Consider the following 54,042-nt stretch of genomic DNA (forward strand, 5'->3'; position numbering starts at 1 on the left):
CGGGCGCGGGCGTGTCCGACTTCCCCGGTGCCGAGAAGTGCAACTTCGGCCAGGAGGTCTCCTTCAGCCACGACGGCCGGGACTTCCTGGAGTACACCTCGCACTCCTGGGTGCTCGACGCCGAGGGGAACAAGGTCCGGCCGCTCGAGTCCGAGTCCGGCTACTGGCGGATCGACAAGGACCGCAAGGTCGAGGTCGTCATGGTCCGCGACCAGGGCGTCATCGAGATCTGGTACGGCGAGCTGGGCCACCAGAAGCCGCAGATCGACCTGGTCACCGACGCGGTGGCGCGGACCGCGGCCTCAGGCCCGTACAACGGTGGCAAGCGGCTCTACGGCTATGTGAAGAGCGACCTCATGTGGGTGGGCGAGAAGTCCACGCCCGAGGTCGAGCTGCGGCCGTACATGTCGGCGCACCTGAAGAAGGTCGTCACCCCGGAAGAGGTCGCGGCGATGGCGAAGAGCCTCGGTGACCTCCCGGACGACGGAATCGCCTTCTTCAAGTAGCCACGGGTTCGTTCCGGCGTTCAGCCGTGGCCATGCCTTCACCCGGACCTACACTGGAGCCTGTGGTGAGCACCGACTGGAAGACCGATCTTCGGCAGCGTGGGTACCGGCTGACGCCGCAGCGGCAGCTTGTCCTGGAAGCCGTCGACACGTTGGAACACGCGACGCCCGACGACATCCTGTCCGAGGTGCGCCGCACCGCGTCCGGCGTGAACATCTCCACCGTGTACCGGACCCTGGAGCTCCTGGAGGAGCTGGATCTGGTCAGCCACGCCCATCTGGGCCACGGCGCCCCGACGTATCACCTGGCGGACCGCCACCACCACATCCATCTGGTCTGCCGGGACTGCACGAACGTCATCGAGGCCGATGTCGACGTCGTCGCCGAGTTCACCGAGAAGCTGCGCGGCACGTTCGGTTTCGAGACGGACATGAAGCACTTCGCGATCTTCGGCCGCTGCAAGGACTGCGCGGCGAAGGCGGCCGGGGCGGCTCCGGAGCCGGCGCCCGGTCCGTAGCGCCGGACCGGGTCGTACGCTGGTCGCATGAAGAGCCCCCTGCTGTCCCTGCCCGGCGCCGTCCCCGCCGAGGGCCGCGACGAAGGCGTCGCCGCGCACTACGGCGACCTGTTCCGCGAGCAGCGCGCCCTCGCCGACGGCTCCGGTCTCGTCGACCTCTCGCACCGCGGGGTCGTGACCGTCACCGGGAGCGACCGACTGGCGTGGCTGCACCTCCTGCTCACCCAGCACGTCAGCGAACTCGTCCCGGGCCAGGCCACCGAGGCCCTGGTCCTCACGGCGAACGGGCACATCGAGCACGCCCTGTATCTCGTCGATGACGGCGAGACCGTGTGGATGCACGTCGAGCCGGGCACCCAGGGCGAACTGATCGCCTATCTGGAGTCGATGAAGTTCTTCTACCGGGTCGAGGTCGCCGACCGCACCGAGGACTTCGCGGTCGTGTACCTGCCGGCCGGCTCCATCGCCGAGGTCCCGGAGGGCGCCGCCGTACGGGAGACGCCGTACGGCCGCGATCTGTTCCTGCCCCGCGACGGCCTGGAGGCGTTCGCGGCGGCGCACGGCCCGGTCGCCGGGGTGCTGGCCCACGAGGCGCTGCGCGTCGAGGGCCACCGTCCGCGGCTCGGGTTCGAGACCGACCACCGCACCATCCCGCACGAGCTGGGCTGGATCGGCACCGCCGTCCACCTCCAGAAGGGCTGCTACCGGGGCCAGGAGACCGTGGCCCGGGTGCAGAACCTCGGCAAGCCGCCGCGGCGGCTGGTCTTCCTGCACCTGGACGGCAGCGAGGTGCTCCTGCCCGGTCACGGCACGCCGGTGCGGCTCGCCGCGGACGGGGCCGAGGGCCGTCAGCTGGGCTTCATCACCAGCTCCGCCCGCCACCACGAGCTGGGGCCGATCGCCCTGGCCCTGGTGAAGCGGAACGTGGCGGTGGACGCGGAGCTGCTGGCGGGGGACACGGCGGCGGCCCAGGAGACGGTCGTCGAGCCGTAGGGCCCCGGGTCCGCCCCGCCGCCCGCCGGCTCAGACCTCGACGATGACGGTGAACGGGCCGTGGTTCGTGAGCGAGACCCGCATGTCCGCCCCGAACCGGCCCGTCTCCACCTGCGCACCCAGTGCCCGCAACTGCGCCACGACCTCGTCGACCAGCGGCTCGGCGATCTCGCCGGGTGCCGCGGCGTTCCACGTGGGCCGGCGGCCCTTCCGGGCGTCCCCGTAGAGAGTGAACTGCGAAATCACCAGAAGCGGTGCATTCACATCGGAGCAGGACTTCTCGCCCTCCAGGATGCGGACCGACCAGAGCTTGCGGGCGAGCTGGGCCGCCTTCTCCGCGGTGTCGCCGTGGGTGACTCCCACCAGCACACACAGCCCCTCGCCCACGATCTCGCCGACGACCGCCGAACCGCCGCCGTCGCCCCCGGCGTCGGCCACCGTGACGCTCGCACCGTCCACCCTCTGTATCACTGCACGCATACAGACCAACCTATCTTGGGCTGAACGGGTACAGAGCAACTCCACAGACCCCCTCGGAGTGGCACCATGCACGGAGGCGGTGTGCCGACGCACCGGTCGAGGGGATGGACACAAGCATGAGCACGCATGGAACCGGGCAGTCCCCGGGCGCAGTGCCGGTCGCGAGCCCCGGCGTCAACAGCAAGGCCGGTACGAGTACGAGCACCATGCGCCCACCCGTGCAGCGGACCGGACACGGCTCCGAGGACGGGACCGCGGGATCGGCCCCGCCCGATCTGGGCGCTCTGCGACTGCCCGAGCTGCGCGGGCTGCGGCGGGACTCGCAGCGTGACGAGGCCGATCTCAGCTATGTGCGGCGGCTCGTCCAGGGGCGGATCGACATCCTGCGGGCCGAGCTGGCGCGGCGGCGGGACCCCGAGTCCCCCGTGGTGGACCGCCTCTCGGAGATCCTCACGGACACCCCGTCGCTGCACCGCTCCTCCGCACGGCACGTCACGCTGAGCACGCCGCGCACCGACGAGTACCGGCAGCTGGCGGCGGAGACGCTCGCCGAGGTCGAACTCTCCGACCTCGACGCCCGGACGGACGAAGAGCTGCACACCGCCATGGGACGCCTGGTCCGCTACGAACAGCAGGTTTCCCGGCGCCGGTACCGGCTCCAGCGCACCGCGGACGATTGCAGTGCGGAGATCGCCCGCAGGTACCGTGACGGGGAAGCACAAGTAGACGACCTGCTCGCCTGAAGCGATCCTTCCGGGAGCGGGTCCCGCCCGTCCCCGGAAGGCCACCATGACCTCCAGCGCAGTCCCGTCCGCCATATCCGACCCGGTTCCCGGCCTTCCCGTGCTGGCCGAGGTCGTCCGGTCCGGTTTCGTCGAGGGGCACCACCGGGGCTCCCTGGTCGTCCTGGCCGCGGACGGCAGCGTGGAGCTCTCCCTGGGTGATCCGACGGCGCCGGTCTTCCCGCGCTCCTCCAACAAGCCGATGCAGGCCGCGGCGGTGCTGCGGGCCGGTCTGGAGCTTTCCGGAGAGCGGCTGGCGCTGGCCGCAGCAAGCCATTCGGGCGAGGGCTTCCACCTCGATCTCGTACGCAAGATGCTCACCGAGCACGGGCTGTCGCCCGACGATCTGCAGACCCCGCCCGATCTGCCGCTGGATCCGGCGGAGGCGGAGACGTATCTCGCCGCCGGTCATGTCCGGGAGCGGATCACGATGAACTGCTCGGGCAAGCACGCGGCGATGCTCGCGGTGTGTGTGCAGAACGGCTGGGACACGGCCACGTACCTCGACCCGGCGCACCCGCTCCAGCAGCTGGTCCACCGGGTCGTCGAGGAGGCGGCGGGCGAGCCGGTCGCCGCGGTCGGCACGGACGGCTGCGGGGCGCCGCTGATGGCGATCACGCTGGTGGGCCTCGCGCGGGCGTTCCGTACGTTCGTCACGGCGGAGCAGGGCACGGCCGAGCGCCGGGTGGCGGACGCGATGCGCGCCCATCCCGAGTACGTGGCAGGCACCCGGCGGCCCGACACCTGGCTGATGCGGGAGGTGCCGGGCACGCTGTCCAAGATGGGCGCGGAGGCGGTCCAGGCGGTGGCGCTGGCGGACGGCCGGGCCCTGGCCTTCAAGATCGACGACGGTTCGACCAGGGCACTCGGCCCGGTGCTGGCCCGCGCGCTGGGTCTGCTCGGCGTCGACGCCCCGGTGGTGTCGCGGATCGGCCGGGCGCCGCTGCTGGGCGGCAGCGCGGAGGTCGGGGAGATCCGGGCGGCGTTCTGACGGGGCGGGCCGCCCGAAAAGCCGGTGACATCTGGGGTCCCCCCACTTAGCGTGAGGCGGATGAGCACCCTCGACGCCCGCCCCATCACCGAATCCGAGCTCCATGACTGGCTGCGCGCTCTCAACACCGGCTTCCTGCGCGCGCCGACACCGTCGGACGAGGAGGTGGCGGGGCGGTTGCCGTACCTGGACCTGGCGCGCACGCAGGGGGTGTTCGACGAGGGGCGGTGCGTGGCGACGTTCCGGTCGTTCGCGCAGGAGCTGACGGTCGTCGGTGGCGCCACGGTGCCGACGGACGCGGTCACCAACGTCACGGTTTCGCCCACCCACCGGCGCCGCGGGCTGCTCTCGCGGATGATGGCCACGGACCTGGCGGCGGCGAAGGAGCGCGGCGACGTGGCCGCCACGCTGATCGCCGCGGAGTACCCGATCTACGGGCGGTACGGATTCGGCCCCGCGACCTGGACCACGGAGTGGGAGGTCGACGTCCCCCGGACGGGCCTCGACCCGCACCGTCGGGTCCCGTCGGCCGAGGACGGCGGCCGGATCGACCTGGTGGACGGCGCGGACGCACGCAAGCTGGGCCCGGCCCTCCACGACCGGCTGAGGGCGAGTCAACACGGAGTGGTGAGCCGCGGCGAACGCTGGTGGGACCTCGCCACCGGTGAGGTGATCTTCCCCAACAACCCCTGGACCGAGCCGTTCTACGCCGTCTACCGCGGGCCCGACGGCACCGTCGACGGGCTGCTGGTCTACCGCGCCGACGACCACTGGGGCGACGCCAAGCAGCCGCTGAACCGGGCGACGGTGCGCAGCCTGATCGCGGCGACCCCGGCGGCGGAGCGGGCGCTGTGGCACTTCCTCTGCTCGGTCGACTGGATCGCCACGATCCGCACCGGCCACCGCGCCCCCGACGACCTGCTCCCGCTCCACCTCCCGGACCCGCGCGCGGCCCGTGTGGTGACGCACGCGGACTTCATGTGGGTCCGCGTCCTCGACGTCGTACGCGCACTGGAGGCCCGCACCTACGCGGTCCCCGGCTCCCTCGTCCTGGACATCCACGACACGACGGGCCTCACCGCCGGCCGCTTCCACCTGGAGGCCTCGCCGGACGGCGCCACGTGCACCCCGACGACGCGGTCGGCCGATCTGGCCATGGACGTACGGGAGTTGGGCACGCTGTACCTCGGCGACGAGTCGCCCCTGCGGCTGGCGGCGCTGGGCCGCGTCGAGGAACTGACCCCGGGCGCGGCGGCCCGCGCGGACGGGGTGCTGCGGGCGGGGCGGCGGGCTTGGTGCCCGGACGTGTTCTAGGGCCTGTCCGATGGGCCGGGTGACCCGTCCACCCGAGCGAGGGCCTGGGACCACGTGGTCCCAGGCCCTCGCTCTTCGCGGACTGCCGAGTTCACTGACCGGATGTGACGTCCCATTCCGTGGCGTGGCTGTAGGCGCCCTTCTTGCGTGCGGGAATGTCAGACGTTCTTCGGCTCGACGTGGAACTACCTGGCCACGAGGGTGGATCCCTGAGCGGCTGACTGCGTCGCCGCACAGGAGTCACTGCCCGTCGGGCAGGGGGCAGAGGAGCAGCGCGAGGGTCACGCTCCCCACGGTCAGGCACTTGTCGTTACCGAACTTGATCCCGACTGCCGTGAGAGTGAAGCCCAAGCTTCCCAGGACTCCGAGCTTCCACTGCAGGAATTGTTCCAGGGCAAGGGTGATCCAGGGCATGGCGGTCCCTCCTCAGGAGGTGGGGAGCGGAGAGGCTCGGGGAATCTGCCGATGCGCGAGCAACACCCGTACGACGGTGGACGGGCGAGCGGAAGGTGCTGGGTTCTCAGGTGGCGGGCCGTAGGTGTCGCAACGTTGCGGCCAACTAGCTAAGTTGTTCCCAGTTGGCGCCAACTCATAAACAACTCTCCAACAACTCCCGCTTGATGGTGGGAAGTTGTAGCGTTCTGTTGTGACTCCTGAGCGCACAGCGATGAACGGCAGCCGTAAGCCCTCGCCCGATGACGTAGCGAAGGCGCTACGGGCGCGTATGCACACCGGGGATCTGAAGCCGGGCGACTCCCTGCCCACACAGGCTGTGCTGGCCGGCGAGTTCGGTGTCGACCGAGGTGTCGTCCGGCTGGCGCTGCAGCGCCTTCAGGGGGACGGGTGGCTGACCGATGTCACCCGGGGGGCTCCACCGAAGGTGGCGAACCGGCCCGGCATCCGAGTGCCGCAGCAGACGGCGGCGGTGCTCGGGCCCAGGGTGCTGAGTGCCTTCGAGCACGACGAAGTGCGCATCGACGCGCTCTGTCTGACGGCGGAGTCGCTCGTCCTGGCGATGGCCGAGTCGCTGACGCGGATCAGGACGGGGAACCTCACTCCGAGCTCGGTGAAGCTGCGGGTGCTGTTCCCCGCTCGCGACATCGCCCTGGCCTTTCCACGTCGTGCCGAGCCCGTGGAGGGCGACGAGGCGGTGCATGAGCGCTGGCTGCGGAATCGCAACCTCCAGGGACGGGCGCTGAGGCAGAACCTCGAATCGCTGCGTAGTACCAGCGAACTGGGCATCGACGTGGCCATGCGGGCGCTGCCGTTCACGCCGCCGGTGAAGCTGTATGTGCTGAACGGGGCGGAGGCGTTGTTCGCGTACTACACGGTGGAGGAGCGCGAGGAAATGATCGAGGGCACTCCCACCCGGATCTTCGACACTCTGGGGACTCTCTCGACGCTCTTTCCTTTCGAAAGTTCTGCCGGGGTGCGGGATCAGCAGTTCGTGGCCCAGTCCGCGGCATGGTTCGAGAGCCTGTGGTCCACCATCGCGACCCCGGTGGTCCTGGATGCCTGACACGGAGTGCCCTGAATTGTCTTGGTGACCCAGGTGATTGGCGGGGCGGAGCCCGCTGTAGTGACCGGCGTCCGAGGGCAGTATGGAAGGTGGAAGCCTCCGGCGACCTTCTGCCTCCCGACGGACGGAGCGATGTGACCGACCCCCAGCCGAGGGAGTTGCAGGCTCTCTTCGCCTCCGCCAAGTGCGTGTACTTCGACTTCGACGGACCGGTGTGCAATCTCTTTTCCGGTCATACATCCACCCGGATAGCGGCCCTGCTGGCCGGTGAACTGGTGGCGGCCGGGAGCGATCCGGGCCTGGCGGGCGGACCCGCCTGTGAGAGTGACCCGCTGGCCATCCTGAAGGCCGTGGCCGACGCGGGCCCGAACCGGGAGCTGGTGGCCCGGCTGGAGAGTCGCCTCACCCAGGAGGAGGTCACGGCCGCCGGGAGCGCCGACCCCACCGAGGACGCGGACCGTCTGATCAGAACCCTGCACCGGCTGGGATACGGGCTGGCGGTGACGACCAACAACTCCCCGGAGGCGGTGGCGCGCTATCTCGGTCGTCGGGGCACGGCCCATTTGTTCGGCGGCCGTGTGCACGGCAGGGTGCCCGGCAACCCCTGGCTGCTGAAGCCGCATCCGGACTGTCTCGTCCGGGCGCTGGAGTCGACCGGGACGGCCGCGGCTGACGCGCTGATGATCGGGGACTCCCGGGCGGACCTCCTGGCCGCCGACGCGCTCGGGATGCCCTTCATCGGATACGCGCGGAACGACGACAAACGGCGGGCACTGGGTGCCGGTCCGGGGGTCGTCGTGCGGCAGCTGACGACGCTGGCGCACGCGCTTGATGTGGCCTCCGCCGAGCAGGGCTGAGCGGCTCCGGGGGCGGTGTCGCGCCATGGTTCTTTAAATCCGGGTGACTTCGCCGTGACACGGCCCGTATCGGGCGGCGGCGCCAGTAGTCTCCCCGCAGGACTCCGTACCACCGAAGGCATCGATACATGGAAGCCGGGCTGTCCGCCGCCGATCAGTCGATCGAGGGCCCGCTCAAGGGTCACCACCACGAGACCTATGTGATCTCGCTGCCCGGACGCGCCGGACGCTACAAACTCCGCGAGCCCCGCAGGGGCCTGCTCTGGTTCGACCGGCGGTGTTTCGCCTCGGAGGAGGAACTGCTGCGGACGCTGGCCGGGCGGGTGTCGCGCATTCCCGAGATCGTCGAGGTCGAGCGCGGGATTCTGCTCCAGGGCTTCATCGAGGGCCGCACGCTGGGGCAGGGCGTGCTGCCGAGCAAGGCTCTGTCCGAGCGGCATCGCCGGCAGCTCGGTGGCCTTTTCGGAGAGTTGGTCTCGTTCGACGTGCGCGACGTCGCGGCGCAACGGGTGTGCGACGGTGCCGATCTGCCGCTGAACGGGGACTCCTGCGGATTCCTCAAACGGCTGCTCCGCTTCACCGAACACCGGGTGTACCGGGAGCACGGTGCCCCGTACCGCGCCCTGTTCGAGGACCTCGGGGTGCGGGACGGGGCGCTGGGCGGGCTGGCGCGGCAGGCCGAATCCCTGACGGAACGTGCCTTCGCGCTCGTCCACGGAGATCTGCACCGCCGCAACTTCATCGTCGACGCCACGGGCGACCTGTGGACCATCGACTGGGAACTCGCCATGATCGGCGATCCTCTCTACGACCTTGCCACGCACCTTCACCTGATGCGTTACTCCGAGAAAGAGGCCGAAAGGGTCGGCAGGGACTGGCGGCGGACGGTCGAGGAGCGGCGTCCCGAGTGCGTCAAGGGCTGGGACACGGATCTTGCGGTGCTGCTGGCATACAAACGGGCGCAATCGGTGTACACGGACGTGATCCGGGCCGCGCTGGCGCTGCGCGGGTCCGACGGCCGGCCGGACTGGCAGCGGTTGCCCCGGCTAGCCTGGCGGATCAAGGGAGCGCTCGGGGCCGCACGCGAGCCCCTGGGGTTGACGGCCGAGCCCGGCGTTCGCGAGGTGATCGCGGCGTATGTGCGGTGGTTCCGAGACCATCCGCCCACCGGCACCGTGCCCGCCCCCTGAACAGCACCCCGAGAGCCCGATCGCGGGCGCTCCATGCCGTCACCTGCCCTGATCGAGGAAGTTGTTACTGCGTGTAGAGCACGCATAACTAGGATGGCCGCCAAGGGAAGGCGGGTTCAGGTGACGCTGCAAGGGAACGGTTCGCCGGGCGGTACGGGCCTGCCGGCCAGCATCGAGGCGGCCTGGGGGCTGCGGGCGCGGCCGGTGAAGGGGCCCAAGCCCGGGCTGAGTCTGGAGCGCATCGTGGGTGCCGCGGTGGCGGTGGCGGCGTCCGAGGGGCTCGGCGGGGTGTCCATGGGGCGGGTCGCCAAGGATCTCGGGGTCTCCACGATGTCGCTCTACCGGTACGTGGCCGCCAAGGACGAGCTCTACGTGCTCATGCAGGAGGCGGCCCTGGGCCCGCCGCCCCCGCTGCCCGCCCTGGAGGAGAAGGCCGGCTGGCGGGAGGCATTGTCGCAGTGGGCCCGGGCGCAGCGCCGGGTCTTCCACGCCAACCTGTGGATGCTGCGCATCCCCGTCGCGGGACCGCCCTCGAGCCCGAACTCGGTCGCCTGGTGGGAGCAGGGCCTTCAGGCGCTCGCAGGCGCCGGTCTTGACGCGGGTGAGGAGATGTCCGTCATCCTTCTGGTCAGTGGTTTCGTGCGGAACGAGGCGCTGCTGATGGGCGATCTCCGCGCCGTGGTCGAGTCCCGCGGCGCGTCGGTGGAGGAGGTCGTGGAGGGGTACGCCCGTACGGTGAACCGGCTGGTGGACCCCGTGCGTCATCCCGCGCTCTCCCGGTTGATGGCGGCCCAGGGGATGCGGGTGCCGGACAGGCCCGACCATGAGTTCACGTTCGGTCTCGAACGGGTGCTGGATGGGGTCGGCGTACTGATCGGGTCCCGCGCGTAGAGGGCGGAGCAGAGCATTCCGGTACGGGTGCGTGCGGCGTCGGGCGTCCAGTTCGGCCGAGCCTCTGGGCGTACGCTTCATGGTCATGAGCGGAGAGAAGCCCGGCCCCCGTACGGCAGCCGATGCGACGGACGCGGCGACGGGCGGGGACGCGGCCGCGCCGGCCTCACCCCGTACGTCCATGAGTCTGCGGGAGCGGAAGAAGCAGCTGACGTATCAGGCGGTCTCCGACGCCGCGATCTCGTTGTTCCTGGAGCGCGGCTTCGACAAGGTCTCGGTGGCGGAGATCGCGGCCGCCGCGGACATCTCCAAGCCGACGCTGTTCCGCTACTTCCCCGCCAAGGAGGACCTGGCCCTCCACCGGTTCGCCGATCACGAGGACGAGTCCGCACGGGTGGTCGCCGGCCGCGCGGAGGGGGAGTCCCCGTTGGACGCGCTGAGGCGTCACTTCCTGGACGGGCTGGAGGCGCGCGACCCGGTCACGGGGCTGTGCGACGTGCCGCAGGTGCTGGCGTTCCACCGGCTGTTGTACGGGACGCCGTCCCTGGTGGCCCGGCTCTACGCGTACCAGGGCCGCTCCGAGGCCGCTCTCGCCCGCGCCCTGGGCGAGAGGGTGACGGACCGGCTGGCCGCGGGTCAGATCATCGCGGTCCTGCGCATCCTGGCCATGGAGAACTGGCAGCGGATCAGCGAGGGCCGGAGCGCGGACCAGGTCTACGGGGACGCGGTCGAGGCCGCCGAGCAGGGCTTCGTACAACTGCGGTCGGGGCTGGAGGGCTGATTCCCGCGCCCTATCGGCTGTCCTCGGCGTGCTGCACCGCCTCGGCTATCTCCCGGACCCGGTCGAGTGTGATGCCGGTGCGCTGCTCCACGGCCAGCGGGTGATCGGTGGGCTCCAGCTCGATGAGCGGGCGGCGGCCGATCGGGCGGGTGTGCGCGTTGGTCTTGAGGTTGGTCGTACGGGGGGAGTAGAGCCCCAACTCGGTGGTGAGCCAGCCGAAGTACGGCTTCTCGGACTCCCGGCCCGGGGTCTCCCACACATCGAGGGCGCGGGCGAAGTTCTCCCGGCTCAAGGACACCCAGACACCCCACGAGAACGGCTCCCGGCTGCCGATCACGGGTATCTCGATCAGGCCCTTGATGAAGTAGTGCTCGTGTCTGACGATGCACTGGTCCGTCGAGAGCATGCTGTCGGGGTCGCTCTCCAGGCTCGCGTCCCAGACGTCGGGTGCCATGGTCGAGTACCCCATGGGGAGTTCCGTGTGGTGTTCGCCGCAGCGGGAGCAGGTGTAGCCGGGGTCGGTAGCCATGGGCCGGATCCTAGAGCCTCCGCTTGTCGCGCACATGGCCCCGGTGGGGCCCCGCCGCCCGGGATCAGTCCGCGGCGGGGATGTCCAGCGCCGTTCCGTACAGCCGGGAGACCCGGATCCGGATCACCACGCGCCGGTCCGCGACCACCTGTGCCAGGAAGGCCGCCTCCTCGGCCGGGTCCTCGAAACCTGGTGTCAGGGACAGGAGTTCACGGCTGACCGCGTCACCGGGCACGGCAGCCGGAGGGGACACCTCCGCCTCGCCCTCGGCGACCGCGAACGAGAACACGTCGGGGCCGTTGACGTGCAGCGCGGCGTGCGGATCGGTGCGCAGCTGACGCGGCTTGAGGCGGTCGGCGGTGCTGGACACGCGCACCACGCGCTCCTTCGCGTCCCAGGAGTAGAGCACTGTCGTCAGGTGGGGGTGCCCGGTGCTCCGCACGCTTGCGAGGACTCCGAACTGCTGCTCGCCGAGCAGCCGGGACAGTTCCGCTTCGGTGAGCACGCGCGGGGCGGGGCCGGCGCCGGGGCCGGTGTCGCTGTCGGGGGCGGATTCCGGCTGCTGTTCGCTCTCGGCGGGGGTGGCGGGGGCGGCGGGGTGCGGCGTGGTGGTCATGGGATCTGTCCTTCGGCTGGTGAGGGAGGGGCGGAGCGGGTGATGGGCCGGGGCGCCGGTCAGGCGGAGTGCGCGACGGCGGCCGCGCGGTCCGGCCGCCTGAGCACCGCGAGTGCGACGAGGAAGGCGGTGGCGAGCAGTCCGGAACCGACGGCGAAGGCCAGGTGGTAGCCGCCGGTCAGCGCCTCGGCCCGGCTGCTGCCGTCGGCGAGCAGGGTGTCCGTACGGGAGGCCGCCAGCGTGGACAGGACGGCGACACCGATGGCCATGCCGATCTGCTGGGTGGTGTTGAACAGCCCGGAGGCGAGCCCGGCGTCCTCCTCGCCCGCCCCCGACATGCCGAGCGTGGTCAACGCCGGGAGGGCGAGGCCGAATCCGGCGGCGAGGAACATCACCGGGAGCAGATCGGTGGCGTAGTGCGCGTGGACGGGGAGCCGGGTGAGAAGGCCGAGCACCCCGATCAGCAGGACCAGGCCCAGGAGCAGGACGTTGCGGTCGCCGAACCGTGAGCTCAGCCGGGCTGAGACCCCGAGCGACACCGCGCCGATGACCGCGGCCGCGGGCAGCATGGCGAGCCCGGTAGAGGTGGCGCCGTAACCGAGGACCCGCTGCAGATACAGCGCGACCAGGATCTGGAACGAGAACAGCGCGGCCACCATGAGGATCTGGACCAGGTTGGCGCCCGCGACGCTGCGCGACCGGAGGATCCGCAGCGGCAGGAGCGGGGTGGCGGCCGTGGCCTGGCGGACGACGAACGCGGCGAGCAGGACCAGGGCGAGGGCGCCCAGGCCGATCGTGTGCGCCGACAGCCATCCGTACGACTCGACCTCCACGACGGAGTAGATGCCCAGCATCACGCCCCCGGTGACCAGGAATGCGCCGACGGCGTCCGCCCCGGCCGCCATGCCGGGTCCGCGGTCGGCGGGCAGCACGCGCACCGCGACGAGGAGCACCGCGAGGCCGATCGGCAGGTTGATGAAGAAGATCCAGTGCCAGCCGAGGGCGTCGGTGAGGACCCCGCCGAGTACCTGGCCGATCGAGGCCCCTGCCGCGCCGGTGAAGCTGAACACGGCGATGGCCCGGGCCCGTTCGCGGCTCTCGGTGAAGAGGGTGACGAGGATGCCCAGGCCGACCGCGGAGGCCATGGCACTGCCGGCGCCCTGGAGGAAGCGGGCGGTGATGAGGAGGGCGGGTGAGCCGGCCGCCCCCGCCAGTACGGAGGCGGCGGTGAAGACCGCGGTGCCGGCCAGGAACATCCGTTTGCGTCCGAGGAGGTCACCGAGCCGTCCGCAGAGCAGCAGCAGGCCGCCGAAGGCGATCAGGTAGGCGTTGACCACCCAGCTGAGGCCGGCGGGTGTGAACCCGAGGTCGTTCTGGATGGTGGGCATCGCCACCGTCACGATCGAGCCGTCGAGCACGGTCATCAGCAGGCCGGTGGCGATCACGCCGAGGGCGAGACGGCGCGAGCGGGTGGCGGGGGGTGCGGGGGTGGGTGCGGTGGGTGCGGTGGCAGACATCGGGCTCTCCTGTCGGTGGGTTCGACAAGAGAGAACGTAGCAGATGGTTTTGTTGCAGACTATTTCTTTCGGTTCTATTTTTCGGGGATCTCGCGGCCGGGTGGTGGGGTGTTGTGGCCCGGTGGTGGCTGCTGTGGCGTCTACTTCTGGCTCTGGCGCGCCCGGCGCACCGGGCGCGGGTTCTCGGCCGGGGTGGCCAGGTGCTCGCCGGCCAGCTGGTTCAGGGCGCGCAGGAGGGTCTCCCGGTCGGTCCGGGGCAGGCTGCTCAGCGCCGACTCGTGCACCCGGTCGACGATCTCCTGGCTCTGGGTGGCGAGCGCGGCGCCCTTCTCGGTGACGGCGATGATCCGGGCCCGCCGGTCCCGGCTGGACGGCCGGCGCTCGGCGAGGCCCGCGCTCTCCAGGGCGTCCACCGTCACCACCATCGTGGTCTTGTCCATGTCGCCGATCTCGGCGAGCTGGATCTGGGTGCGCTCCTCCTCCAGGGCGTGGACCAGCACGCAGTGCATGCGTGCGGTGAGCCCGATCTCGGCGAGTGCTGCCGACATCTGGGTCCGCAGGACGTGACTGGTGTGGTCCAGGAGGTACGAGAGGTCCGGTGCGGTGCGAGTGGGCGCCATGGCGGTCATGTCCACGAGCGTAACAATTCGATCTGTGGCGGATCGTCCGCAAGGAGACTGCTTTCTCTGCTCCTGCAGGCTCCGGCGCGGGTTCAGCGCCCGCGCCCCCACCACCGGCGCAGGCCGTGCAGCGGGCGCCGGGGTCCGCGCGTCCTCGTCCGCACACTCCCCGTCCCCGGCCGGCCGGCAGCCCGATCGCGCTCCGGCCGCCACGGATCGTCGGGGGAGGTCATCGGCACCTGCCGTTCCACCTGCGCCTGGATCTCGTAGTACGAGTCATGGGCCGTCACCCGGAACGCCTCGTCGTACGAAGCCATCGCGGCACGCATCGCGGAACCGGCGACGCCGCGCCTGCGGACCCGCGCGGCCAGCCAGGCGAAGGAGCCCATGACCGCTGCGAGGGCGCCGGCGAACACCAGGAACGGCAACAGCTCATCCATGCAGCCGAGGGTACGGCCGACAGCTTCGGGGCGGCGCGAAATCCAGTGGCGGGCCGTTGTGCGGCCCGCCTAGTTTGGACGCCCGTGACCCATGATCCGAAAGCGCTCGTCCACGGGTATGCCCATGCCGTCCGCGGCATCGCTGATACCCCATCTGCCCTCTGCGGCAACGCAGATGACGAGGCAGCGCCGGGTGGGCGGCGATGACCGGCCAGGCGCCGGCGCGGCCGGCGGCCGCCGAGGAGCGACTGTTCTCGCGGAAGTACGCCGCCGCCACGATCAGCTTCGCCGCGGTGATGTTCCTGACCGGGTTCGCCGCGCTCGCCGTCGTCCCCATGCTGCCGGTGGCCGCCCGCGACCTGGACGGGGTGCCGCTCTACCCGCTCGTGGCGGGCTGCTTCGTCGCCGCCAGTCTGTTCGGCGGGGTGCTGGGCGGTGACTGGGCGGACCGTGCCGGGGCGGGCCGCCCGCTGGCGGCGGGTGTGGTGCTGGCGGTGGTCACCCTGGTGGTGTCGGCCACCAGCACCTCCATCTGGCAGCTGGCGGTCGGGCGCTTCCTGGACGGGGTGGCGGCCGGGATGATCGCGGTGGCCATCAACACCGCCATCGCCCATGCCTACCCGGACCGACTGCGGGCGAAGGCCCTGGCGTTGATGAGCACCTGCTGGATCATCCCGTCACTGACCGGACCGCCGCTGGCGGGCCTCGTGGCCGACTGGTGGTCCTGGCGCGTCGTGTTCTACGGCCTGGCCGCCCTGACCGTGATCCCGTCGCTGGTCGTGGTCGTCATGCTGCGCAGCCCCTCCTGGCGGGCGCCCTCGAAGCCGGAGTCCGATGCGGTGGAGGACCGGACACCGCGGCCCACGCTGCTGGTCGCGGCGGCCGTGAGCGTGGGTGCGGCGCTGGGGCAGTACGCCGTCTCGGGCTGGGACGTACGCCATCTGCTGTGCGGTGCGGCGGGGCTCGCCCTGCTGGTGGTGTTCGTGCCGAGGCTGCTGCCGCCGGGCACCTGGCGGGCCGCGCGCGGACTGCCCGCCGCCGTGCTGCTGCGCGGTCTGACGTCGGGGGCGTACTTCACCCTGGAGGCCTTCGTGCCCCTGCTGCTGACCACCGCCCGGCGGGTGCCGCCCGTACAGACCGGACTGGCCTTCACCGGGGCCGCCATCGCCTGGGCGGGTTCCTCCTGGCTGCAGGGCCGTCTCCAGGGGCGCGTCTCCCGCCACGGGCTGGTCACCGCCGGTGCCCTGGTGATGGGGGCGGCGGTGGCGGTCGCCGCGGTGGGGACGTTGCCCGCGCTGCCCGCCCTGACCGCCGCCGGGGCCATGGTCCTCGCAGCCGTCGGCATGGGCATGGTCGCCCCTTCGCTCACCCTGCTCTCGCTCACGCACAGCCCGCAGGGCCGGCAGGGGTACGCCAGCAGTGCGATGCAGACCAGTCAGAACCTGGGCCAGATGGCGGTGATGGGCGTGGCCTCCGCCGTGTTCAACCTCTTCCTGGGCTTCGGCTCCGCCGACCTTCCGGGGTACGCCGCCGCCTTCGGCCTGCTCCTCGTGCCCAGCGTCCTGGCGGCGAGCCTCGCCGTCCGCGCCCGCAGCGCCTGAGCCTCAGGCGGTCCCACCCTTCAGCCGGTCGCGCTGGATCCGGTGGGCCAGGGCGCGGCGCACGGAGGCCGTCCCGGTCGGCGAGGCATCCGGCCGGGACGGCACGTCGAGGCCGCGGCTGACCTCGTCGTACGCCCTCCGGTGGCCGTCGGGCAGTTCTGCGGCATGCAGCCGCAGGTCCTCCTCGACGAGCCGGCGCAGTTCGTCGACGTTCTCGGGAGTGAAGCGCTTCTTACCCCGGGCGAGCGCGCCGACGCAGCGGGTGCAGCGGGCGGTTTCGGCGTACGTCTCGGAGAGGTCCTCGGCGAGGCCCCACAGACGCCCTTCGAGCCACGGCGCGTCGTGCTGGCCGAGGGAGAGGTCCATCGGGGGTGCGGGATCGGCGTCCCGGTACTTCGTCACCTGCTTGGACACGGCCGGCTGACTCATCTCGGTGAGCCGGGCGATGCGGTCCTGGGTCCAGCCGAAGCCGATGAACACCTTGACCATCTCGGCACGGAGCCGGCGCATCTCCTCGCCGGCCCGGATGACGTCGTTCATCCCGGCGAGCATCCGCTCGGCCTGCTCCTCGGGTCGACGACGCGGACCGGTTCGCGGAGGCCGTGGCGGCGTTCCTGGTGTGAGCGCCGGGCTGGGGCGCCCCCGGGGCGGGAGGTTCTGACCGTCAGCCCTTCGGTGGCTGATCCGTCGACTGTTCCGCCGCGAGGCCGGCCACCATGCGGGCGAAGGCCCGGGACGCACGCTCGTCGAGCTCCTCCAGCGGGATCCCGGTGTCGCGGGCGTACGTCTCGCGGAAGATGACGTACCCCATCTGTGCGGCGGCCGTCATCACATGGGCGGCCACCGCGTCCGCGTCCGCGGGAAGCGCCCCCCGCTCCTGGTCCCGTTCCAGGCTCTGCCGGGTCTGTGTGAACCTCGGCAGCGGGCTGAAGCCGACGTCGCCGTCCAGCGCCAACAGCGCCTCCAGTTTCACGAGTTCGGGTTCCTCCAGCCGATGGCGGAACATCGCCTGCCGCCGTTCGGCGAAGGGTAGTTCCCAGTGGTCGTCCCGGTCGGCGGTCTGGCGCTCCACGAGGTCGGCGACGGAGGCGCGGAGCAGGGCCTGGCGGGTGCCGAAGTACTGGTAGATCTGCCCGTGGTTGACCCCCGCCTCCGTGGCGATCTCCCGCAGATTGACTCCGGCGAGCACCCCGTCCCGCTGCATCAGCCGACGGGCGGCGGCCAGCAGGTCCGCCTCGGTCTCCTCGCGGGTGCGCCTGCGGCGTCGTGGTCTGCCCGCACCTGTGCCCGCCACGCCGCTGTCCCCGTCCGTCACGCTGCCGTCCCCGTCTGTCATGCCGTGTTCCCGCCCGTCCCGCACTTCGTCTTCTTTTGCGTCGCATCCCTTGCCGCGCTCGAGTGGCCAGCTTATGGTCCCACTAACAACGCTTCGTTAATAACGGAACGTGAATTAGATGTGCCGGTGCATCAATACGCCGGTGCGTCGGCGCATCAGTGGATCATTGCGAAGGGGTACCCATGGCCACACTCCCTCTGGCGGGCATACGCGTCCTCGACCTCTCCACGGTTCTCGCCGCGCCGGTCACGGCCACTTTCCTCGGCGACTTCGGTGCGGAGGTGGTCAAGATCGAGGAACCGGCCCGCGGCGACTTCACCCGCGGTACGGCCACCGGCGGCCGCTCTCCGTACTGGGCCCAGGAGGCTCGGAACAAGAAGTCCGTGACGCTGGACCTGCGCACGGAGCGCGGCCGGAACCTGGTGCGGGACCTCATCCCGCACTTCGACGTCGTGATCACCAACTTCCGCCCGCCCACCCTGCGCGCCTGGGGCCTGGACCCCGACACCCTGAGCGCGCTCGCCCCGGACGCGGTGCTCGTGTACGTGACGGGGTATGGGCTGACCGGCCCCTACAGTGACCGCGGTTCCTTCGACCGGATCGCGAGCGCCTTCGCCGGCCTGACCCATGTCACCGGGGACCCGGACCGGCCGCCCGTGCGCAGCGGCTACTCCACGATCGACTACATGGCCGCCTACCTCGGCGCCTTCTCCGTCGTCACCGCGCTCTACCACCGCGATACCCGGGGCGGCGGCGGCCAGGTCATCGACCTCGCGCTGTACGAGGCCGGTTTCCGCTCCTCGGAGGACGCGCTGACCTCGTACGCGACCACGGGCCGGATCCGCGAGCGGCTGGGCAACCGCAACCCGCAGATCGTTCCGGCCAGTGACTTCACCACCTCCGACGGGCGCCGGGTCTCGCTCCACGCCGGAACCGACCCGCTCTTCCGGCGGCTCGCGGCGCTCATGGGCACCCCGGAGCTGGCGGAGGAGCTCCGATACGCCACCCGGGCGGCCCGTGCCGAGCATGCCGAAGGCTTGTACGCGGCGATCGCCGACTGGGTCGCCACGCACACCGCGGACGACGTCACGAAGCTGCTCAGCGACGCCGACATCCCCGCCTCCCCGCTGATGAGCATCGCGGACATCGCCGTCGATCCGCACTACCGCGAGCGGGGCACGCTCGTCACCGTCGACGACCCGGAATTCGGCGAACTGCCCATGGTGGCACCGCTTCCCCGGATGTCGCGGACCCCAGGATCGATCCGCACGACGGGCCCGGCGCTCGGCGCGCACAACGCCGAGATCTACCAGGGGCTCCTCGGGCTCGACGCCGAGGACTACGCGGCGCTCGACGCCGACGGCGTGATCTGAACCCGGTCCCGCTGCACAGGAGCCCGTAGCCGTACCCGAAGTCGCAGCCGGCCCGGTCTGCACCCGTCTTTCACCCCGTACCCGTCCCCCCTGCCCGGGAGGTCACGCACCTCATGTCAGCCACCGCCGAAGCCGCAGCGTTCGGGAACCGGCTCGACCGGCTCCCGCTCAGTTCGTTCCATCGCAGACTCGTCCTCGCCCTGGCCGGGATGATCCTCTTCGAATGGGTGGAGACGTACGCCTTCGCTTTCGTTGCCCCCGCCCTGCGCGAGCAGTGGGACCTGTCGCTGTCGGCCCTCGCCGTCGTGGCGGGCGTCGGCCAGCTCGGCGCCTTCGCCGGAGGAATCCTCGGCGGCTACTTCGCCGACCGCATCGGCCGCCGCCGCACCATGCTCGTCTGCGTCAGCGTCTACTGCGTGGCCACCGCGTTCTGCATCGTCGTGCAGACGCCGGGCCAGCTGGCCGTGGCCCGTACCGTCGCGTACTTCGGGTCGCAGGGGATGGCGGTCGTCGCCATCGTCTCCCTCACCGAATTCGTCCCGGCCGCCGCCCGGGGCCGCCTCCAGACCTACAAGGTCGCGGTGGGCTCCCTCGGCATCCCGATCGCCGCGTGGGCGGGCTACTTCCTCGTACCCCAATGGACGTGGGGCTGGCGGCTCGTCCTCGGTCTCGGCCTGGTCGGTGTCGTCTTCGCCTGGATGATCCGCCGCTGGGTCCCCGAAAGCCCCCGCTGGCTCGCTTCGCGCGGCGAACTGGCCCGGGCCGAGGAGGTCGTACGGGAGATCGAGCGGCAGTGCGGGGTCCAGCCGCCCGCGGCGGCGGTACGCCCCGTGCCGGCCGCCCCTGCTGCTGTGCCGGACCGTCCCGGACTGTCCGACCTGATGAAGGGCGCGAACCGGCGCCGGTTCCTTGTCGTGTCGACGATGTGGGTGACGGGGCTGCTCGCGTACTCCGCCTACAACACGTGGACGCCCACGCTCCTTTCGGAGAACGGGCTCGATCTCTCGGACACCCTGCTGCTCTCCGCCGTACTCGCCACGGCCGCACCCGTGGGCGCACTCGTCGCCGTGCCGGTCATCGACCGGTGGGACCGGCGCCGGACACAGCTCGTCCTCGGCGCTCTGTCTGCCGTCACACTGCTCCTCTTCGGCCTGGTCCGGGACCCGGCCGCCGTGCTGGTACTGGGCTGCCTGGTCAGCCTGCTCTTCCAGATGGCCGTGCCGTTCCTCCAGGTGTACTCGGCCGAGATCTTCCCCACCCGCATCCGCGCTCTCGGCTCCGGTACCGCCAACGCCCTGTCCCGGATCTTCAACTTCGCCGCCCCGATGCTCGTCGCCGCGATCTACGGCGGGCTGGGGTACACCGCAGTCTTCGTCTTCCTCGCAGTCCTGAGCATCGCCGGAGGCTGCGTCGCCGTCCTCTTCGGCCCGCGTACCACCGGCGTGAGCCTGGATGCCGCCGAACACCCCGACCATCCCGACCGATTCCGTACCGCAGAGGAGCCCGCGCTCTCATGACCGATCTTTCCTTCGCCTCCGCGACCGAACTGACCGCGCTCGTACGACGCCGCGCACTGTCACCCGAAGAGCTCATGCGCCACACGCTCGACCGGATCGAGACGGCTGACCGCACTCTCAACTCCGTCGTGGCGCTCGACCCCGAGCGGGCGCTCGCCGAGGCCGCCGCCGTCACCGCGCGGATCGCCCGGGGCGAGGACCCCGGCCCGCTTGCTGGACTCCCGGTCCTCGTCAAGGACAACGAGGACGTCACTGGCTTCCGCACGACCCACGGCAGCAGCGCCTACCGCGACAAGCCGCCGGCCACCTCCGACGGCATCCACGTCGCCCGGCTGCGCGCCGCCGGTGCCCTGGTGATCGGGAAGACCAATCTGCCGCCGCTCGGCGCTGCCGTGCACACCGCGAACGACGTCTTCGGCATCACGCGCAACCCGTGGAACCCGGAGCGGACCCCGGGTGGCTCCAGCGGCGGTGCGGCTGCCGCCGTGGCCGCCGGACTGGTCGCGCTCGGCACCGGGGGAGACGGCGGCGGCTCCACCCGCATCCCCGCCGCACTCTGCGGGATCGTCGGCCTCAAGCCGAGCCGGGGCCGTATACCGCAGGACAAGCGGTGCTGGACGCAGCACGGGTGCCTCAGCGGCATGGCCAGGACCGTCCGGGACACCGCACTCCACCTCGACGTCGCCGCGGGCCATCACCCCGCCGACCCCGACGCGCTGTCGGCACCGGTTATCTCGTACGTGGAGAGCCTCGGCCGGCCGCTGTCCCCGCTGCGCATCGGGGTGCTGCGCACGCTCGGCGTGGCCGCACCCCGGCCCGAGATGCTGAGCGCCGTCGAGCGGACGGCGGAGCTGCTTCGGGCACAGGGCCACGACGTACGCGACGAGGAGGCCGTGCTGCCCGGGGCTGCGGACTTCCCGGCGCCGTTCCTGCTGCGCCAGAAGATCCTCGCGTACCGCCGGCTGATCTCCGTCCTGGACGACTTCACCGCCCGGCCAGGCGATTTCGAGCCGTGGTTCGCCGGCCTCCTGGACGATGCCGGCACCGTCACCCCGGCCGACATGGCCGCCTACTGGAGGCACCGTTCACGACTCGACCACTGGACGGCCGAACTCTTCGGCCGGTACGACCTGTTGCTCCTGCCGACCGTGCCGACGACGGCCTGGCCGGCAACGGGGCCGGACATCGAGACGATGGCACGTGAGCGCACTGTCCCGATCTCGTACACCTCGGTCTTCAACGACACCGGCCACCCGGCCGTCACCGTCCCGGCAGGCCTGGCCCTGGACGGGCTCCCGTGTGCGGTCCAGCTTGTCGCTCCACCCCGCCGCGACGAACTCGCCCTGACCGCAGCCCTGTTCGTGGAAAGCGCCTACGGGCCGCTGCACCCGCCGGAGTTCACCGCGGCGTCGGCGCGCTCCTCTGGGGCAGGTGCGGCCTGACCCCGGCCGCCTGGTCTCACAGAAGCAGCCGGCCCACCTCGGGACCGACCCGGGGACGGGCCGGCGGCGCCCAGGCCCGGATCCGGCCGGTCAGGTACTGCCGGTGCCCCGGTCGGACGGGCACCTCGTCCAGTACGTGGGCGGGCACCGCCCCGTACACCTCGCTCACCGCCGACGCCAGGGCGTCGAGCTGCCGGTCATCGAGCCGCTGCCCCCGGAGCGGCCCGCCCGGCAGCCGCGACATCACCACGGTCGACTCGTCGGCCGCGAGATCCGCGTGCCGGGGCGTGGGGGCGAGTCCGGGCGCATGGACATCGAGGAGCGTGAGCGCCCGCCATTCGCGCTCGCTCTGCTCGCGGAAGCCGGTACGGAACCTCTTGGTCACCGTGTCGGGTCCGAGGTCGAGGCCGTGCGTGCTCCAGGAATCGGCAGTCATGGGAGGCGATCCTGCCAGGCGGCAACGTGGGGCGAGGTCAGGCCGGAAGCTCGACCGTCACGTACGGGGCCAGCGAGCGGAGGAAGTCCGCCGCGTCGAACATCGCCCCGGCCGAGGCCACGCCCGTGGTCCGCGTGCGGCCGGTCAGGATGCGCTCGACGGCCTCCACCGCCAGGGGGGCGGTGACCGCGTAGATGTCCTGGCCGCGCGCCGTGGCGCGGCGCTCGACGCCGTCCGCTCGGACCAGGACGTCGACGACGAACGTCTGGTCCGAGCGCCCCAGCGCGTCGACCGCCTCAGGTGCCGGAGTGTCCTGCCCGGCCAGGTCGCCCGCCGCCTCGACGGACATGTGGGTGCGGACCTCGGGAACCTTCACGTGGCTGGGGACGGTGACGACATCGGCCATGGTGAACTCCGCGATCACCGCGCGCCGCCCCAGCGGTTCGGGGAAGAGCCACTCCTCCTGCGACACCTCGTCGTCGTGGTAGCGCAGCGCGCCGTCCGCGAACCGCACCCGGCGGCCCCCGCGGCGGTCGTGGGACACCTGCCCCGCCTCCCGGGTGCCCGCCGTCGGACGCCAACTGCTCAGTCCGTACGCCACGTCCACCGAGTCCGCGGCCGTCCACTCGCCCATCGCCGCGGTGACCAGCAGGTCGCCGAGACCGCCGTAGAAGGCCATCGCCGGCACCACCGGGGTGCCCGACCTCAGGGCCGCCTCCGTGTGGTCGGCGAACATCGCGACGTTCGCCTCGATCTCCGCCGCGACGTCGACGTACCCGATCCCCGCCCGCAGGGCCGCCTCGACGACCGGGCCGCCGGTCACCGCGAAGGGGCCGGCGCAGTTGATGACGGCCGCCGCACCGGCGAGTGCCCGGTCCAGCGCGCCCGCGTCGTCCACGCCGGCCGGCCGCACCTCCACATCGCCCCACTCGGCCGCCAGCGCCTCCAGGCGGGCCGCGTTCCGGCCGGAGACGACCGGGGTGAAGCCGCGCCGCCGCAGCTCGGCGACGATGAATCGACCGGTGTGCCCGGTGGCCCCGTAGACCACTACCGCAGCCGCTGTACTCATGGTTCCCCGCTCTCGACCTGGTGATTCGCTGTGTTCTCGGTGTCTTGAGGTGTCCAGTCTCGTTGCGTGCGGTACGCGATCGTGAGGGTCCGGACCGACAGCATGCGTACACTTTCGGACATGCCAACTGTCGCTCTGCTGGCCGCCGGTGACCTGCTGCACTTCGAACTGGCGGTGGCGTACGAGATCTTCGGCAACCCGCCGCGCGAGGCGACGGAGGGCTGGTACGACGTACTGCTCTGCGGGCCGGGTCCGGTGCAGGTCGGCCCGTTCAAGGTCGAGCCGGATCAGGGGCTGGACAGGGTGGCGGCCGCCGACACCGTGATCGTGCCGGCGTGCGTCGACGTCGACGTACCACCGCCGGCGGAGCTGGTCGATGCGGTGCGTGCGGCGCACGAGGCGGGTGCGCGGGTCGCCTCGCTGTGCACCGGGGCGTTCGTGCTCGGTGCCGCGGGCCTGCTGGACGGCCGGCGGGCCACCACCCACTGGGCCCACGCCGCCGAGCTGAGCGCCCGCCATCCGCTGGCCGAGGTCGACCCGGACGTCCTGTACACCGACAACGGCAGCGTGCTCACGTCCGCGGGCAAGGCCGCCGCCGTGGACCTCTGCCTGCACCTGATCCACCTCGACCACGGTGCGGCCGTCGCCAACTCGGTGGCCCGCCGCCTCGTCATGCAGCCCCACCGGCCGGGCGGCCAGGCGCAGTTCGTGTCCACGCCGGTGCAGGCCTCGGGCGACCACGCGCTCGCCCAGCTGCTCGCCTGGGTCCAGCAGCGACTGGACCAGCCGCTGTCCGTGACCGACATGGCGCGGAAGGCGAACACGAGCCCGCGTCACCTCGGACGGCAGTTCCGGTCGGTGATCGGGCAGACGCCGATCCAGTGGCTCCTGATCCAGCGCGTACGCCGCGCCCAGGAGCTGCTGGAGGCCACGGACGAGAGCATCGAGGCGGTCGCCCGGGCCACCGGCATGGGGACCGCCACGACGTTGCGGCGCCAGTTCAAGAAGATCGTCGGCGTCCCGCCCGACAGCTACCGGCGCGCGTTCCGCGGCGCGCGGCCCGCCTGACCGGTCCGGGCTCCGGTCAAGCCGACGACGCTGTCCGGCCCGAGCGGATCACGCTCTCGATCTGGCCGAGTTGGGCGCCGAGGAGCTCCTCGAAGGCGGCGCGGCGGTCCGCCCCGAGGGGGCGCACGTCGCGGGCGAAGTGGGCCAGTGCCGGGAAGCGTTCGGGATCGGCGCCCAGGACGGCCACGCGGAACAGTTCCATGCCCTGTTCATGCTCTTCCGGGCCGACCGTGCTGCCCCCGGCCTCGGAAGCGATCAGTGCCGCGATGAGGACCGCGATCCGGTGGTAGCGCACGGGGATCTCCTCGTCGGGCAGCCCCGACGCGCGGAGCGCCTGCAGCACCTCCTCCATGACCATGCGGGAACCGGTGCCGCTCGACGCGTAACGCCCCCAGACCGCAGCGAGTTGCGGCTGGCGGCCGAAGGCCTCCCGCAGGCGCAGGGCCAGGGCCGTGATGCGCTGCTTCCAGTCGCCCTCGGCGCGGTAGCCGTCCATCGCGGCCAGGAGGATCCGGTCGGCGACCGCGCGCAGCAGTTCGGTCTTGCTGCGGAAGTGCCGGTAGAGGCTGGAGGAATCGGTCCCGAGGGCCGCGGCCAGCTTGCGCACGCTGAACGAATCCGCGTCGCTCGTGCGCAGCAGCTCCGCCGCCGCGTCCAGGATCTCGTCGGTCGACCAACGCCTTCGGCCTGCCATTTCGCTCCTCTCGTCCCTCTTCCCGGATCTCAGCCTAACGCATGCACTTGGTGTTGCACGCACCGCGTGCATAATGAGGACATGGGTGTGCCGGACGGCCTCGGAGAGGCGGACCGGCATGCCGCTCGTGCCCTGTTGTCCCGGGTCGGCGTCCGATGTGGAGCTCACCCCGGGGAATACGGAAGGACGCATGACGTGAAGAACCCACTGGATTCCGCCGCGCTGAACGCGGCCATCGAGCACGTCCATCGCGCCGGGATGCCTGGCCTGTTCGCCGAGGTGCGCGACGGCGACCAGGTCTGGCGCGGCGCCGCCGGGGTCGCCGATGTCTCCACCGGCCGTCCCGTCACCGCCGACATGCGGCACCGCGTCGGCAGCATCACCAAGACCTTCACCGCCGCCGCGGTCCTGCAGCAGGTCGAGAGCGGCCGGATCGGTCTCGACACACCGGTCGGCCGGTACCTCCCGGAGCTGGTTCCCGGGGAGCGCGGTGACGCGATCACGGTCCGGATGCTGCTCAACCACACCAGCGGACTCGCCGAGTACCTCCCCTACGCCTACCCGTCCCTCAAGGCGTTTCCCGTCCTTGCGGAAACCAGTCCCCAGAGCCTGGACGACCACCGGTTCACGCGGTTCGACCCCGTCGACCTGATCGGGATGGGGGTCAGCGCGCCCCCCGTCGGCACCCCGGGCGGCGCGCCTGGGGTCTACTCCAACACCAACTACCTGCTCCTCGTCCAACTCCTGGAGCAGGCGACCGGCACCACGGCCGAGCGTTGCATCACCCGCAATGTCATCGAGCGCGCCGGGCTCCGGGACACCGGACTCCCCACCGGAACGCACATCGACGGACCGCACTCGCAGCTCTACGAGTCGTGGTTCGGCATGATCGACCCGCCGCGCGACTACAGCGTCTACGACATGTCATGGGTGGGCCCGTCGGCCTCGCTGACATCGACCGTGGCGGACCTCAACCGGTTCTACGCCGCGCTGCTTGCAGGGAAGATCGTCCGCCCGTCGTCTCTGGAGGAGATGCGGCGCACCGTCCCGGTCGTCTCCCAGGAGGGAAGGGTGATCGAGTACGGCCTGGGCCTGCACCCGATGGAAGGCCCCGGTCAGGGCACCTTCTGGGGGCACGGCGGCACGGTCTGGGGCGGCGGCGCGCTGGCGATGACCCGTGCCGACGGCCGGCGGCAGATGGCGGTCGCGGTGAACATGCAGAGGTGGAACGGGCTCGACTCCGCAGGCCGGCCGCAGCCGCACCCCATCGACGGTGCGCTTGCGGCCTTCTACCAGGTGGCGATGTACGGCTGACCCGTCATTTCGCAGCCGGGGTGACCGTGTCGTCGGCCTTGATGTCGAAGTTGATCTGCTTGTCGACGACGGAGGTGACGGTCACCGACACACCCAGGGTGCTGCCGTCACCTGCCGTGAGCGTGCAACGGGTGGTGGTGCCGACCTTCCCGACGAGGTCCTCGGGGCACGTGACGTCCGGCGTCGGCTGGCCGGTCGTGGCGGCGAGCTTCTTGGCGACGGTGGCGCCCAGCTTGTCCTTGGACAGCTTCGGCTCCGAGTTACCGACGCTGACGGAGCCCGAGCAGCCGGTGAGCAGTACGCCCGCTGCGACGGCCGAGAGGCTCCAGATCGCTGCGGACGCGCGGGTTATGACCATGGTGTGCTCCATTGCGGATGGGCGATACGGGAGGTGGCCGGAAGCCTACTGCCCGTGCGTCAGGCACATGCGCACAGCCGGGTACGGGGCAGCGGGCATCCAGCTGATGGGGAGGCAATGGTGCTGGGACGTGTCGAGGGCTGAGGCCATCCTGCGAATGGGGGCCCGGACCACCTCGTCGCCGCGCAGAGCTCAGGCGGTCTGCGGCGGTTCCCAGACCGAACAGTCGTGGGCGAAGAGCACGCGTCGTGGGTCGAAGTCGGCGAGTCGGTCCAGCCAGCGCTGATAGGGAGGAAGCGGCTGCTGCACGCCATGGAGAGCCGCGTGGCGGGCCAGTTGTTCGGACGCGAACTGGGAAGCGAAGTCGTGCGCCTGGCCGGCGAGGACCACTGTGCCGTCGCCCTGTCGGAGGACCAGTGACTGATGTCCTTCGGTGTGCCCAGGCGTCGGAATGATCCAGATTCCCGGCCGGACCTCGGTTTCGCCGGCTACTTCCTCGTAGATGGCGCCGGGGAAGTCGATCAGTTCGGCGAAGGTGTGGTTGCCCCGGCGAGCGGTGGCCAGTTCGACGTCCTGAACCAGGATGGGCTTGCCCCTCAGGAGGGGGTTCCCGCCGCAGTGGTCGAAGTGCAGGTGACAGTTCACGACCATGGAGATGTCGTCAAGGACGACTCCGGACGCTGCCAGGGCGTCCTGCAACGCTCGCCGGCGGGGGCGGTAGTGCGCTTCGGTTTCCGGGTCCGCGTTGCCGATGCCGGTATCGAAGAGGATCAACCCCTTGTCGTGCTGCACCAGGTAGGCAAGGACAGGTTCGACCCGTGGCTGTGGGCCGCCCGTCTCCGATGCAGGCCGGATGAAGTACCCCAGGTCGAGTCGGCGCACCGGAATGTTGTTCCCCATGCGGCCATCCTGGCGGAGAAGGTTCCGGCATTGAGAGGCTTCGGCCAGAGCTGTTCCCTCAGGCATGGTGCTGCGACGTGGAAAGCCCCGAACCCGCCCTCGCCGCCTCGGATCTGCACGTGGTGATGTGCTGTGCGATGTGCACCTTTACCTGTACGCGGTGCTGAGCTGCACTGTTGATGGGGAGTCGAACCCCCGCGTTGCTCTTCACGCGCCAGGAGTCACGACGGCTGTGACATTGGAGAGACGTGGGGCCTGGGTGCATGTTGTTGGAGTACACCCGACTTGCCTGCAGAGCTCCAGGACTGCCTGGACATTGCGACGACGGCACGCCGACCGCTCCGTCGTAACCGTCCGGTGCCGGGGTGCCGGTGCCGGACGGCGGTCAGGCCTGCGGTTGGACCGTCTTCAGCATCTGCAGGGCGACACGGATCTCTTCGACCGCACTGGCGCGGTCGTCATCCATCTCGTGGAAGTGCATCGTCTTGTTGCGGATCGTCCTGACTCGGTCCAAGCGCTCGGTGAAGCGCGTCTGGGGGAACTGCCAACCCGTTGCCTCCCACACATCGGAACGGTTCAACAGCTGCACGTAGTCACTGAAGTTCATGCCCTTGTCGCCGAGTTTCACGATCCTGGCCGGGTCGCCCGGCAGGCCGTACTCGCCGGTCGTCTCCTTGATCCGGCGCAGGGCGTGTCCGAGGGCGCGGCGCAGTCGGCGCTCCAGTTCCTCCAGGAGTGCATAAGGCCGTAGTTCCTGTTCGAACCGGTGGGCCAGATCATGGCCCGTCACGATGCCCGACAGGGTTCCGTCCGGGTTGACGACGAACACGCAGCCGTGGTCCGCAACGTTGACCAGGCAGTCCACCAGAGGGTCGTCTGTGCGCACCGACCGGACCTTCAGAACGGCGGCGTCCTTGACGAGCGCGTTCGCGGGGCGGTTCGTCGCGCCGATTTCTCGCCAGGTGACGGCGCCGAGCAGATGGCCGTCATCGTTGAGGACAGGCAGCTGATCGAAGGAGTGCTCGGACATGAGCTCTATGGCGAGGTTCAGCGGGTCGGACAGGCGGACCGACTTCAGTTGCCTGCGGGCCGAGGGCAGCCGACCCACCGTCACCACCACCGGCACTGCTCGCGGAGCCTGCTGTTCGTCCCCGTCCCCTTCCCCCTCGGTGCCGGTCGCCGTCTCGGCGTCGGCTGCTGTGTCTTCGTCAGGGATGTCGAGGAGTTCAGGTCCGGGATCGTCGGGTTCCACGGTTTCCAGTTCAAGGGCACCCGTCTCTTGCCCCAGGAGCTGTCGCTCGGCTTCGGGGGCCTGCCCGATGGGGATGACACGGATGGTGTGGTCGATCGGCACCTCGGTGAACGGCGGGACGGTCGAGAGACCGAACTCAGCCAGGTCACGCCGGATGGTGGAGATCGCCTTGGACGAGCGGCTCACGACATCCCAGATGCTCAGGAAGTCGCGTACAGCAAGTTCGACGGGCCGGCCCTTGGCTGCTTCAGCTACTTTCTCGGCCAGGGCGGCCGGGCCTTCCAGGAGCCTCAGGTGCTTGGGAGCGTCGGGGTTTCCCGGGTCAGGGTTGCCGTTGGCAAGGGCAGCGAGCCGGGAGGCGGCATCGAGACGGCGTAGTTCGCTCACGGTGAGGAGCGAGCCGAGTGTGGCACGCAGGTCCGCGCGAAAATCGGAGCGTGGTACGTCGGTACGGCTCCAGTAGACGCCGCGGACGTGGCGCAGCCCTGGCGGCGAGTCCACCCGGTACTGGTAGTCACCGGTGAGGTATCCGATCGCGACGCTGCCGGCCTTCAGCGGAAGCACGATGATGTCGCCAGGGGTGAGAACGGTTCGAAACCGCCACAACTGGCCTTGCCAGTTGCTCAGGACCCGCGGGTTCTCGCGCGGGTAGGCCTTGTCGATCTCTGTGCGGAGGTCGTCCCAGGACGAGCAGTGGGTGAGATCGCCGACCTCGGGCCAGCCGGCGATGGTCAGACGTTCACTGAGTGATGCCTCCTCACGCTCGCCGTCAGCCCCGGCCCGGATCATCCATGCCTTCACCACGCGGTCCCCCTCGGACAGGTCACTGGCACACGTACTCGTCGAAGCAGCGCGAGCCTGGTCAGGGGGAGGCTACTCGGGGTGCGGATGCAGCCTGCGCGCCGGTTGCATGGGGCGCTTGAGCGGTGGGCGAGCGGGGTCGACAACGTCCTCCGTACCGCACGCCAGGAGAAAGGCGCGTTCCAGCGCATGGGGCACCGGATCGAAGACCAGGGGCTCAGCCGCATCAGCTCTGAGCTGATCGAAAACCTCCCCCCTCGTCACGTACCGACTCGTCAGAAGCCGAAGGAGTTGTGCGGCTCGGGGTCGGTCCGGAACAACCGGGTCAACTGCCCGATCGCGCCGTCGGTGTGCGGGGTGATGCGGCCCGCATACGCCAGCTCGTGTGCCGACATGCCACCGAGGTAGAGGGAACTGAGCGCCGGGACCGTGATGGTCATGTCGGCCACCTGGGTGGTGGGAACGCACGTCACCGAGGCGCCGTCTGCTCGGAGATGCCATGTCCGGTTGTTCGCTGGGCACATCCGGTCGCCGTCGATGGTGAACTTCAGCTCGCCAGGTGCGTCGTACGAGCGCTGGGTCAGGGCGAGAGGTACGTCGAGAAGGCGCGCCCACAGGTTGTCCGACTGGCGGGTAATGCGCATCGCGCGTGGGTTCGTGAGCATCCACCGCAGGGGTTCGTCGCGCGGACGGCCCGGCGCAACGACGGTCTTGGTGAGATCGAAGTCGAGCAGCACACTCCACAAGGCGCGGTAGGCCATCGGATTCGTCGCCTCAAGGGCCTCTACGACGAGTGTTCCCGCTTTGTCCGCCGTCGAGGACCATGGCAGCCGAAAGTTGGCGACGCCGTCCACATTGCCGAGCTGGTCACGGTGGACGAGATACCGCAGCGGTCCGTTCGTGCCGTCTGCTCCGTCGGACAGCCTGTCCCAGTGTCCGGCGAGGGGGGTGAGCTCACCGACGCGGTATGCCCGTACGCCCGCATGCACCACGGGCCAGGCCTGCTTCGCCTGCGTGGCGCCGACCAGCTCCAGCGACCCGGGATCAGTCTCCGTCGGAAGGAAGGTGGCTTCGTGACGGGCCAGCTCCCACCGGACGCGGTAGGTCGTCGGCGAGAATCCGTACCGCCCGTAGATGCTGCCTTCGCTCGCGCTGAGCATCGCCAGCGGCTCGCCTCGGTCCAAGGCTGACTCGAACATGGCCTGCATCATCTGCCGCAGGTAACCGCGTCGGCGGTGGGTCGCGATCACCCCGGTGGCAGTGACGCCGGCCATTCTGACCGTACCCCCGCCGGGGACCGTCACCCCGAAGGAGATCGTGGCCGATCCGCCGACGCACGTGCCGTCGACGAACGTCGCGATCGGGTGGAAGGACTCGTCCCTGACGTCGGCCTCTGCCCACTCATCGAGTTGCTCCTGGGTCGCGGGGGTGTGCTGCGGGGGCCACGGCTCGGAACCACCGTGCCACGCAGCGTCCGCCGGCTCCCAGCTCGGCAGCCCGTTCGCGAACGGCAACGCCCGGTAGTACGCAGCCATTTCATCCGGTCTCGGCGGGCGGACCTCAGTCACCATGCCGGACATTGCATCCGCCACCCCCGCCGGCCGGCAACCGAGTATCGGCCCATGACCAACGAGAACTCACCGGTGGATCCGGCCATGGGCGCCGGCACCAGGTACTGAGACTCGCGCCTTGCCGTCCACAGTCGACATCCTCACCCGGGTCGAAGCCGCTCAGGTCAGGATCGGCTGCATCTTCTCGCCGGACCGGACGTGGGCCTTCATGCTCTGCTTTGCCGAGGCTCCGGCGCAGTCCTCGCCTGCACGGGAGTCCGCCAAGCCGAGCGGTGACAGTTGTCCTGTTCAAGTGACAACTCCTCGCTCAGTCACGGGCTGAGCCCCGGCACGACAGTTGTCGTTGACCTCCCACTCCGACCTGGCCTTTCTTGAAGCACTGAGCACGATATCTGTCGCCGAATTCGCATCGCTGTTGACGTGTTCCGTGCTGTTCTGCAGGCAAGTTGGCCCCAAGCAGGCACCCCAGCCCGAGCGGCGGGAAAGGTCAGGACCGCGCGGTCCGGAACGCGAGATACCGGCTGAAGGCTTCGTGGCTGTCGGGGGTGAAGCGCCACTCCAGCAGTGCCGACCGCAGCTCCGGCTCGGTCAGCCAGCCATGCCAGGCGACCTCATCAGGATCGGCGGCCACGGCGTCCGGCACCACGGCTTCGTGCACGCCGAGCCAGTGAGGGCTCAAACCGCTGCGGTTGAGGAACGTGAACAGCAGGCGCGGCAGCACACGAATGCCCAGCTCTTCGGCCAACTCCCGCGCGGCGGCCTGTTCATAGGACTCACCGACATCCACGGCGCCACCGACCACGACCTCGTAGAGCCCGGGGAAGCGCGACAGCTGCTCCGACCGCCGGTGAACGAGGATCCGCCCAAGCTCATCACGACACACCGTCACGGCGACCCGGTGCAGCCAACCCTCCCGGATGGCCTGCCGGCGGCTGACCACCACCCCCAGTACACGATCTTGATCGTCGACACGCTCCACCAGTTCGTCCACGACGCACACCCTGGCAGCGCCCACTGACAACGCCGACCGCCGTGCACATCACCAGGGCACTACGCCGGCGTCTTCGAAGAACTTGCCGGTCGGGCCGTCGTCCGGCAGGGTCGCGAGTTCGATGGCGATCGCCGCGCCCTGTTCGGGGGTGCGCACGCCGCGGAAGCCGTTGAGGTCGGTCGCGACATAGCCGGGGCAGCCGGCGTTGATCAGGATGTTCGTGCCGCTCAGCTCCCGGGCGTACTGGAGGGTGACGGCGTTCAGGAACGTCTTCGACGGCGCGTACGCCACGGCCACCGGACCCGTCTTCTGCTCGGCAGCGGTTCCTGACTGCCGGGTGAGGGAGCCGACACTGCTGGACATGTTCACGATCCGTGGTGAGGCGGAGCGGCGCAGCAGCGGCATCATCGCGTTGGTGACGCGGATGACGCCGATCACGTTGGTCTCCACAACCGTACGGATGGTGGCGGGATCGATCTGGGTGGGATCCTGCGGCATGCCGCCGGCGATTCCGGCGTTGTTGACGAGCACGTCGAGGCGCCCGGCCCGTGCCTCGATCAGCCGCGCGGCCTCGGTCACGCTCGCCTCGTCGGTCACGTCCAGTGGTACGCCGAACGCGTCGGCGCCGGCCGCGCGCAGTCTCTCCACCGCTGCCTCACGGCGCCGGTCGTCCCGGGCGCCGACGCCGACGCTCCAGCCGAGGGCTCCCAGGCCCGCGGCGATCTCGTAGCCGATTCCCTTGTTCGCGCCGGTGACCAGCGCAGTTGTTCGTTCGCTCATGGGGACCATGCTGCTCTTGGACCCCGGCCGGGGTCCAAGACCGATCGGGTAGGCAGCGATACCGTCAGGGTATTGATCCGGAGTACCGTGGCGGCATGGAGACCCGGGAACTGCGATATTTCGTCGCTGTCGCCGAGGAGTTGCACTTCGGGCGGGCCGCGCAGCGGCTCGGGATCGCGCAGCCGCCTCTGTCGCGGGCGATCCAGCAGCTCGAACGCCGGCTCGGGGCAGCACTGCTGGATCGGACCAGCCGCGCCGTCACGCTGACCGCGGCCGGCTCGGTGCTGTTGGCCGAGGGCCGGGCGGCCCTCGACGCGGTCGACGCCGCCGAGCGCCGGACCCGCCGCGCCGTCCTTTCCGGGGCCGGCGGCCCCGGCCTGACCCTGGTCACGAAAGCCAGCGCGTCCAGAGAACTGCTGGCCAAACTGCTCGACGCGTACGCCGCCGAACCCGGCGCGGTCCCCGTCGACGTCATCTTGTGCGGCCCTGGCGAGCAGCAACGACTCCTGCGCGAGGGCCGGGCCGACGTGGCGCTGCTGCATCGGCCGTTCGACTCGACAGCCGGGTTCGACACCGAAGAACTCAGTACGGAGGGCCAGGTCGTGGTCCTGCCGGCCGGGCACCCGCTCACCGTCCGCGCCCACGTGCACATGGGTGACATCGCCGCCCTGCCTGGCCTGCCCCTGCCAAGCTGGCCCGACTCCGACGGCACCTACCCGCCCGGCCCTGGCCCGCAAGTCCGCGACCAAGCACAGCTGCTGCAGCTCGTCGCGCTCGGCCGCGCGTGCGCGGTCGCACCGGAGTCGTGCCGAGCCCAGCTGCCCGATGACCTCGCCACCGTGCCCGTGCTGGACGCGCCGGCAGTTACCACCGTCATTGCCTGGCCCCCGCACAGCCGGTCCAGAGCAGTCGCCGACCTCGTCCGGACTGCGACACGTCTCTGAGGGCTGTCCCGTAGTCAGTAGTTCCCGTATGCCTGCCAGCGGAACAAGGGGTCGTTGCGGAACGCGTGGCGTGCGTCGGGCATCTCGCGGAGCGTGTGGATGGAGAGCCGCCGTTCGGTTTCGGTGTAGATCGCGTCAATGGTCTCTTGGTGTCTCTCGAAGGCGATGCCGGACTTGCGATGGATGCGGAGGGCACGCCATTTGGGGTCGGCGACGATCCCGAGGATGCTGACGAACTCGGTGTAGGTCACGATGCTTTCCCGCTCGTCGTAGCGGTAGCGCAGCACGCTGCTGTAACGGGCCGCTTCGTGAGGAAGGGCCTCCAGCCGTCTGCGCCAGTGACGCTTGAGTCCTGGCTGGTATCCCGCCACCAGCCAGGAGCGGGTGAGTTTCGCCGCTTCCTTGGTGGCCGCGCCGATGGTGTCGGGGAACCGGCGAGCCAGTCTGACGTGCTGTCGTTGAGCCTTGATGAGCCCGGCGAGATGGCCAACCGAGTAGTGACACACGCCGTCGAGCCAGATGGCGTGCTTGAGGCAGAGGCGGGCGCTCGGGTCACGGTGGGGCAGCACGGGTTCGGTGATTCCTCGTCCCTTCATGCAGTGCCGGCAGGCGACATGGAGGTCGTAATGAGCGTGGCCGGTAGGGCCCGTGCCGTTCGCCCGTGCCACGAGGCGGGCGAAGGCGGGCAAGGACCGATCCAGGGCCTCGACCGGGACGCCGGTCATGGCCGCGAGTCGGGGCAGCGCGGTGGGTGTCCAATGCCGTAGGGGGTCGGTGCGGCGGGTGAAGTAGATGCGGGAGTGGGGACTGAGGCATTGTCCGAGCAGGGGCGGAGTGGTGTGGTTCGCTTCGGCAAGACGGTGCAGATAGCAGCCCAGGACCTCGCCGTGGACGGGCGGGAGCGGGACGGGTAGGAGCCGGACGGGTTCTTCCCAGGGCCTCACGGGCTTCAGGCCGCCTTCGTTCTGCGTGTCCGTTTCTTGGGGGTCTTCTTGGTCCTGGCCTGCTCGACGGTGTGGTCGAGCTCGACCGAGTCGAGGAGGCGCTTGGTGATTCTCTCGGCGCCGCTGTCGATCGCTTCGATGGCCGCTTCCCGGACGAGCTGGGAGAGGCTGCCGATCAGGCCGCTGGTGCGTTCGTGCAGGTAGGCGTCGAGAGAGCGCGCGAGCGGGTGACGGCAGGAGCAGGGGCAGGAGCTGCGGGAGCGGTGGCAGACATCGGGCTCTCCTGTCGGTGGGTTCGACAAGAGAGAACGTAGCAGATGGTTTTGTTGCGGACTATTTCTTTCGGCTCTATTTTCTGCGGATGGCGCTGCCTCTTCTGCGGATGGCTCTGCCTCCGGTGGCCGGGGCCTCGTGGTCTGCCGTGGAGTCCGCGGCGCCTACTTCTGGCTCTGGCGCGCCCGGCGGACCGCCCGGGTTCCCGGCCGGGGTGGCCAGGTGCTCGCCGGCCAGCTGGTTCAGGGTGCGCAGGAGGGTCTCCCGGTCGGTCCGGGGCAGGCTGCTCAGCGCGCCCTTGTGCACCCGGTCGACGATCTGCTGGCTCTTCGCGGCGAGTGCGGCGCCCTTCTCGGTGACGGCGATGATCCGCGCTCGCCGGTCCCGGGTGGAGGGCCGGCGCTCGGCGAGGCCCGCGCTCTCCAGGGCGTCCACCGTCACGACCATCGTGGTCTTGTCCATGTCGCCGATCTCGGCGAGCTGGATCTGGGTGCGCTCCTCCTCCAGGGCGTGGACCAGCACGCAGTGCATGCGTGCGGTGAGCCCGATCTCGGCGAGTGCTGCCGACATCTGGGTCCGCAGGACGTGACTGGTGTGGTCCAGGAGGTACGAGAGGTCCGGTGCGGTGCGAGTGGGCGCCATGGCGGTCATGTCCACCAGTGTCCCAATTCGGTCTGTGGTAGATCGTCCGCAAACGGACTTGTCTGCCCTCGGGGCCCCGCCCGGGCCCGGATAAATCGCTGGCCTACGGGGCCCGGCGCCCACACAGTGGCCGTATGCCCCCTGCCGAACCCGCGTTCCTGCCCGGTCTGGAGCTCTCCCGGATTCTGTACGAGGAAGCGGTGCGGCCCGTCCTCGACGACGTCTTTCCCGGCCTGCCGTACGCCGCCGCGCGGATCGGCCCGGGTTCGGAGGTGCTCGGTTTCGACACCGCACGGTCGGCCGACCACGACTGGGGACCGCGCCTGGACCTCTTCCTCGCCCCGGACGACGCGGCGGCGCACGGCGAGGCGATCCGGCGGCTGCTGGCGGACCGGCTGCCGAAGGAGATCCGCGGCTGGTCCACCCACTTCCGCCCGGCGGGCGATCCCCTCGACCAGGTCGGGCACATGGCGGCGACCGACGGGCCTGTCGATCACCGCGTGTTCACGCACGACACCGGCGTCTGGCTGACCCGGGAGGTGGGCCTCGACGCCACCACCGCCGAACCGGACGTACGGGACTGGCTCGCCATGCCGCAGCAGAAGCTCGCCGGGGTCACCGGCGGCGCGGTGTTCCACGACGGCCCCGGCCTCCTGACCACCGCACGCGGGCGACTGGCCCGCTATCCCGAACAGGTGTGGCGCTACGTCCTGGCCTGCCAGTGGCAACGGATCTCCCAGGAGGAGGCTTTCGTCGGCCGCTGCGCCGAGGTCGGCGACGCACTCGGCTCGGCCGTCGTCGCGTCCCGGCTGGTCCGGGACCTCATGCGGCTCAGCCTGCTGCTGGAGCGGCGCTATCCCCCGTACAGCAAATGGCTGGGCAGCGCGTTCGCCCGGCTGGAAGCGGCCGAGGCGCTGTTGCCTTCACTGCTCGGCGCACTGGCGGCGACGGACCACGCCGAGCGGGAGCGGCTGCTGTGCGCCGCGTACGAGGCGGTGGCGATCCGCCAGAACGCGTCCGGCCTGGTCGAGGTGGTGGACCCGACGCCGCGCCCGTACCACGGCCGTCCGTACCTCGTCCTGCACGCGGAACGGTTCGCCCGCCCGCTTGCCGCCTCGGTCACCGACCCGGACCTCGCCGGTCTGCCGCTGACCGGGGTCGTGGACCAATGGGCGGACAGCACGGACCTGCTCATGGGGAGGGACGGGGACGCCCTGCGGGCGGCGAGTGCGGCGGTGGGCGGACGGTGAGGCCCTGCGACGCGGCGCCCGCGGACCCGCGCGGCCGGCCGGGCGAAGGAAGTGCCTGAGACGGGGCGAGGACTCAGGCGCCGCCTCTCAGCCGGTCGCGCTGGATCCGGTGGGCGAGGGCGCGGCGCACGGAGGCCGGGCCGGCCGGGGCGGTGGCCGGCGGTGTCGGCACGTCGAGGCCGCGGCTGATCTCGTCGTACGCCCTCCGGTGGCCGTCGGGCAGTTCCGCCGCGTGCAGCCGCAGGTCCTCCTCGACGAGCCGGCGCAGTTCGTCGACGTTCTCGGCGGTGAAGCGCTTCTTCCCCCGGGCGGGCGCGCCGACGCAGCGGGTGCAGCGGGCGGTTTCGGCGTACGTCTCGGAGAGGTCCTCGGCGAGGCCCCACAGGCGCCCTTCGAGCCACGGCACGTCGTGCTGGTCGAGGGAGAGGTCCATCGGGGGTGCGGGATCGGCGTCCCGGTACTTCGTCACCTGCTTGGACACGGCCGGCTGACTCATCTCGGTGAGCCGGGCGATGCGGTCCTGGGTCCAGCCGAAGCCGATGAACACCTTGACCATCGACTACGGTCTCGGCCTGCACCCGATGGAGGGCCCCGGCCAGGGCGTCTTCTGGGGCCACGGCGGCACGGTCTGGGGTGGTGGAGAGCTGGCCATGACCCGCGCCGACAGCAAGCGGCAGATGGCGGTCGCGGTGAACCTGCAGCGGTGGAACACGCTCGACTCCACCGGCAGGCCGCAGCCCCATCCCATCGACGCCGCGCTCGCGGCTCTGTGTCGGGTGGCGATGTACGGCTGACCGTGGCGGGACCACCGCCGGCGTCGTGCCCCGCCCGCCCCGGTTGTCAGTTCGTTGCCGGGGAAGCCGTGTCATCGGCGTTGATGTCGAAGTTGATCTTGTCCTTGACGACAGAGGTGACAGTGACCGACACGCCCAGGGTGCTGCCGTCACCCGCGGTGAGCGTGCAACGGGTGATGTTGCCGACCTTCCCGGCGAGGCCCTCGGGGCAGACGACGTCCGGCTTCGGCTGCCCCGTCGTGGCGGCGAGCTTCTCGGCGACCGTGGTGGCCAGCTTGTCCTTGGACAGCTTCGGCTCGGAGTTGGCCACGCTGACCGAGCCCGAGCAGCCGACGAGCAGCACGCCTGCGGCCACGGCCGAGAGGCTCCAAGCTGCTACGGACAAGCGGACTATGGCCGTGAGGTGCTCCATTTCGGATGATTCAGAACAAGAAGCGGCCGGAAGCCTACTGCCCGTGTGTCAGGCGCATGCTCGCACACGACCCGGGCACACCCGCCGGGCCGGCCCGTTCCTGCTCGGCCTCAAGCATGAGCGATACCCGGGCCGGCGGGGCCGTGTCCTTGTCACCACGAGAGGTCCGACAGCAGCATCGCCGCCACCACGACGGTGAGCAGCCCGATGTACGCCCAGGCGTGAACGCGGTCGGGGATGCGCGGTGGGCGGCGCCGCAGCAGCACGATGGCCGGCAGGGCGCCGATGAGCAGGGCTGCGGCGGCGCCGGGATCGACCAGACCGACCAGGTGGAAGTGCGCGCCGACGGAGGCCGGGAGTGCGGTGCCGCCGAGTGAGACCGCGGTGGCCGGGAGTGCGATGGCCAGGGTGAGGGGGTTGGCCATCGCACTCGCCACGTGCATCGGGTGGCCGGCGCGCCGCATCGCGGGGACGGTCATGACGCTGCCCCCCACGCCGAGGAAGGCCGCGACTGCGCCGATGGGGACGCCGAGGACGGCGGGCAGCGGTCGCGGTCCCTGTGCCGACTGCCCGCCGTGTGCGCGGGGGCGCAGGAATCCGGGCCGCAGAAGCAGGTCGGCGATGGTGATGGCCACGTACGTGACGAACAGCCAGAGGATCAGCTTCGGCGGGGCGAAACGGGTGGCAAGCGCACCGGCCGAGGCGCCGGCCGTCAGCAGGAGGAGCAGTCCGGTGCTGCCGCGGAGGGCGCCGCGTACGCGCTGAGGCGTGACGACCGTTGCGAAGCCCGCGTTCACCACCATCACCAGGGCCGAGGTGGCCGTCGCCACCCGCATCGCGTCCGCGCCGAGCGCGGCGTCCGCCCAGACCACGACCGGGACCGCGGCGAACCCACCGCCGAACCCGAACAGAGCCGTCGTCACTCCGGTGAGGAGTCCTATCCCGATCAACATCGCTATGTCCACGGGATCACTCCACCAGGGCAGCCGGTCTTCTCGCATGCGAAGACCGGCACGATTCCTTCGCGTCTCGGCCGATACTCTGGCGGGGATGAGGAACATCTCCCTGGACGCCGTCGATCACGTTGACCGGGTCGTCCTGCCGATCGGCACCGACTACCGTCCGGGCCACGTACTGGACTGGCACGAGCACCGCCGCGCCCAGTTCCTCTACGGCGCCACCGGCGTCATGGTCGTCGACACGGCCGTCGGCACGTGGACCGTCCCGCCCGAACGCGCCGTCCTGATCCCGGCCGCCACCCAGCACCGGGTCCGGATGCTGGAGGTGAGCACGCGGAGCCTGTACATCGAGCCGGGCGCCGTTCCCTGGTGGCCCGCCACCTGCACGGTCGTGGACGTACCACCCCTGCTTCGTGAACTGCTCCTGAGTGCGGCCGAGTTCGACGTCGACTACAGCCCCTCCGGGCGGGAAGGGCGCATCGCCGAGCTCCTGCTGCACGAGATCGCCGCACGCACCCCGCTCCCTTTCCACCTCGCGATCCCGTTCTTCACCGATCTGGCGGAACTGTGCCGGCTGTATCTGGCCGCACCGGACGCCCGTGTCACCAACGCGTCCTGGGCTCGCACATCGGCGCAGAGCGAACGGGCCTTCACCCGGCGCTTTCGCGCCGAGACCGGTGACAGCCCCGCCGCCTGGCGGACCCGCGCCCGCCTGCTCGCGGCCGTACCGCTCCTGCGCACCGCGACCGTCACCGAAGCCGCCGGTCGCCTCGGCTACGCCTCACCCGCCGCCTTCACCGCCGCCTTCACCCGTACCTTCGGCCTGCCCCCGTCCCGTTTCACCACGCGCAGTCAGTGATCTGCGTCCGCTCCGAACCCTGCGTGCGTGAGGGTGTGTCGGCGAAGGCGTGTCCGCCCGTAGTCGCCGACCAGTACAACCCCGGGAAATGCCGCTGCCCGCGATACGACGGAAACCCCCGCACCGGCAGCCCTGCCTCGAACTCCACACTTGCTGCCTCGGCCAACGGCAGCCGGTACTCGCCCGCGGCGTTCCGCCACCCGACCTCGAACCCGTCCATCGCCTCCGGCGCTATCCCCACCAACCCACGTAGCCCCATGAAAGCCACTGTGCAGATTCAGCAGGTCTACGCAGTTAGAACGGGACGAGACCACTCACGTGAGTGACAGCCTCCGCAGGCTCAGCCAAGCTCTCGTGGCCCGTAGATGGCGTGGCCGGTGCCTGTAGCAAGTGCCCAGTAGCGATCGCCATAGGACCAGTGCCACCACTCGGTCGGGTAGTTGACCAGGCCCACCCCAGTCAGGGCCTCAGTGAGGATCTGCCGGTTGACACGTGCCTCCGAACCGATGTTGCGTGCGGCGGTGTAGCAGGCGCCCTCACTCACTTCCGGGCTGGCATCCACCGGCGTTCCCATGTCGAGTTCCTTGCCATCGGCGGCGACGAGAGTCAGGTCGACGGCAGCGCCGGCGCTGTGCGGGGCGATTTCCGGGGGAGACACGAACCGGCTTGCGGCAGCACGGACCTGTTCCGAGGACCAGCCGGGGTTATCGTTCCGGAGCCTTTCGGCGTACCTCTCGAAGTAGAAACGTTGCAGCGCAGGCGGTCGGTACCCCTCGATGAACAGCAACCGGATGCCGTCTGGCAGAAGATTTCGGGCATCGATAAGGCGGCTGAGAACCCCCTCGCGCAGGTGTGCGAAGGCCCCGGAATCGTCTTGCTCGCGAGTGTCGACGGGGAAGGGATCGTGACGTCGGACATCAAGGAGCGGTTCGTCGCAGTCCCTCGTCGGTATGGCTGCGATCTTCGGATCTGACATCAAGATGATCTCGATCATGGACTGATCATCGCGTACTGACCTCGACGGCATCCGCTCATCCGCTTGATCAGAATCACTGGGACTTAGCGCCCCGGCCCGCACATCTGGTGGGACTCGCCACATCTACTGAGAGCGGACACCAGGTTCCACGAGTCACCGTGCCCCGTCCGAGTGGTGCCGAACACTTTTGCAAGCGCCTGCTTGCAAAAGTTAGCAGCGAGGGTCCAGTATCGGGATATGGCCTCACTCAACGTCGGCAACCTCGGCGAGTACCTGCGCGAGCAGCGCCGTACCGCGCAGCTGTCGCTGCGGCAGCTCGCCGATGCCGCCGGGGTGTCCAATCCCTACCTCAGCCAGATCGAGCGCGGCCTGCGCAAGCCCAGCGCCGAGGTCCTTCAGCAGGTTGCCAAGGCGCTGCGGATCTCTGCCGAGACCCTGTACGTACGGGCCGGGATCCTGGACGAGCGGGAGCGGGAGGAGCTGGAGACGCGGGCGGTGATCCTGGCCGATCCGTCGATCAACGAGCGGCAGAAGAGCGTGCTGCTGCAGATCTACGCCTCCTTCCGCAAGGAGAACGGGTTCGAGGACGAGCCCGCGGGCCCTGCGGACGACGAGGGGCGTGCGTCCGGTGCGGATGCGCCCTTCAGTGCCGACGGCAGTGCTGCCGATACAGGTTCAAAGCCTTCAAAACCCTCACACTGAGTCTGATGATCCGGGAGGACCACAGTCATGGCCATCACCGATGACCTGCGTAAGACCCTCACCGACCCGACCCCCCTCTACTTCGCCGCCGGTACGGCCGATCTCGCCGTGCAGCAGGCCCGGAAGGTTCCGGCCCTGATCGAGCAGCTGCGGGCCGAGGCGCCCGAGCGCATCGAGGCGGTGCGCAACACCGATCCCAAGGCCGTGCAGGAGAAGGTGACCGGGCAGGCCAAGGAGGCGCAGGCCACCCTTCAGGCCAAGGTCACCGAGGTGATCGGGGCGTTCGACACCGACCTGAAGAAGCTGGGCGAGAGCGCCCAGGACCTGGCGCTGCGCGGCGTCGGCGTGGCCGCGGAGTACGCGGTCAGGGCCCGGGAGACGTACGAGAAGGTCGCCGAGCGCGGCGAGCAGACCGTGCGGACGTGGCGTGGTGAGACCGCGGAGGAGATCGTCGAGATCGCCGTCGTCGTCGAGCCGCGCAAGGAGTCGAAGCCGGAGACGGTGAAGGACGCACCCAAGACGGCCGCCAAGCCCGCGCCCAGGACCGTCAAGGCCGAGGCCAAGCCGGCGCCCGCCAAGAAGGCGCCCGCGCGCAAGCCCGCCGCGAAGAAGACCACGCCGCCCACCGCCAAGTAGCGGCGGGATGCCCGGCAGGTGTGCCGGGGCGGCGGGTGGGCACCTTTCGGGGTGCCCCGGTCGTTGTCCCGGTACCTTGGCCGCGAGGCGCTCATCCACTGACTAGGCGGTGCACATCATGTTGCTCGAAGGCTTCAGCACATTCCTCGGGCTGATCTACACGGCCATGCTCGTCCTCGCCGTGGTGGCCTTCGTCATGGCCGCGATCGCCCGCGAGGACGCCTACCGCGCCGCGGACAAGCAGAAGAAGTCCTTCTGGCTGATCATCCTCGGCATCGCGGTGGCGGTGAACCTCTGGGTGCCGATGCTGTTCGTGCAGCTCGCCGGGCTGGTCGCGTCCATCGTGTTCTTCGTGGACGTGCGGCCCGCCCTCAAGGCCGTTTCGGGCGGCGGACGCCGCGGCGGCTCCAGCAGCGACGGTCCGTACGGGCCCTACAACGGCGGGCGCTGAGCGCCTGCGGGTGACACCTGTCCGGGGCGGGGGCGCGGGATGCTCCGGCCCCGGTCGCCGTTATGCGCCCGGTGGCGGGCGGGTTCGCGGGCGGTGGTCTGGTCGCGGTCGAGCAGCAGGACCGCGACGTCGTCGGTCAGTTCGCCGCCGTTCAGCTCCCTGACGTGGGTGACCGCCGCCTCCAGGAGGTCCTCGCCGGTCAGGCCCTCGGACAGCTGACGGTTGATCATCGCGACCATGCCGTCCTGGCCGAGACGCTGCGTGCCGTTGCCGACGCGGCCCTCGATCAGTCCGTCCGTGTACATCATCAGGCTCCAGGAGCCGCCCAGTTCCACCTGCCGGCGCGGCCAGCGGGCGCGCGGGAGCAGGCCGAGTGCCGGGCCGCCGTCCTCGTACGGAAGCAGGTGCGCGGCCCGCCCCTGGCGGGCGATCAGCGGTGCGGGGTGGCCCGCCAGGCACAGGCCGGCGCGGCGGCCGTCGGGGGCGATGTCGACGGTGCACAGCGTCGCGAAGATCTCCTCGCTCTCCCGTTCGTGCTCCAGCACCTGCTGGAGGGTGGAGAGCAGCTCGTCGCCGCAGAGCCCGGCCAGCGTCAACGCGCGCCACGCGATGCGCAGTTCGACGCCGAGGGCCGCCTCGTCCGGGCCGTGGCCGCAGACGTCACCGATCATCACGTGGACCGTGCCGTCGGGCGTGCGGACCGTGTCGTAGAAGTCGCCGCCGAGCAGCGCGCGGCTGCGTCCGGGGCGGTAGCGGGCCGCGAAGCGCAGATCGGAGCCGTCGAGCAGCGGGGTGGGCAGCAGGCCGCGCTCCAGGCGGGCGTTCTCCTGGGCGCGCAGCCGGGACTCGGTGAGCTGGTGCTGGGCGACGTCGGCGCGTTTGCGCTCGACGGCGTAGCGGATGGCGCGGCTGAGCAGCCGGCCGTCCAGCTCGCCGCGGAAGAGGTAGTCCTGTGCCCCCACCCGTACCGCCTCGGCCGCCAGCTCGGCGTCGTCCTCGGCCGTGAGGGCGAGCACGGCGTGCCGGGGCGCGATGCGCAGCACGTGCTTGAGGGTGGCGAGCCCGTCGGGCTCCGCCCCCCGGTCACCGCGTGTCTCGGCGCCGGACGGCAGCGCCAGGTCCAGCAGGATGCAGTCCACGTCGTCGGTGAGGAGCCGGCCCGCCTCGGTCAGATTGCGGGCGGCGCGGATACGGACCCGGGCACCGGCCGCGGCGGAGAGCTCCGGGACGCTGAAGGTGCCCGCCGGGTCGTCCTCGATCACCAGAAGGGTGAGGTCGGTGCCACTGCTGGCCTCCGCAGCGGGAACGGCACGTTGCTGCGGTACGGGTACGGGCATCGGTTCGGGTTTCCTTCCCTCCCCCCGAGGGCGCGGCGGGACGACGATCGACGACCCGCCAGACGGGGACGATAGCGGTACGGGATGCGGGAACGGAATGGCGCACCGCACTCGGCCCCCGGCATATGCACCGCCATAAGCCGCGTCAGGTCACGGATCAGGCGCGATGTGGCCGTCCCGGGGTGCCCGGGACGGCATGACAAAGGTCACGCCGCCCTTCCGGGCCGAAGTGGCACCGCTCACGCCGGTGGCCGCGGAGGAGCTCCCGGGGGCCGGGGGAGCAGCCGCCTCCGTCCGTGGGCCGTCCTACCTGTCCGGGCGGACGACTCCGAGGATCTCCATCGAGCCCGCCCCGGCGAGCGTGACGTTGCGGCCGGGGCGCGGGGCGTGCACGATCGCGCCGTCGCCGATGTACATCCCCACGTGGCTGGCGTCGCCGTGGTAGATGATCAGGTCACCGGGGCGCATGTCCTTGATCGCGATGTGCGGCAGCTGCCGCCACTGCTCCTGCGAGGTGCGCGGGATCGGCCGTCCGGCCGCCGACCAGGCCTGGGAGGTCAGTCCGGAGCAGTCGTACGACTTGGGGCCCTCGGCTCCCCACACGTACGGCAGGCCGATCTTGGAGGTCGCGAAGGCCACCGCCTTCTTGCCGCTCGCAGTCGCCTCGCGGTTGATCTCCTTCAGTGCGCCGGAGCTCAGCCAGGCGGTCTGTGACTTGTACTCCGCCTCCTGCTCCAGCTGGAGGAGCCGGGCGAGCTCCTTCTTCTCCAGCTGGGACTCCAGCTTCTTCGCGGCCGCGATCTGCGCGTTGATCTTCTTCTTGGCCTTGGCCTGCTTGACGCGATTGGCTTCGAGCTTCGTCCAGTTGGTGCTCGCGTCCTGCGTGTACGTCTCCAAGTCCTCCTGGGTCCTGTTCAGTTCCCCGAGGAGCCCCTTGGCGGCCTTCTGGCCCTGGCGGGTCCGGCTGACCCCGTCCAGGAAGAGCTGCGGGTCGCCGCTGAGCATGAGCCGGGCGCCCGGCGGCAGTCCGGCGTTGCGGTACTCGTCGCGGGCCTGGGCGCCCGCCCTGCTCTTGAGCTCGGCGATCTTCGCCTGGCCCTCGACTATGGCCTGGGCCAGCTTGACGATCTCGCCCGACTGCTTCTTGGCCTTCTCCTCGGCGAGCTTGTACGCGTCCGCCGCCGACCCGGCAGCCCGGTAGAGGCCGTCGATCTCCTGGCGCACCTCTTCGAGGCTCTTCTTCCCCGACGGGGCCGGGGCCGGTGAGGGGGGTGCGGGTGCCGCGAAGGCCTGGACGGGCGAGGCCAGTACGGCCATCGCGCAGACCAGAGTGATCGCGGCAGCGGCACAGTGGCGTCGGTACACGAAGCTCCCCCTCCGAGCGGATCCCACTAATCTGATTTACCGTCAGTAACTTATGGTGCCGTCGAGATCGTGCCATGCCGTACCGAAAAGCAACAGAGGCAGACACATCTGTCCAGGCCCGCGGGACCCCCGTGTCACTCCCGGACCGGCTTTCCCCGATGCGGCCCCCTGTTCTGGGACGAACGATGCCGTGCCGACGTTCCCGGTGCCGGGGGAATTCACCTTGTTCGCCGCCTGTTGGGCTACCGCTCGGGTCGCAGTGCCGACCACTTCACCGTCACTTCGCCCTGGCGCCACCGCCGCACGCCGTCCGTCAGCGGCCACTCGCCCGACAGTGCGCGCACGGCCGTGATCCAGCGCTGCCGGGCGCCCAGCGAGGCGTACGGTGCGGCTGCCGCCCAGGCCCGGTCGAAGTCGCGCAGGAACGCGTGGACGGGCTCGCCCGGCACATTGCGGTGGATCAGCGCCTTCGGCAGCCGCTCCGCGAGGTCGGACGGCCGGCCCAGGGAGCCGAGCCGGGTCGCGAACGTGACCGTGCGCGGACCCTCGGGGCCCAGGGCCACCCACACGTGGCGGCGCCCGATCTCGTCGCAGGTGCCCTCCACCAGCAGGCCGCCCGGCGCGAGCCGGTCGCACAGCCGCTGCCAGACGGCGGCCACCTCGGCCTCGTCGTACTGGCGCAGCACGTTCGCCGCCCGGATCAGCGCGGGCCGCCCGGGCAGCGGGATCTCGAAGCCGCCGTGCCGGAAGGTGAGGCCCTCGCGCTCGTACGGCCGCGCCGCCTCGACGCGCTCCGGGGAGATCTCGACGCCGACCACGCTGGTGCGCGGTTCGGCGGTGCGCAGGCGCTCCAACAGCTCGACGGCGGTCCAGGGGGCGGCGCCGTACCCGAGGTCGACCGCCACGGGGGCGTCGGCGCGGCGCAGGGCGGGGCCGTGCGTGGCGGCGATCCAGCGGTCCATGCGGCGCAGCCGGTTCGGGTTGGTGGTCCCGCGGGTCGCGGTGCCGATCGGGCGCATGACACAGAGCGTAACGACCTCGCCCGTGAGTGCGCGGCCCCGGCGGCAGTCTCGGCGACGCGCCGGAGCCGTACCGTAATGATTTGGCAAAACGGAAATGAAAGGCGGGGTTCCGCTGTTCCAGACCTTCGAAGGGACCTTGCGTCCCTTCGGTGCCATGCCCGTGAGCGAGTGCCATGCCCGTGAGTGAGCCGGTACCAGTGCCCTGAGTGAGGAGGACCGGACGACGTGACGCAGTACGTCTCCCGGCTCGGCAACAGCCGTGTCGCACCGCGCCTCAGGTTCCCCACAGGCTTCCCCGGCGGCCACCGCAAGCCGCGCCGGATCGCGATGCTCTCCGTGCACACCTCCCCGCTGCACCAGCCGGGGACGGGTGACGCGGGCGGCATGAACGTGTACATCGTGGAGCTCGCCAAGCGGCTGGCCGCGATCAACATCGAGGTCGAGATCTTCACCCGCTCCACCGCCGGCGCGCTGCCGCCGACCGTCGAGCTGTCGCCCGGCGTCCTGGTGCGGCACGTCGACGCGGGGCCGTACGAGGGTCTGGCCAAGGAGGAGCTGCCCGCCCAGCTCTGCGCCTTCACGCACGGCGTGATGCAGGCGTGGGCCGGCCAGCGCCCCGGCTACTACGACCTGGTCCACTCCCACTACTGGCTCTCCGGCCACGTCGGCTGGCTCGCCGCGCAGCGCTGGGGCGTCCCGCTCGTCCACGCCATGCACACCATGGCCAAGGTCAAGAACGCGGCGCTCGCCGAGGGCGACACCCCCGAACCGGCCGCCCGCGTCATCGGCGAGACCCAGATCGTCAGCGCGGCCGACCGCCTGATCGCGAACACCGCCGAGGAGGCGGCCGAGCTCGTCCGCTTCTACGAGGCCGATCCGGGCGCCGTCGCCGTCGTCCACCCCGGCGTCAACCTGGACCGCTTCCGCCCCGCCGACGGGCGCGCAGCGGCCCGCGCGCGCCTCGGGCTGCCGCAGGACGCCCTGATTCCGCTCTTCGCGGGCCGTATCCAGCCGCTCAAGGCCCCGGACGTGCTGCTGCGAGCCGTCGCCGTCCTGCTGGACCGGGCCCCCGCGCTGCGCTCCCGGATGGTCGTGCCGGTCGTCGGCGGACCCAGCGGCAGCGGGCTCGCCAAGCCGGAGGGGCTGCAGAAGCTGGCCGCCCGCCTGGGCATCGCGGACGTCGTGCGGTTCCACCCGCCGGTCGGGCAGGACCAGCTCGCCGACTGGTTCCGGGCCGCGTCCGTGCTGGTCATGCCCTCGTACAGCGAGTCCTTCGGCCTGGTCGCCATAGAGGCCCAGGCGGCCGGCACCCCGGTCGTCGCGGCGGCCGTGGGCGGTCTGCCGGTGGCGGTACGGGACGAGGTCAGCGGGTTCCTGATCCCCGGGCACGACCCGGAGGCGTACGCCCAGGCGCTCCACCGCTTCGCGGTCGCGCCGGAGCTCGTCGAGCGGATGGGCGCCGCGGCCGCCGCGCACGCGCAGCGCTTCGGCTGGGACACGGCGGCGGCGGCGACCGCGGACGTGTACACGGAGGCGATGCAGGACCACCGGCGCCGGGTGCGCTCGCACCACGGGTGAGGCCGGGGCGGCGGGTTCCCGCCGGACGGGCATCCCCGGCCTGACGTACGCTCGCTCCATGGCTGACGTACCCGAGGAAGCGGCGACGCCGCAGGTCACACAGGTCGCGCAGGTCATCGAGGCGACGCTGGAGGATGCCGGACTCGACTGGGAGAGCCCCGCGCCCGGCAGTTACGTCGTCCAGCTGCCCGGCACCCGCAAGCTCGCCACCACCTGCTCGCTCATCGTCGGCACGCACGCGCTGTCCCTCAACGCCTTCGTCATCCGGCACCCCGACGAGAACGACGCTGCGGTGCACCGTTGGCTGCTGGAGCACAACCTCCGCCTCTTCGGGGTGAGTTACGCCATCGACTCGCTCGGGGACATCTACCTCGTCGGCAAGCTGCCGCTCTCCGTGGTGACGCCGGGGGAGCTGGACCGGCTGCTCGGCGTGGTCCTGGAGGCCGCGGACGGCGCCTTCAACCCCCTGCTCGAACTCGGTTTCGCGAGCGCGATCCGCAAGGAGTACGAGTGGCGGGTGTCGCGCGGTGAGTCCACGCGGAATCTCGAAGCGTTCACGCATCTGACCCAGCGCCCCGCCGACTGACGCCTGCTGCCTGGCGGTTCCCTGGCTGATTTTTCCTCGGTGCACGAGTCTTCCGCCGTGCCCGGGGATCGTGGCATGCTCACCGCCGACGCAGATATGAACATCGTTCACATCCGTGAAAACCATGGAAGGCGGATCGGGCTCATGGCGACCAAGGCGAACCAGGCGGCCAACGGGGACATCAGCAGGCGTGGACTGCTCGGCAGCGCGGTGGCCGTCGCCGCGGCGGCGGCCACCGGAACGCTCGGAGGCGGGACAGCCCTCGCCGCGACCGGCGCAACGGCCGACAGCCGGCCGCAGCCCACCCCGCTCTGGCGGGAGTTCGCCGCAGCGCCCTTCACACACCCGCAGATCCCGTTCATCGGCCGGGCCGGCTACCGCGGGGGCTCCGCCCTGCCGCGTCCCCGCAGCGGCCACGGCTTCACCGCCGACGTCCTGGACTACGGCGCCGCACCCGACAACTCCGCCGACGCCGCTCCCGCGATCAACCGCGCCATCGCCGCCGCCGGACAGCGCGGCGGGGGCACGGTGATCATCCCCGAGGGCACGTACCGCATCGACGACATCATCCGCATCGGCCACAGCAATGTCGTGGTCCGCGGCGCGGGCAGCGGGCGCACCACGCTGCACGCGACGAAGAACCTCACCGAGCTCATCGGCGTTTACGGCAGCCGCTACGGCGGTGACAAGTCCAGCTGGTCCTGGGCGGGCGGCCTCATCTGGCTCTGCCCCGAAGCCCGTTGGACCTCGCTCACCGACGCCATCAAGGCGAAGGCCTGGCCCTTCGAGGGATGGACGGGCAACAGGCGCGACGAGTGGCAGACCCTGACCACCGTCGCCCCCGCCCGCCTCGGCGACCGTACGATCACCGTCGACGACGCCGGCAGGCTGAAGCGTGGCGCACTCGTGCTGCTCCGCCTCGCCGACGACTCCGCGCACACCCTCCTGGAGCACATGGCGGGCGGCGGCGCGGGCCCGGAGGCGTACTACTGGGACGACAAGACGAAGCTGACCTCGTACGTCCCCTACGAGTGGCCCGTCCGGATCACCGCCGTGCACGGCCGCAGGGTCACCCTGGAGCGGCCCCTCCCGCTCGACGTCCGCCCCGAGTGGGACCCCCGCCTCACCACCCTCGCCGCCCCGCTCACCGGCTCGGGCGTCGAAGGCCTCACCCTCGAAGCGGTGGAGACCCCGCAGTCGCCGCACCTGCTCGACAAGGGCTACAACGGAGTCGCGTTCCAGTGCGCGTACGACTGCTGGGCCGACGACATCACCGTCCGCCACGTCGACAACGGCTTCGGCCTCATCGGCGCCTCCGCCTGCACCCTGCGCCGCACGAAGGTCGCGGGGCGAGGCTCGCACCACCCGTACTACTGCCGCGAGGGCAGCCACGACAACCTGATCGAGGACTTCACCATCGAGCAGCGCACCGTCCCGGCGCCCGCCGGGACCCAGCTGCACGGCATCAACGTCGAGGGCCTGTCCAGCTACAACGTCTGGTCGCGAGGCGTGATGGAGATGGGCACGTTCGACTCGCACCGCGGGATGCCGTTCGCCAACGTCCGTACCGACATCACCGTGAACAACAACGGGCGCCACGGCGGCGACGCGAGCGCCGGACCGCTGTTCGGCGCCCGCTTCACGCACTGGAACATCCGGGTCACCAACGGGCGGGCCGGCCTGATGCGGATCGACGGCCTCGCCCCTTACAGCGCGACCGTCGGGGTCAGCGAGGTGACGGAGTTCGACCAGATCGACGTCCCCGACTTCACCGGCGACCTGCACACCCGCCTGGAGGCCTACGGCACCCCGGAGGCCGTCCGTCCGCGCAACCTCCACGACGCCCAGCGGGAGTTCGTGCACCGGGATTGAGGGTGCCGGCGCCGCGGATCACCCCCGTGCCCGCAGCCCCGACTCCACGTCGTCGAGGGCCGCTTCGAGCCGCGGCGCCACCTCGTTCCACGTCCACTCCAACTGCTCCCCGGACGTCCTGCGGGGCACCGTCTCCACCAGCATGATCAGGTAGAGGTACGCGCGGTACAGCGCAAGCCGCAGCCGCAACGAGCCGTCGAACCCCACCGGTCCGCCCGGCGCCGACTCCCCGTAGCCGGCGAGGAATTCCTTGTCCTCCTCCATGTCCCCGAACAGGGCGAGCGACACGAAGTCGGCGACCGGGTCGCCCCAGAACATCCGCTCCCCGTCGATGATCCCCCCGATCCGCCGCGCCCCCGGCTCCCCGGCGACCAGGATGTTGCCCTGCCACAGGTCGAAGTGGACCAGAGCGGGCCGGGTGACGTCGTCCAGTACGTACGAGGCGGCGCCGAGCCGGTGGCGGATGTCCGCAGGCGTACGCGGCAGCCGCGCCCCGTACGTCTGCGCATCGTCCAGCACCGCATCGGTCATCGCGGTGAACGCGCCGCGCCACGTGGGGGCCAACGGACCGAGCGCCGCGGACGGATAGCCGAAACCGCCCGGCCCCGCCACGGTGTGCAGCCGGCCGACGATCCGCCCGAGCTCCGTGCGCAGCCGCCGGGCCTCCTCGTCGGCCAGGGCGTCGGCCACCTCGTGCCAGGGCTGCCCCGGACGCTCCGTCATGATCACGTACGCGCCCCCGGGGGCAGCGGGGTCGAGCCCGCTGTGCACGACGGCGGGGACGGCGGTCTCCTCGGGGAGTCCGGCCGCCGCGGTGTAGAACACGACCTCGTTGACCAGCAGATCGCGCTCGTACGTGAGACAGCTCGCGACCGCAGGCGGTGGAGTCTTCACCACCCACCGCCGGCCGTCGGTGAGACCGACGCGGGTGACGGCGTTGTACGTTCCCCCGGCCAGCGGGGCGCAGGACACGATCAGTTCCGGGTGCACCCCAACGGAACCGAGCGCGGCGGACAAGACGGAATCTATCGGCATCAGCGAACCTCCCTGAGCGGTCACCCCGGTACGTGTTGCTGCGGTCTGCGCCAAATGCCCAGTTCGGGGCCTTCGTGGGGTGATCACGACGTCGTCACGATCACGGGCGATGCCCGCTTTGACGGATGGCCAAACCACAGCTCACTCATAGAGTTGGCGCACCCCCACGATTCCTCACAACCGCGCCGAACCCGGCGTGGGCCGCTCTCGTGCGGGCGAAACACCTTGAGACAGAAGGATGGGCCATGCGACCCACTGCCATACGCCGTACCGCCGTTGCCGCCACTGTGATGTCCCTGGCCCTGCTCACCGCGGCCTGCGGCTCGGACACGGCGGACAAGGACAACGGCAAGGCGGGCGGATCCGCTTCCGGCAAGCCCGCGGGCAAGGGCGCGGACACGTCCGCCGCCAAGGCGCTGACCGCGGCCGAGCTGGAGAAGGTCTCGCTGGCACAGGGCGACGTCAAGGGCCACAAGATCGCCAAGGCCGGTCCCGCCGACGCCATCGCCGCCGAGGACGTCACCTCCGACAAGCCCGCCTGCGACGTCTTCGGTGACGCCCTGATGGGCGCCAAGGCTGGCACGCCCGCCGCTTCCACACAGCGCAAGGTCGTCAGCGAGCCGAAGAAGGGCGGCGACAAGGAGAGCGACGACCCGGCAGAGGCGTTCAAGGCGGCCTTCGACATCACGACGACGCTCACCACGCTCGCCTCCTACGACGGCAAGGGCGCCGAGGAGGCGCTGACCGGTCTGCGGACCGCCGCGACCGAGTGCGCCTCCGGCTTCACCCTCACCGCGGCCGGATCGAAGCAGAAGATCGCCAAGATCGCGGAGGTGCCGGTCAAGGGTGGCGAGGAAGCCGTCGCCTGGACGGTGACGGTCGAGGCGGACGGTGAGAAGAGCGCGATGAAGCTCATCCAGATCCGCCAGGGCACCACGCTCGCCTCGCTGACCTCGCTCAACCTGGGCGCGTCCGGTGCGGGCGGCGACTTCGACCTGCCGACCGCGGTGATCGACGCCCAGGCCGGCAAGCTCGCCTGAGTCAAGGTCAGGAACGCCCGGTCAGGGCAGCGGGACGAGCCGCACCACGGTGACGGTCAGGACCGATCCGGAGACGTAGTAGAGCACGATCGCCCCGGCGACCGTCGCCTCGCGGCGATCGTGCTCGTCCTTGACGGCGGACGAGCCGTGCCCGTACGGCTCACGCCCCAGCGTGCGCGCCATCTCGTCCCGGAAGGTGTCGCCGTCCCGCATCTTGGCCAGGGTGTCGTCGGCGGGCGGCGCGTAGGAGATCCGGAAGCTCAAGCGACGCTCCGCCTCTCGGCCTCGTCCCGCGCCAGCCGGTCCAGGATCCGCTCGGCCTCCGGATCGGGCACCGCCTCCAGCATCCAGTGCCGCATCACGGCCTGGATCTCGTGCACCCCGGCCTCGTTGATGGCGCGGTCGAACTCCTCGCGTCTCGTCTCGGGCAGCGCGTCGCGGATGGACGGGATGCTGTTGGGCACCTCGACCTCGGCGCCGCCGACAAAGGTCTTCAGGGGCTCACTCATGGTTGCTCTCCCCGCTCTCCCCGTATGCGCCACAGAGTACGACGAGCCGTGAGGCGCGTCACTTCCGGCCGCGGCACCACCGCGACCACGTGCACACGCGGCTAGCCGTTTCGCCGGGCTCTCTCGTCGGCAATGAGTGCGGGGCGAGTATCGGGGCAGATGGAGCCTCGGAGGTTGATACTCATGGTTCCCATCATTCTTGTTCTCCTGCTCGCTCTGCTTCTTTTCGGAGCCGGATTCGCACTGAAGGCCCTTTGGTGGATTGCCATCGTCGTACTGGTGGTGTGGCTGCTCGGCTTTGTCGTCCGCCCGACATCGGGCAGCGGCAAGCGAGGCCGTTGGTACCGCTGGTAAGAGAAGGCTGAGCGTGTAATGACGCGGGGTGGACCACGACGCAATGTCGTGGTCCACCCCGCGTTGTTGCGACGGTCCCGGAGAGGTGAACGCGGTCAACGGGAACCGCGACCTTCCCCTGCGGGTGCATTTCTTGATTCTTCTGAACGCCGCGAACGTGTAGGGGCCTTGATGCGGGGCAGGCGATCTTCCGAGAGGGCGTCAGCCTTTCAGCTAACGCCAACACTCCTCCACGGTCCGTTCGGTGGAGGAGTGAAGAATCTCGATGAAGGAGCTGTTTCCATGAGTGACAACATCTGGGGCTACCAGCCGACCGCCGGCTACACCGCGGGCACCGACCTGATCGGCTACAAGGTCGAAGCGACCGACGGGAGCATCGGAACGGTCGACAAGCACTCGGACGAAGTCGACTCCTCGTACCTCGTGGTGGACACAGGTGTCTGGATCTTCGGAAA

The 54,042-nt window shown here is 70.6% G+C and carries 59 protein-coding genes and 2 pseudogenes (2 of these 61 cut by a window edge); 30 read left to right on the forward strand and 31 right to left on the reverse strand.

Annotated features, from left to right (window positions below; genetic code table 11):
- The 3 genes from SH922_RS21425 to SH922_RS21435 form a co-directional block, all read left to right on the forward strand.
- Positions 1-506, forward strand: the 3' portion of a protein-coding gene (locus SH922_RS21425; protein ID WP_350998230.1) for an FABP family protein. It extends 67 nt beyond the left edge of the window; the window shows 506 of its 573 coding nt (coding positions 68-573); the start codon falls outside the window, past its left edge; the stop codon is at positions 504-506.
- Positions 507-568: 62 nt separating this feature from the next.
- Positions 569-1,024 carry a Fur family transcriptional regulator gene (locus SH922_RS21430; protein WP_393059503.1) on the forward strand — a complete coding sequence of 152 codons (456 nt, stop codon included), beginning with the start codon at positions 569-571 and terminating at the stop codon, positions 1,022-1,024.
- A gap of 27 nt (positions 1,025-1,051) precedes the next feature.
- The gene (locus tag SH922_RS21435; RefSeq protein WP_393059504.1) at positions 1,052-2,017 is read left to right on the forward strand and encodes a YgfZ/GcvT domain-containing protein; all 966 of its coding nucleotides are present in this window, start codon (positions 1,052-1,054) and stop codon (positions 2,015-2,017) included.
- A 30-nt stretch (positions 2,018-2,047) separates the two neighbouring features.
- On the opposite strand, the gene dtd is transcribed toward SH922_RS21435, so the two are convergent.
- Positions 2,048-2,497, reverse strand: coding sequence for a D-aminoacyl-tRNA deacylase (dtd, locus tag SH922_RS21440; RefSeq protein ID WP_393059505.1), 450 nt, complete (start codon positions 2,495-2,497; stop codon positions 2,048-2,050).
- 116 nt (positions 2,498-2,613) lie between these two features.
- Here dtd and SH922_RS21445 point away from each other — a divergent pair, with 116 nt between their 5' ends.
- Genes SH922_RS21445 through SH922_RS21455 form a run of 3 tightly spaced genes read left to right on the forward strand, consistent with a single transcriptional unit; the run spans position 2,614 to position 5,584 of the window.
- Positions 2,614-3,240, forward strand: coding sequence for an ABC transporter substrate-binding protein (locus tag SH922_RS21445; protein ID WP_393059506.1), 627 nt, complete (start codon positions 2,614-2,616; stop codon positions 3,238-3,240).
- 46 nt (positions 3,241-3,286) lie between these two features.
- Positions 3,287-4,270: an asparaginase gene (locus SH922_RS21450; RefSeq protein ID WP_393059507.1), complete on the forward strand. Its 984-nt coding sequence runs from the start codon at positions 3,287-3,289 to the stop codon at positions 4,268-4,270.
- 60 nt (positions 4,271-4,330) lie between these two features.
- On the forward strand, positions 4,331-5,584 hold the full coding sequence (locus SH922_RS21455; protein WP_393059508.1) for a GNAT family N-acetyltransferase: 1,254 nt from the start codon (positions 4,331-4,333) through the stop codon (positions 5,582-5,584).
- A 240-nt stretch (positions 5,585-5,824) separates the two neighbouring features.
- Here the strand turns inward: SH922_RS21455 and SH922_RS21460 are convergent, their stop codons facing one another.
- A complete protein-coding gene (locus SH922_RS21460) occupies positions 5,825-5,998 on the reverse strand; it encodes a hypothetical protein (RefSeq protein WP_393059509.1) in 174 nt (57 codons plus the stop codon).
- A gap of 232 nt (positions 5,999-6,230) precedes the next feature.
- Here SH922_RS21460 and SH922_RS21465 point away from each other — a divergent pair, with 232 nt between their 5' ends.
- The 5 genes from SH922_RS21465 (at position 6,231) to SH922_RS21485 (ending at position 10,822) form a co-directional block, all read left to right on the forward strand.
- A complete protein-coding gene (locus tag SH922_RS21465) occupies positions 6,231-7,103 on the forward strand; it encodes a FadR/GntR family transcriptional regulator (protein ID WP_393059510.1) in 873 nt (290 codons plus the stop codon).
- Between the two features lie 134 nt (positions 7,104-7,237).
- Positions 7,238-7,960 carry an HAD family hydrolase gene (locus SH922_RS21470; protein ID WP_393059511.1) on the forward strand — a complete coding sequence of 241 codons (723 nt, stop codon included), beginning with the start codon at positions 7,238-7,240 and terminating at the stop codon, positions 7,958-7,960.
- Positions 7,961-8,088: 128 nt separating this feature from the next.
- Positions 8,089-9,150, forward strand: a complete 1,062-nt coding sequence (locus SH922_RS21475; RefSeq protein WP_393059512.1) for a phosphotransferase — start codon at positions 8,089-8,091, stop codon at positions 9,148-9,150.
- A 126-nt stretch (positions 9,151-9,276) separates the two neighbouring features.
- Positions 9,277-10,041 carry a TetR/AcrR family transcriptional regulator gene (locus SH922_RS21480; protein WP_393063648.1) on the forward strand — a complete coding sequence of 255 codons (765 nt, stop codon included), beginning with the start codon at positions 9,277-9,279 and terminating at the stop codon, positions 10,039-10,041.
- Between the two features lie 79 nt (positions 10,042-10,120).
- Positions 10,121-10,822, forward strand: coding sequence for a TetR family transcriptional regulator (locus SH922_RS21485; RefSeq protein ID WP_393059513.1), 702 nt, complete (start codon positions 10,121-10,123; stop codon positions 10,820-10,822).
- A gap of 10 nt (positions 10,823-10,832) precedes the next feature.
- On the opposite strand, the gene SH922_RS21490 is transcribed toward SH922_RS21485, so the two are convergent.
- The 5 genes from SH922_RS21490 to SH922_RS21510 all read right to left on the reverse strand — a co-directional run bounded on the left by SH922_RS21490 (position 10,833) and on the right by SH922_RS21510 (position 14,544).
- Entirely contained in the window at positions 10,833-11,351 is a 519-nt protein-coding gene (locus SH922_RS21490) for a DUF2199 domain-containing protein (protein WP_393059514.1), read from the reverse strand.
- 64 nt (positions 11,352-11,415) lie between these two features.
- Complete coding sequence (locus SH922_RS21495; protein WP_393059515.1) at positions 11,416-11,967, reverse strand: pyridoxamine 5'-phosphate oxidase family protein; 552 nt, start codon at positions 11,965-11,967, stop codon at positions 11,416-11,418.
- A gap of 59 nt (positions 11,968-12,026) precedes the next feature.
- A complete protein-coding gene (locus tag SH922_RS21500) occupies positions 12,027-13,484 on the reverse strand; it encodes a DHA2 family efflux MFS transporter permease subunit (protein WP_393059516.1) in 1,458 nt (485 codons plus the stop codon).
- 140 nt (positions 13,485-13,624) lie between these two features.
- Positions 13,625-14,113: a MarR family winged helix-turn-helix transcriptional regulator gene (locus SH922_RS21505; protein ID WP_393059517.1), complete on the reverse strand. Its 489-nt coding sequence runs from the start codon at positions 14,111-14,113 to the stop codon at positions 13,625-13,627.
- An 83-nt stretch (positions 14,114-14,196) separates the two neighbouring features.
- A complete protein-coding gene (locus SH922_RS21510; protein WP_393059518.1) occupies positions 14,197-14,544 on the reverse strand; it encodes a hypothetical protein in 348 nt (115 codons plus the stop codon).
- Positions 14,545-14,747: 203 nt separating this feature from the next.
- Here SH922_RS21510 and SH922_RS21515 point away from each other — a divergent pair, with 203 nt between their 5' ends.
- Positions 14,748-16,145 carry an MFS transporter gene (locus SH922_RS21515; RefSeq protein WP_393059519.1) on the forward strand — a complete coding sequence of 466 codons (1,398 nt, stop codon included), beginning with the start codon at positions 14,748-14,750 and terminating at the stop codon, positions 16,143-16,145.
- 3 nt (positions 16,146-16,148) lie between these two features.
- On the opposite strand, the gene SH922_RS21520 is transcribed toward SH922_RS21515, so the two are convergent.
- Both SH922_RS21520 and SH922_RS21525 read right to left on the reverse strand, forming a co-directional pair.
- Entirely contained in the window at positions 16,149-16,685 is a 537-nt protein-coding gene (locus tag SH922_RS21520) for a sigma-70 family RNA polymerase sigma factor (protein ID WP_393059520.1), read from the reverse strand.
- Between the two features lie 124 nt (positions 16,686-16,809).
- The gene (locus tag SH922_RS21525) at positions 16,810-17,481 is read right to left on the reverse strand and encodes a helix-turn-helix domain-containing protein (protein ID WP_393059521.1); all 672 of its coding nucleotides are present in this window, start codon (positions 17,479-17,481) and stop codon (positions 16,810-16,812) included.
- Positions 17,482-17,663: 182 nt separating this feature from the next.
- On the opposite strand from SH922_RS21525, the gene SH922_RS21530 reads away from it, so the two are divergent.
- From SH922_RS21530 to SH922_RS21540, 3 genes are all read left to right on the forward strand, one after another.
- Entirely contained in the window at positions 17,664-18,854 is a 1,191-nt protein-coding gene (locus tag SH922_RS21530; protein WP_393059522.1) for a CaiB/BaiF CoA transferase family protein, read from the forward strand.
- 113 nt (positions 18,855-18,967) lie between these two features.
- Positions 18,968-20,371, forward strand: coding sequence for an MFS transporter (locus tag SH922_RS21535; RefSeq protein ID WP_393059523.1), 1,404 nt, complete (start codon positions 18,968-18,970; stop codon positions 20,369-20,371).
- Positions 20,368-21,813: an amidase gene (locus SH922_RS21540; protein ID WP_393059524.1), complete on the forward strand. Its 1,446-nt coding sequence runs from the start codon at positions 20,368-20,370 to the stop codon at positions 21,811-21,813. Before SH922_RS21535 ends, SH922_RS21540 begins: the two co-directional genes overlap by 4 nt.
- A 16-nt stretch (positions 21,814-21,829) precedes the next feature.
- Here the strand turns inward: SH922_RS21540 and SH922_RS21545 are convergent, their stop codons facing one another.
- Both SH922_RS21545 and SH922_RS21550 read right to left on the reverse strand, forming a co-directional pair.
- Complete coding sequence (locus SH922_RS21545; RefSeq protein ID WP_393059525.1) at positions 21,830-22,249, reverse strand: hypothetical protein; 420 nt, start codon at positions 22,247-22,249, stop codon at positions 21,830-21,832.
- A gap of 37 nt (positions 22,250-22,286) precedes the next feature.
- Positions 22,287-23,318 (reverse strand): saccharopine dehydrogenase family protein, encoded by a 1,032-nt coding sequence (locus tag SH922_RS21550; protein ID WP_393059526.1) that lies wholly within the window; start codon positions 23,316-23,318, stop codon positions 22,287-22,289.
- 120 nt (positions 23,319-23,438) lie between these two features.
- On the opposite strand from SH922_RS21550, the gene SH922_RS21555 reads away from it, so the two are divergent.
- Positions 23,439-24,386: a GlxA family transcriptional regulator gene (locus SH922_RS21555; protein WP_393059527.1), complete on the forward strand. Its 948-nt coding sequence runs from the start codon at positions 23,439-23,441 to the stop codon at positions 24,384-24,386.
- A 16-nt stretch (positions 24,387-24,402) separates the two neighbouring features.
- Here the strand turns inward: SH922_RS21555 and SH922_RS21560 are convergent, their stop codons facing one another.
- The gene (locus SH922_RS21560) at positions 24,403-25,080 is read right to left on the reverse strand and encodes a TetR/AcrR family transcriptional regulator (protein ID WP_393059528.1); all 678 of its coding nucleotides are present in this window, start codon (positions 25,078-25,080) and stop codon (positions 24,403-24,405) included.
- Positions 25,081-25,275: 195 nt separating this feature from the next.
- Between SH922_RS21560 and SH922_RS21565 the strand changes: the two genes are divergently transcribed.
- Complete coding sequence (locus SH922_RS21565; RefSeq protein ID WP_393059529.1) at positions 25,276-26,394, forward strand: serine hydrolase domain-containing protein; 1,119 nt, start codon at positions 25,276-25,278, stop codon at positions 26,392-26,394.
- Positions 26,395-26,398: 4 nt separating this feature from the next.
- Here the strand turns inward: SH922_RS21565 and SH922_RS21570 are convergent, their stop codons facing one another.
- The 6 genes from SH922_RS21570 to SH922_RS21595 all read right to left on the reverse strand — a co-directional run bounded on the left by SH922_RS21570 (position 26,399) and on the right by SH922_RS21595 (position 33,047).
- Positions 26,399-26,752, reverse strand: a complete 354-nt coding sequence (locus SH922_RS21570; RefSeq protein ID WP_393059530.1) for a DUF4333 domain-containing protein — start codon at positions 26,750-26,752, stop codon at positions 26,399-26,401.
- Between the two features lie 192 nt (positions 26,753-26,944).
- On the reverse strand, positions 26,945-27,652 hold the full coding sequence (locus tag SH922_RS21575; RefSeq protein WP_393059531.1) for an N-acyl homoserine lactonase family protein: 708 nt from the start codon (positions 27,650-27,652) through the stop codon (positions 26,945-26,947).
- Positions 27,653-28,037: 385 nt separating this feature from the next.
- The gene (locus tag SH922_RS21580) at positions 28,038-29,708 is read right to left on the reverse strand and encodes a CBS domain-containing protein (protein ID WP_393059532.1); all 1,671 of its coding nucleotides are present in this window, start codon (positions 29,706-29,708) and stop codon (positions 28,038-28,040) included.
- A gap of 272 nt (positions 29,709-29,980) precedes the next feature.
- The gene (locus SH922_RS21585) at positions 29,981-31,240 is read right to left on the reverse strand and encodes a GNAT family N-acetyltransferase (RefSeq protein ID WP_393059533.1); all 1,260 of its coding nucleotides are present in this window, start codon (positions 31,238-31,240) and stop codon (positions 29,981-29,983) included.
- 523 nt (positions 31,241-31,763) lie between these two features.
- Entirely contained in the window at positions 31,764-32,267 is a 504-nt protein-coding gene (locus tag SH922_RS21590) for an NUDIX domain-containing protein (protein ID WP_393059534.1), read from the reverse strand.
- A 48-nt stretch (positions 32,268-32,315) separates the two neighbouring features.
- A complete protein-coding gene (locus tag SH922_RS21595) occupies positions 32,316-33,047 on the reverse strand; it encodes an SDR family oxidoreductase (RefSeq protein ID WP_393059535.1) in 732 nt (243 codons plus the stop codon).
- Positions 33,048-33,142: 95 nt separating this feature from the next.
- On the opposite strand from SH922_RS21595, the gene SH922_RS21600 reads away from it, so the two are divergent.
- The gene (locus tag SH922_RS21600; RefSeq protein WP_393059536.1) at positions 33,143-33,991 is read left to right on the forward strand and encodes a LysR family transcriptional regulator; all 849 of its coding nucleotides are present in this window, start codon (positions 33,143-33,145) and stop codon (positions 33,989-33,991) included.
- 14 nt (positions 33,992-34,005) lie between these two features.
- Here SH922_RS21600 and SH922_RS21605 read toward each other — a convergent pair whose 3' ends face one another.
- The 3 genes and pseudogenes from SH922_RS21605 to SH922_RS21615 form a co-directional block, all read right to left on the reverse strand.
- Positions 34,006-34,935, reverse strand: coding sequence for a hypothetical protein (locus tag SH922_RS21605; RefSeq protein WP_393059537.1), 930 nt, complete (start codon positions 34,933-34,935; stop codon positions 34,006-34,008).
- 5 nt (positions 34,936-34,940) lie between these two features.
- Positions 34,941-35,237, reverse strand: a complete 297-nt coding sequence (locus tag SH922_RS21610; RefSeq protein ID WP_393059538.1) for a hypothetical protein — start codon at positions 35,235-35,237, stop codon at positions 34,941-34,943.
- Between the two features lie 135 nt (positions 35,238-35,372).
- Positions 35,373-35,859 (reverse strand): annotated as a pseudogene (locus SH922_RS21615) (MarR family winged helix-turn-helix transcriptional regulator).
- Between the two features lie 125 nt (positions 35,860-35,984).
- Here SH922_RS21615 and SH922_RS21620 point away from each other — a divergent pair.
- Positions 35,985-37,100: a DUF4037 domain-containing protein gene (locus tag SH922_RS21620; protein ID WP_393059539.1), complete on the forward strand. Its 1,116-nt coding sequence runs from the start codon at positions 35,985-35,987 to the stop codon at positions 37,098-37,100.
- A 73-nt stretch (positions 37,101-37,173) separates the two neighbouring features.
- Here SH922_RS21620 and SH922_RS21625 read toward each other — a convergent pair whose 3' ends face one another.
- On the reverse strand, positions 37,174-37,656 hold the full coding sequence (locus SH922_RS21625) for a sigma-70 family RNA polymerase sigma factor (RefSeq protein ID WP_393059540.1): 483 nt from the start codon (positions 37,654-37,656) through the stop codon (positions 37,174-37,176).
- Here SH922_RS21625 and SH922_RS21630 point away from each other — a divergent pair.
- Positions 37,652-37,894, forward strand: a pseudogene (locus SH922_RS21630) (hydrolase); the annotation flags it as partial. The gene SH922_RS21625 and the pseudogene SH922_RS21630 sit on opposite strands and share 5 nt — an antisense overlap.
- Positions 37,895-37,940: 46 nt before the next feature.
- On the opposite strand, the gene SH922_RS21635 reads toward SH922_RS21630, so the two are convergent.
- Together SH922_RS21635 and SH922_RS21640 are read right to left on the reverse strand one after the other, a co-directional pair.
- The gene (locus SH922_RS21635) at positions 37,941-38,306 is read right to left on the reverse strand and encodes a DUF4333 domain-containing protein (protein ID WP_393059541.1); all 366 of its coding nucleotides are present in this window, start codon (positions 38,304-38,306) and stop codon (positions 37,941-37,943) included.
- Positions 38,307-38,458: 152 nt separating this feature from the next.
- Entirely contained in the window at positions 38,459-39,259 is an 801-nt protein-coding gene (locus tag SH922_RS21640) for a sulfite exporter TauE/SafE family protein (protein ID WP_393059542.1), read from the reverse strand.
- A 97-nt stretch (positions 39,260-39,356) separates the two neighbouring features.
- On the opposite strand from SH922_RS21640, the gene SH922_RS21645 reads away from it, so the two are divergent.
- Complete coding sequence (locus SH922_RS21645) at positions 39,357-40,124, forward strand: AraC family transcriptional regulator (RefSeq protein WP_393059543.1); 768 nt, start codon at positions 39,357-39,359, stop codon at positions 40,122-40,124.
- Between the two features lie 340 nt (positions 40,125-40,464).
- Here SH922_RS21645 and SH922_RS21650 read toward each other — a convergent pair whose 3' ends face one another.
- Positions 40,465-41,118, reverse strand: coding sequence for a M15 family metallopeptidase (locus tag SH922_RS21650; RefSeq protein WP_393059544.1), 654 nt, complete (start codon positions 41,116-41,118; stop codon positions 40,465-40,467).
- Positions 41,119-41,337: 219 nt separating this feature from the next.
- On the opposite strand from SH922_RS21650, the gene SH922_RS21655 reads away from it, so the two are divergent.
- The 3 genes from SH922_RS21655 to SH922_RS21665 all read left to right on the forward strand — a co-directional run bounded on the left by SH922_RS21655 (position 41,338) and on the right by SH922_RS21665 (position 42,889).
- The gene (locus SH922_RS21655; RefSeq protein ID WP_393059545.1) at positions 41,338-41,802 is read left to right on the forward strand and encodes a helix-turn-helix domain-containing protein; all 465 of its coding nucleotides are present in this window, start codon (positions 41,338-41,340) and stop codon (positions 41,800-41,802) included.
- A 27-nt stretch (positions 41,803-41,829) separates the two neighbouring features.
- A complete protein-coding gene (locus tag SH922_RS21660) occupies positions 41,830-42,438 on the forward strand; it encodes a hypothetical protein (protein ID WP_393059546.1) in 609 nt (202 codons plus the stop codon).
- A gap of 118 nt (positions 42,439-42,556) precedes the next feature.
- Positions 42,557-42,889, forward strand: a complete 333-nt coding sequence (locus SH922_RS21665; RefSeq protein ID WP_393059547.1) for a DUF2516 family protein — start codon at positions 42,557-42,559, stop codon at positions 42,887-42,889.
- Here SH922_RS21665 and SH922_RS21670 read toward each other — a convergent pair.
- The 3 genes from SH922_RS21670 to SH922_RS21680 form a co-directional block, all read right to left on the reverse strand.
- Complete coding sequence (locus SH922_RS21670; RefSeq protein WP_393059548.1) at positions 42,871-44,226, reverse strand: PP2C family protein-serine/threonine phosphatase; 1,356 nt, start codon at positions 44,224-44,226, stop codon at positions 42,871-42,873. The two genes, SH922_RS21665 and SH922_RS21670, sit on opposite strands and share 19 nt — an antisense overlap.
- A gap of 306 nt (positions 44,227-44,532) precedes the next feature.
- Entirely contained in the window at positions 44,533-45,591 is a 1,059-nt protein-coding gene (locus tag SH922_RS21675) for an NlpC/P60 family protein (RefSeq protein ID WP_393059549.1), read from the reverse strand.
- Between the two features lie 242 nt (positions 45,592-45,833).
- The gene (locus SH922_RS21680) at positions 45,834-46,610 is read right to left on the reverse strand and encodes a class I SAM-dependent methyltransferase (RefSeq protein WP_393059550.1); all 777 of its coding nucleotides are present in this window, start codon (positions 46,608-46,610) and stop codon (positions 45,834-45,836) included.
- Between the two features lie 228 nt (positions 46,611-46,838).
- Between SH922_RS21680 and mshA the strand changes: the two genes are divergently transcribed.
- From mshA to SH922_RS21695, 3 genes are all read left to right on the forward strand, one after another.
- Entirely contained in the window at positions 46,839-48,191 is a 1,353-nt protein-coding gene (gene mshA, locus SH922_RS21685) for a D-inositol-3-phosphate glycosyltransferase (protein ID WP_393059551.1), read from the forward strand.
- Positions 48,192-48,249: 58 nt separating this feature from the next.
- Positions 48,250-48,777, forward strand: coding sequence for a YbjN domain-containing protein (locus SH922_RS21690; RefSeq protein WP_393059552.1), 528 nt, complete (start codon positions 48,250-48,252; stop codon positions 48,775-48,777).
- 144 nt (positions 48,778-48,921) lie between these two features.
- Positions 48,922-50,649, forward strand: a complete 1,728-nt coding sequence (locus SH922_RS21695) for a glycosyl hydrolase family 28-related protein (protein WP_393059553.1) — start codon at positions 48,922-48,924, stop codon at positions 50,647-50,649.
- Positions 50,650-50,667: 18 nt separating this feature from the next.
- Here SH922_RS21695 and SH922_RS21700 read toward each other — a convergent pair whose 3' ends face one another.
- Positions 50,668-51,684, reverse strand: a complete 1,017-nt coding sequence (locus SH922_RS21700; protein WP_393059554.1) for a phosphotransferase family protein — start codon at positions 51,682-51,684, stop codon at positions 50,668-50,670.
- A gap of 245 nt (positions 51,685-51,929) precedes the next feature.
- Between SH922_RS21700 and SH922_RS21705 the strand changes: the two genes are divergently transcribed.
- Positions 51,930-52,724, forward strand: a complete 795-nt coding sequence (locus SH922_RS21705) for a hypothetical protein (protein WP_393059555.1) — start codon at positions 51,930-51,932, stop codon at positions 52,722-52,724.
- A gap of 21 nt (positions 52,725-52,745) precedes the next feature.
- On the opposite strand, the gene SH922_RS21710 is transcribed toward SH922_RS21705, so the two are convergent.
- Positions 52,746-52,988 carry a hypothetical protein gene (locus SH922_RS21710; protein WP_385285775.1) on the reverse strand — a complete coding sequence of 81 codons (243 nt, stop codon included), beginning with the start codon at positions 52,986-52,988 and terminating at the stop codon, positions 52,746-52,748.
- Complete coding sequence (locus tag SH922_RS21715; RefSeq protein WP_350998128.1) at positions 52,985-53,233, reverse strand: hypothetical protein; 249 nt, start codon at positions 53,231-53,233, stop codon at positions 52,985-52,987. The genes SH922_RS21710 and SH922_RS21715 overlap by 4 nt, the downstream gene beginning before the upstream one ends.
- 183 nt (positions 53,234-53,416) lie before the next feature.
- Here SH922_RS21715 and SH922_RS21720 point away from each other — a divergent pair, with 183 nt between their 5' ends.
- Both SH922_RS21720 and SH922_RS21725 read left to right on the forward strand, forming a co-directional pair.
- On the forward strand, positions 53,417-53,587 hold the full coding sequence (locus tag SH922_RS21720; protein WP_393059556.1) for a hydrophobic protein: 171 nt from the start codon (positions 53,417-53,419) through the stop codon (positions 53,585-53,587).
- 282 nt (positions 53,588-53,869) lie between these two features.
- Positions 53,870-54,042 carry the 5' portion of a PRC-barrel domain-containing protein gene (locus SH922_RS21725; protein ID WP_393059557.1) on the forward strand. 181 nt of this gene lie beyond the right edge of the window, so only the first 173 of its 354 coding nucleotides appear in the window; it begins with the start codon at positions 53,870-53,872; its stop codon lies beyond the right edge, outside the window.

This window comes from Streptomyces sp. LN549 (genome assembly GCF_043203805.1).
Lineage (GTDB): Bacteria > Actinomycetota > Actinomycetes > Streptomycetales > Streptomycetaceae > Streptomyces.

Excerpts from the sequence above, each read along its gene's own strand:
- SH922_RS21695 (WP_393059553.1), top strand. The coding sequence starts at position 48,922 with ATGGCGACCAAGGCGAACCAGGCGGCCAACGGGGACATCAGCAGGCGT.
- SH922_RS21515 (WP_393059519.1), top strand. The coding sequence starts at position 14,748 with ATGACCGGCCAGGCGCCGGCGCGGCCGGCGGCCGCCGAGGAGCGACTG.
- SH922_RS21625 (WP_393059540.1), bottom strand. The coding sequence starts at position 37,656 with ATGGTCAAGGTGTTCATCGGCTTCGGCTGGACCCAGGACCGCATCGCC.
- SH922_RS21595 (WP_393059535.1), bottom strand. The coding sequence starts at position 33,047 with ATGAGCGAACGAACAACTGCGCTGGTCACCGGCGCGAACAAGGGAATC.
- SH922_RS21535 (WP_393059523.1), top strand. The coding sequence starts at position 18,968 with ATGTCAGCCACCGCCGAAGCCGCAGCGTTCGGGAACCGGCTCGACCGG.
- SH922_RS21620 (WP_393059539.1), top strand. The coding sequence starts at position 35,985 with ATGCCCCCTGCCGAACCCGCGTTCCTGCCCGGTCTGGAGCTCTCCCGG.
- dtd (WP_393059505.1), bottom strand. The coding sequence starts at position 2,497 with ATGCGTGCAGTGATACAGAGGGTGGACGGTGCGAGCGTCACGGTGGCC.
- SH922_RS21680 (WP_393059550.1), bottom strand. The coding sequence starts at position 46,610 with ATGCGCCCGATCGGCACCGCGACCCGCGGGACCACCAACCCGAACCGG.
- SH922_RS21490 (WP_393059514.1), bottom strand. The coding sequence starts at position 11,351 with ATGGCTACCGACCCCGGCTACACCTGCTCCCGCTGCGGCGAACACCAC.
- SH922_RS21640 (WP_393059542.1), bottom strand. The coding sequence starts at position 39,259 with ATGTTGATCGGGATAGGACTCCTCACCGGAGTGACGACGGCTCTGTTC.
- SH922_RS21475 (WP_393059512.1), top strand. The coding sequence starts at position 8,089 with ATGGAAGCCGGGCTGTCCGCCGCCGATCAGTCGATCGAGGGCCCGCTC.
- SH922_RS21575 (WP_393059531.1), bottom strand. The coding sequence starts at position 27,652 with ATGGGGAACAACATTCCGGTGCGCCGACTCGACCTGGGGTACTTCATC.
- SH922_RS21485 (WP_393059513.1), top strand. The coding sequence starts at position 10,121 with ATGGTCATGAGCGGAGAGAAGCCCGGCCCCCGTACGGCAGCCGATGCG.
- SH922_RS21715 (WP_350998128.1), bottom strand. The coding sequence starts at position 53,233 with ATGAGTGAGCCCCTGAAGACCTTTGTCGGCGGCGCCGAGGTCGAGGTG.
- SH922_RS21505 (WP_393059517.1), bottom strand. The coding sequence starts at position 14,113 with ATGACCGCCATGGCGCCCACTCGCACCGCACCGGACCTCTCGTACCTC.
- SH922_RS21435 (WP_393059504.1), top strand. The coding sequence starts at position 1,052 with ATGAAGAGCCCCCTGCTGTCCCTGCCCGGCGCCGTCCCCGCCGAGGGC.
- SH922_RS21645 (WP_393059543.1), top strand. The coding sequence starts at position 39,357 with ATGAGGAACATCTCCCTGGACGCCGTCGATCACGTTGACCGGGTCGTC.
- SH922_RS21570 (WP_393059530.1), bottom strand. The coding sequence starts at position 26,752 with ATGGTCATAACCCGCGCGTCCGCAGCGATCTGGAGCCTCTCGGCCGTC.
- SH922_RS21660 (WP_393059546.1), top strand. The coding sequence starts at position 41,830 with ATGGCCATCACCGATGACCTGCGTAAGACCCTCACCGACCCGACCCCC.
- SH922_RS21585 (WP_393059533.1), bottom strand. The coding sequence starts at position 31,240 with ATGGCTGCGTACTACCGGGCGTTGCCGTTCGCGAACGGGCTGCCGAGC.
- SH922_RS21450 (WP_393059507.1), top strand. The coding sequence starts at position 3,287 with ATGACCTCCAGCGCAGTCCCGTCCGCCATATCCGACCCGGTTCCCGGC.
- SH922_RS21445 (WP_393059506.1), top strand. The coding sequence starts at position 2,614 with ATGAGCACGCATGGAACCGGGCAGTCCCCGGGCGCAGTGCCGGTCGCG.
- SH922_RS21550 (WP_393059526.1), bottom strand. The coding sequence starts at position 23,318 with ATGAGTACAGCGGCTGCGGTAGTGGTCTACGGGGCCACCGGGCACACC.
- SH922_RS21545 (WP_393059525.1), bottom strand. The coding sequence starts at position 22,249 with ATGACTGCCGATTCCTGGAGCACGCACGGCCTCGACCTCGGACCCGAC.
- SH922_RS21635 (WP_393059541.1), bottom strand. The coding sequence starts at position 38,306 with ATGGAGCACCTCACGGCCATAGTCCGCTTGTCCGTAGCAGCTTGGAGC.
- SH922_RS21520 (WP_393059520.1), bottom strand. The coding sequence starts at position 16,685 with ATGAACGACGTCATCCGGGCCGGCGAGGAGATGCGCCGGCTCCGTGCC.
- SH922_RS21555 (WP_393059527.1), top strand. The coding sequence starts at position 23,439 with ATGCCAACTGTCGCTCTGCTGGCCGCCGGTGACCTGCTGCACTTCGAA.
- SH922_RS21455 (WP_393059508.1), top strand. The coding sequence starts at position 4,331 with ATGAGCACCCTCGACGCCCGCCCCATCACCGAATCCGAGCTCCATGAC.
- SH922_RS21650 (WP_393059544.1), bottom strand. The coding sequence starts at position 41,118 with ATGATCGAGATCATCTTGATGTCAGATCCGAAGATCGCAGCCATACCG.
- SH922_RS21670 (WP_393059548.1), bottom strand. The coding sequence starts at position 44,226 with ATGCCCGTACCCGTACCGCAGCAACGTGCCGTTCCCGCTGCGGAGGCC.
- SH922_RS21500 (WP_393059516.1), bottom strand. The coding sequence starts at position 13,484 with ATGTCTGCCACCGCACCCACCGCACCCACCCCCGCACCCCCCGCCACC.
- SH922_RS21720 (WP_393059556.1), top strand. The coding sequence starts at position 53,417 with ATGGTTCCCATCATTCTTGTTCTCCTGCTCGCTCTGCTTCTTTTCGGA.
- SH922_RS21560 (WP_393059528.1), bottom strand. The coding sequence starts at position 25,080 with ATGGCAGGCCGAAGGCGTTGGTCGACCGACGAGATCCTGGACGCGGCG.
- SH922_RS21600 (WP_393059536.1), top strand. The coding sequence starts at position 33,143 with ATGGAGACCCGGGAACTGCGATATTTCGTCGCTGTCGCCGAGGAGTTG.
- SH922_RS21655 (WP_393059545.1), top strand. The coding sequence starts at position 41,338 with ATGGCCTCACTCAACGTCGGCAACCTCGGCGAGTACCTGCGCGAGCAG.
- SH922_RS21540 (WP_393059524.1), top strand. The coding sequence starts at position 20,368 with ATGACCGATCTTTCCTTCGCCTCCGCGACCGAACTGACCGCGCTCGTA.
- SH922_RS21510 (WP_393059518.1), bottom strand. The coding sequence starts at position 14,544 with ATGGATGAGCTGTTGCCGTTCCTGGTGTTCGCCGGCGCCCTCGCAGCG.
- SH922_RS21690 (WP_393059552.1), top strand. The coding sequence starts at position 48,250 with ATGGCTGACGTACCCGAGGAAGCGGCGACGCCGCAGGTCACACAGGTC.
- SH922_RS21525 (WP_393059521.1), bottom strand. The coding sequence starts at position 17,481 with ATGACAGACGGGGACGGCAGCGTGACGGACGGGGACAGCGGCGTGGCG.
- SH922_RS21700 (WP_393059554.1), bottom strand. The coding sequence starts at position 51,684 with ATGCCGATAGATTCCGTCTTGTCCGCCGCGCTCGGTTCCGTTGGGGTG.
- SH922_RS21495 (WP_393059515.1), bottom strand. The coding sequence starts at position 11,967 with ATGACCACCACGCCGCACCCCGCCGCCCCCGCCACCCCCGCCGAGAGC.
- SH922_RS21530 (WP_393059522.1), top strand. The coding sequence starts at position 17,664 with ATGGCCACACTCCCTCTGGCGGGCATACGCGTCCTCGACCTCTCCACG.
- SH922_RS21460 (WP_393059509.1), bottom strand. The coding sequence starts at position 5,998 with ATGCCCTGGATCACCCTTGCCCTGGAACAATTCCTGCAGTGGAAGCTC.
- SH922_RS21665 (WP_393059547.1), top strand. The coding sequence starts at position 42,557 with ATGTTGCTCGAAGGCTTCAGCACATTCCTCGGGCTGATCTACACGGCC.
- SH922_RS21705 (WP_393059555.1), top strand. The coding sequence starts at position 51,930 with ATGCGACCCACTGCCATACGCCGTACCGCCGTTGCCGCCACTGTGATG.